The sequence below is a fragment of the Xanthomonas sp. MUS 060 genome (assembly GCF_000963215.1).
Classification (GTDB): domain Bacteria; phylum Pseudomonadota; class Gammaproteobacteria; order Xanthomonadales; family Xanthomonadaceae; genus Xanthomonas_A.
In genome coordinates, this window is the sequence record NZ_JZIM01000005.1 from 173,015 (window position 1) to 230,685 (window position 57,671).

50 protein-coding genes and 4 pseudogenes (2 of these 54 running past the window's edge) are annotated in these 57,671 nt (G+C 64.2%); 11 read left to right on the forward strand and 43 right to left on the reverse strand.

Translation table 11 applies throughout. The annotated features are described in order from the left end of the window. The 11 genes and pseudogenes from XANALMUS060_RS07915 to XANALMUS060_RS07965 form a co-directional block, all read right to left on the reverse strand. Positions 1-208, reverse strand: the 5' portion of a protein-coding gene (locus tag XANALMUS060_RS07915; protein WP_045737920.1) for a flagellar basal body protein. 101 nt of this gene lie to the left of the window's left edge; 208 of the gene's 309 nt are visible here — the first part of the coding sequence; it begins with the start codon at positions 206-208; its stop codon lies off the left edge, out of view. 391 nt (positions 209-599) lie between these two features. Next, on the reverse strand, positions 600-2,933 hold the full coding sequence (locus XANALMUS060_RS07920; RefSeq protein ID WP_045737921.1) for a S9 family peptidase: 2,334 nt from the start codon (positions 2,931-2,933) through the stop codon (positions 600-602). 94 nt (positions 2,934-3,027) lie between these two features. After that, on the reverse strand, positions 3,028-4,599 hold the full coding sequence (locus XANALMUS060_RS07925; RefSeq protein ID WP_045737922.1) for an APC family permease: 1,572 nt from the start codon (positions 4,597-4,599) through the stop codon (positions 3,028-3,030). A gap of 117 nt (positions 4,600-4,716) precedes the next feature. Then, a pseudogene (locus XANALMUS060_RS07930) lies at positions 4,717-6,429 on the reverse strand (DUF885 family protein); the annotation flags it as partial. A 255-nt stretch (positions 6,430-6,684) separates the two neighbouring features. Beyond that, positions 6,685-7,893 carry a Xaa-Pro peptidase family protein gene (locus XANALMUS060_RS07935; protein ID WP_045737924.1) on the reverse strand — a complete coding sequence of 403 codons (1,209 nt, stop codon included), beginning with the start codon at positions 7,891-7,893 and terminating at the stop codon, positions 6,685-6,687. Then, positions 7,890-9,482, reverse strand: coding sequence for an aldehyde dehydrogenase family protein (locus XANALMUS060_RS07940; protein WP_045737925.1), 1,593 nt, complete (start codon positions 9,480-9,482; stop codon positions 7,890-7,892). The genes XANALMUS060_RS07935 and XANALMUS060_RS07940 overlap by 4 nt, the downstream gene beginning before the upstream one ends. 1 nt (position 9,483) lies before the next feature. Beyond that, complete coding sequence (locus XANALMUS060_RS07945; RefSeq protein ID WP_045737926.1) at positions 9,484-10,389, reverse strand: dihydrodipicolinate synthase family protein; 906 nt, start codon at positions 10,387-10,389, stop codon at positions 9,484-9,486. Beyond that, on the reverse strand, positions 10,386-11,750 hold the full coding sequence (locus tag XANALMUS060_RS07950) for an FAD/NAD(P)-binding oxidoreductase (RefSeq protein ID WP_045737927.1): 1,365 nt from the start codon (positions 11,748-11,750) through the stop codon (positions 10,386-10,388). The genes XANALMUS060_RS07945 and XANALMUS060_RS07950 overlap by 4 nt, the downstream gene beginning before the upstream one ends. After that, positions 11,743-11,991, reverse strand: a complete 249-nt coding sequence (locus XANALMUS060_RS07955) for a 2Fe-2S iron-sulfur cluster-binding protein (protein WP_045727851.1) — start codon at positions 11,989-11,991, stop codon at positions 11,743-11,745. The genes XANALMUS060_RS07950 and XANALMUS060_RS07955 overlap by 8 nt, the downstream gene beginning before the upstream one ends. Next, positions 11,988-13,088, reverse strand: a complete 1,101-nt coding sequence (locus tag XANALMUS060_RS07960) for an FAD-dependent oxidoreductase (protein ID WP_045737928.1) — start codon at positions 13,086-13,088, stop codon at positions 11,988-11,990. The genes XANALMUS060_RS07955 and XANALMUS060_RS07960 overlap by 4 nt, the downstream gene beginning before the upstream one ends. Beyond that, complete coding sequence (locus tag XANALMUS060_RS07965; protein ID WP_045737929.1) at positions 13,085-14,026, reverse strand: 4-hydroxyproline epimerase; 942 nt, start codon at positions 14,024-14,026, stop codon at positions 13,085-13,087. The genes XANALMUS060_RS07960 and XANALMUS060_RS07965 overlap by 4 nt, the downstream gene beginning before the upstream one ends. A 172-nt stretch (positions 14,027-14,198) precedes the next feature. Between XANALMUS060_RS07965 and XANALMUS060_RS07970 the strand changes: the two genes are divergently transcribed. Beyond that, positions 14,199-14,906 (forward strand): AraC family transcriptional regulator, encoded by a 708-nt coding sequence (locus XANALMUS060_RS07970; protein WP_045737930.1) that lies wholly within the window; start codon positions 14,199-14,201, stop codon positions 14,904-14,906. Between the two features lie 76 nt (positions 14,907-14,982). Here XANALMUS060_RS07970 and XANALMUS060_RS07975 read toward each other — a convergent pair whose 3' ends face one another. The 4 genes from XANALMUS060_RS07975 to XANALMUS060_RS21900 all read right to left on the reverse strand — a co-directional run bounded on the left by XANALMUS060_RS07975 (position 14,983) and on the right by XANALMUS060_RS21900 (position 16,438). Then, positions 14,983-15,672 carry an HAD family hydrolase gene (locus XANALMUS060_RS07975; protein ID WP_045737931.1) on the reverse strand — a complete coding sequence of 230 codons (690 nt, stop codon included), beginning with the start codon at positions 15,670-15,672 and terminating at the stop codon, positions 14,983-14,985. Positions 15,673-15,769: 97 nt separating this feature from the next. Continuing rightward, positions 15,770-15,949, reverse strand: coding sequence for a hypothetical protein (locus XANALMUS060_RS07980; protein WP_235430408.1), 180 nt, complete (start codon positions 15,947-15,949; stop codon positions 15,770-15,772). Between the two features lie 89 nt (positions 15,950-16,038). Next, positions 16,039-16,266 carry a hypothetical protein gene (locus tag XANALMUS060_RS07985; protein ID WP_045737933.1) on the reverse strand — a complete coding sequence of 76 codons (228 nt, stop codon included), beginning with the start codon at positions 16,264-16,266 and terminating at the stop codon, positions 16,039-16,041. After that, on the reverse strand, positions 16,247-16,438 hold the full coding sequence (locus XANALMUS060_RS21900; protein WP_045737934.1) for a hypothetical protein: 192 nt from the start codon (positions 16,436-16,438) through the stop codon (positions 16,247-16,249). The genes XANALMUS060_RS07985 and XANALMUS060_RS21900 overlap by 20 nt, the downstream gene beginning before the upstream one ends. Positions 16,439-16,751: 313 nt before the next feature. Between XANALMUS060_RS21900 and XANALMUS060_RS21905 the strand changes: the two genes are divergently transcribed. The 3 genes from XANALMUS060_RS21905 (at position 16,752) to XANALMUS060_RS19740 (ending at position 18,566) form a co-directional block, all read left to right on the forward strand. After that, on the forward strand, positions 16,752-17,396 hold the full coding sequence (locus tag XANALMUS060_RS21905; RefSeq protein ID WP_045737935.1) for a hypothetical protein: 645 nt from the start codon (positions 16,752-16,754) through the stop codon (positions 17,394-17,396). Next, a complete protein-coding gene (locus XANALMUS060_RS21910) occupies positions 17,291-17,968 on the forward strand; it encodes a hypothetical protein (RefSeq protein WP_235430409.1) in 678 nt (225 codons plus the stop codon). The genes XANALMUS060_RS21905 and XANALMUS060_RS21910 overlap by 106 nt, the downstream gene beginning before the upstream one ends. Before the next feature lie 409 nt (positions 17,969-18,377). Beyond that, entirely contained in the window at positions 18,378-18,566 is a 189-nt protein-coding gene (locus XANALMUS060_RS19740; RefSeq protein ID WP_052688123.1) for a hypothetical protein, read from the forward strand. 1,039 nt (positions 18,567-19,605) lie between these two features. On the opposite strand, the gene XANALMUS060_RS08010 is transcribed toward XANALMUS060_RS19740, so the two are convergent. From XANALMUS060_RS08010 to XANALMUS060_RS23015, 4 genes and pseudogenes are all read right to left on the reverse strand, one after another. Next, positions 19,606-20,079: a hypothetical protein gene (locus XANALMUS060_RS08010; RefSeq protein WP_235430410.1), complete on the reverse strand. Its 474-nt coding sequence runs from the start codon at positions 20,077-20,079 to the stop codon at positions 19,606-19,608. Positions 20,080-20,125: 46 nt separating this feature from the next. Beyond that, on the reverse strand, positions 20,126-20,389 hold the full coding sequence (locus tag XANALMUS060_RS20520; protein ID WP_161795394.1) for a hypothetical protein: 264 nt from the start codon (positions 20,387-20,389) through the stop codon (positions 20,126-20,128). After that, a pseudogene (locus XANALMUS060_RS23010) lies at positions 20,386-21,247 on the reverse strand (hypothetical protein). The gene XANALMUS060_RS20520 and the pseudogene XANALMUS060_RS23010 overlap by 4 nt, the downstream one beginning before the upstream one ends. A 330-nt stretch (positions 21,248-21,577) precedes the next feature. Continuing rightward, positions 21,578-21,766 (reverse strand): annotated as a pseudogene (locus tag XANALMUS060_RS23015) (hypothetical protein); the annotation flags it as partial. A 551-nt stretch (positions 21,767-22,317) separates the two neighbouring features. On the opposite strand from XANALMUS060_RS23015, the gene XANALMUS060_RS08030 reads away from it, so the two are divergent. The 5 genes from XANALMUS060_RS08030 (at position 22,318) to XANALMUS060_RS08050 (ending at position 27,336) form a co-directional block, all read left to right on the forward strand. Beyond that, a complete protein-coding gene (locus XANALMUS060_RS08030) occupies positions 22,318-23,055 on the forward strand; it encodes a DUF3348 domain-containing protein (protein ID WP_045737939.1) in 738 nt (245 codons plus the stop codon). A gap of 10 nt (positions 23,056-23,065) precedes the next feature. Beyond that, entirely contained in the window at positions 23,066-25,162 is a 2,097-nt protein-coding gene (locus XANALMUS060_RS08035) for a DUF802 domain-containing protein (RefSeq protein WP_045737940.1), read from the forward strand. Beyond that, a complete protein-coding gene (locus XANALMUS060_RS08040; RefSeq protein ID WP_045737941.1) occupies positions 25,159-25,809 on the forward strand; it encodes an OmpA family protein in 651 nt (216 codons plus the stop codon). The genes XANALMUS060_RS08035 and XANALMUS060_RS08040 overlap by 4 nt, the downstream gene beginning before the upstream one ends. Then, positions 25,799-26,491: a DUF2894 domain-containing protein gene (locus XANALMUS060_RS08045; protein ID WP_045737942.1), complete on the forward strand. Its 693-nt coding sequence runs from the start codon at positions 25,799-25,801 to the stop codon at positions 26,489-26,491. The genes XANALMUS060_RS08040 and XANALMUS060_RS08045 overlap by 11 nt, the downstream gene beginning before the upstream one ends. 425 nt (positions 26,492-26,916) lie before the next feature. Beyond that, positions 26,917-27,336 (forward strand): hypothetical protein, encoded by a 420-nt coding sequence (locus tag XANALMUS060_RS08050; protein ID WP_045737943.1) that lies wholly within the window; start codon positions 26,917-26,919, stop codon positions 27,334-27,336. Positions 27,337-27,417: 81 nt separating this feature from the next. On the opposite strand, the gene tkt is transcribed toward XANALMUS060_RS08050, so the two are convergent. The 12 genes from tkt to XANALMUS060_RS08110 all read right to left on the reverse strand — a co-directional run bounded on the left by tkt (position 27,418) and on the right by XANALMUS060_RS08110 (position 41,843). Then, entirely contained in the window at positions 27,418-29,418 is a 2,001-nt protein-coding gene (tkt, locus tag XANALMUS060_RS08055) for a transketolase (protein ID WP_045737944.1), read from the reverse strand. A 244-nt stretch (positions 29,419-29,662) separates the two neighbouring features. Continuing rightward, complete coding sequence (locus tag XANALMUS060_RS08060; RefSeq protein ID WP_045737945.1) at positions 29,663-31,408, reverse strand: BatD family protein; 1,746 nt, start codon at positions 31,406-31,408, stop codon at positions 29,663-29,665. Further along, entirely contained in the window at positions 31,405-33,243 is a 1,839-nt protein-coding gene (locus XANALMUS060_RS08065; RefSeq protein ID WP_045737993.1) for a tetratricopeptide repeat protein, read from the reverse strand. Before XANALMUS060_RS08065 ends, XANALMUS060_RS08060 begins: the two co-directional genes overlap by 4 nt. Further along, positions 33,240-34,256, reverse strand: a complete 1,017-nt coding sequence (locus tag XANALMUS060_RS08070; protein ID WP_161795395.1) for a VWA domain-containing protein — start codon at positions 34,254-34,256, stop codon at positions 33,240-33,242. Before XANALMUS060_RS08070 ends, XANALMUS060_RS08065 begins: the two co-directional genes overlap by 4 nt. Positions 34,257-34,267: 11 nt before the next feature. Beyond that, positions 34,268-34,723: a DUF4381 domain-containing protein gene (locus XANALMUS060_RS08075; protein WP_045737947.1), complete on the reverse strand. Its 456-nt coding sequence runs from the start codon at positions 34,721-34,723 to the stop codon at positions 34,268-34,270. Beyond that, entirely contained in the window at positions 34,720-35,634 is a 915-nt protein-coding gene (locus XANALMUS060_RS08080) for a DUF58 domain-containing protein (RefSeq protein WP_052688125.1), read from the reverse strand. The genes XANALMUS060_RS08075 and XANALMUS060_RS08080 overlap by 4 nt, the downstream gene beginning before the upstream one ends. 95 nt (positions 35,635-35,729) lie before the next feature. Continuing rightward, complete coding sequence (locus XANALMUS060_RS08085; protein ID WP_045728143.1) at positions 35,730-36,749, reverse strand: MoxR family ATPase; 1,020 nt, start codon at positions 36,747-36,749, stop codon at positions 35,730-35,732. Between the two features lie 154 nt (positions 36,750-36,903). Beyond that, complete coding sequence (locus tag XANALMUS060_RS08090) at positions 36,904-38,805, reverse strand: type IV pilus secretin PilQ family protein (protein ID WP_045737949.1); 1,902 nt, start codon at positions 38,803-38,805, stop codon at positions 36,904-36,906. Between the two features lie 20 nt (positions 38,806-38,825). Further along, the gene (locus tag XANALMUS060_RS08095; protein WP_045737950.1) at positions 38,826-39,365 is read right to left on the reverse strand and encodes a pilus assembly protein PilP; all 540 of its coding nucleotides are present in this window, start codon (positions 39,363-39,365) and stop codon (positions 38,826-38,828) included. Beyond that, the gene (locus XANALMUS060_RS08100; RefSeq protein ID WP_045737951.1) at positions 39,362-40,030 is read right to left on the reverse strand and encodes a type 4a pilus biogenesis protein PilO; all 669 of its coding nucleotides are present in this window, start codon (positions 40,028-40,030) and stop codon (positions 39,362-39,364) included. The genes XANALMUS060_RS08095 and XANALMUS060_RS08100 overlap by 4 nt, the downstream gene beginning before the upstream one ends. Further along, entirely contained in the window at positions 40,027-40,785 is a 759-nt protein-coding gene (locus XANALMUS060_RS08105; RefSeq protein ID WP_045737952.1) for a PilN domain-containing protein, read from the reverse strand. The genes XANALMUS060_RS08100 and XANALMUS060_RS08105 overlap by 4 nt, the downstream gene beginning before the upstream one ends. Continuing rightward, the gene (locus XANALMUS060_RS08110) at positions 40,785-41,843 is read right to left on the reverse strand and encodes a pilus assembly protein PilM (RefSeq protein WP_045728148.1); all 1,059 of its coding nucleotides are present in this window, start codon (positions 41,841-41,843) and stop codon (positions 40,785-40,787) included. Before XANALMUS060_RS08110 ends, XANALMUS060_RS08105 begins: the two co-directional genes overlap by 1 nt. 217 nt (positions 41,844-42,060) lie before the next feature. On the opposite strand from XANALMUS060_RS08110, the gene XANALMUS060_RS08115 reads away from it, so the two are divergent. Then, positions 42,061-44,496, forward strand: a complete 2,436-nt coding sequence (locus XANALMUS060_RS08115; RefSeq protein WP_045737953.1) for a penicillin-binding protein 1A — start codon at positions 42,061-42,063, stop codon at positions 44,494-44,496. 172 nt (positions 44,497-44,668) lie between these two features. Then, the gene (locus tag XANALMUS060_RS08120) at positions 44,669-45,316 is read left to right on the forward strand and encodes a hypothetical protein (RefSeq protein WP_045737954.1); all 648 of its coding nucleotides are present in this window, start codon (positions 44,669-44,671) and stop codon (positions 45,314-45,316) included. Positions 45,317-45,475: 159 nt separating this feature from the next. On the opposite strand, the gene XANALMUS060_RS08125 is transcribed toward XANALMUS060_RS08120, so the two are convergent. The 12 genes and pseudogenes from XANALMUS060_RS08125 to XANALMUS060_RS08180 all read right to left on the reverse strand — a co-directional run. Continuing rightward, positions 45,476-46,765: a citrate synthase gene (locus XANALMUS060_RS08125; protein ID WP_045737955.1), complete on the reverse strand. Its 1,290-nt coding sequence runs from the start codon at positions 46,763-46,765 to the stop codon at positions 45,476-45,478. 309 nt (positions 46,766-47,074) lie between these two features. After that, positions 47,075-47,317 carry a type B 50S ribosomal protein L31 gene (locus tag XANALMUS060_RS08130; RefSeq protein WP_045728152.1) on the reverse strand — a complete coding sequence of 81 codons (243 nt, stop codon included), beginning with the start codon at positions 47,315-47,317 and terminating at the stop codon, positions 47,075-47,077. Between the two features lie 139 nt (positions 47,318-47,456). Then, positions 47,457-48,395 (reverse strand): nucleoside hydrolase, encoded by a 939-nt coding sequence (locus tag XANALMUS060_RS08135; RefSeq protein ID WP_045737956.1) that lies wholly within the window; start codon positions 48,393-48,395, stop codon positions 47,457-47,459. Positions 48,396-48,713: 318 nt separating this feature from the next. After that, a pseudogene (locus XANALMUS060_RS08140) lies at positions 48,714-49,091 on the reverse strand (ATP-dependent DNA helicase RecG); the annotation flags it as partial. Between the two features lie 35 nt (positions 49,092-49,126). Next, entirely contained in the window at positions 49,127-49,369 is a 243-nt protein-coding gene (locus XANALMUS060_RS08145; RefSeq protein ID WP_045728152.1) for a type B 50S ribosomal protein L31, read from the reverse strand. A gap of 139 nt (positions 49,370-49,508) precedes the next feature. After that, complete coding sequence (locus tag XANALMUS060_RS08150; RefSeq protein WP_045737956.1) at positions 49,509-50,447, reverse strand: nucleoside hydrolase; 939 nt, start codon at positions 50,445-50,447, stop codon at positions 49,509-49,511. 318 nt (positions 50,448-50,765) lie between these two features. Then, positions 50,766-52,913, reverse strand: coding sequence for an ATP-dependent DNA helicase RecG (recG, locus tag XANALMUS060_RS08155; protein ID WP_045737958.1), 2,148 nt, complete (start codon positions 52,911-52,913; stop codon positions 50,766-50,768). 9 nt (positions 52,914-52,922) lie between these two features. After that, positions 52,923-53,306, reverse strand: coding sequence for a RidA family protein (locus XANALMUS060_RS08160; RefSeq protein WP_045728155.1), 384 nt, complete (start codon positions 53,304-53,306; stop codon positions 52,923-52,925). 114 nt (positions 53,307-53,420) lie between these two features. Then, a complete protein-coding gene (locus tag XANALMUS060_RS08165) occupies positions 53,421-55,592 on the reverse strand; it encodes a bifunctional (p)ppGpp synthetase/guanosine-3',5'-bis(diphosphate) 3'-pyrophosphohydrolase (protein ID WP_045737959.1) in 2,172 nt (723 codons plus the stop codon). Between the two features lie 101 nt (positions 55,593-55,693). Then, entirely contained in the window at positions 55,694-55,993 is a 300-nt protein-coding gene (gene rpoZ, locus XANALMUS060_RS08170) for a DNA-directed RNA polymerase subunit omega (RefSeq protein ID WP_045729149.1), read from the reverse strand. A gap of 112 nt (positions 55,994-56,105) precedes the next feature. Continuing rightward, on the reverse strand, positions 56,106-56,732 hold the full coding sequence (gene gmk, locus XANALMUS060_RS08175) for a guanylate kinase (RefSeq protein ID WP_045737960.1): 627 nt from the start codon (positions 56,730-56,732) through the stop codon (positions 56,106-56,108). Positions 56,733-56,862: 130 nt separating this feature from the next. Continuing rightward, positions 56,863-57,671 carry the 3' portion of a YicC/YloC family endoribonuclease gene (locus tag XANALMUS060_RS08180; protein ID WP_045737961.1) on the reverse strand. It continues 52 nt past the right edge of the window, so the window shows 809 of its 861 coding nt (coding positions 53-861); the start codon falls outside the window, past its right edge — the gene reads right to left on this strand; it ends in the stop codon at positions 56,863-56,865.

Consider the following 57,671-nt stretch of genomic DNA (forward strand, 5'->3'; position numbering starts at 1 on the left):
TGTCATCGACCATATCCCTGCCCTGCCCGCCCGCCGCCTGCACCTGACTGACGACGCCGCCGCCAGCGGCCTCCTGATCCACCGGCACCGCGCGTTGGAAACCCTCGGTGGCGAGATTGGCGATGTTGTTGGCACGCACCTGCAAGCCGGACGCCGCAGCGCGCATGCCGGAGAGCGCGATCGAAGACGACGAAGCGATGGAGGTCATGGTATGCCAACCGGCGAAAGGGGGTTTGGAAGGCTATCGGCAGCCGCAACCGCAACTTGAGCGCGAAGTTGAAACGCGGGAGCACGCAGCGCGCAGTCCTCCGGTCGCCATGCAGCGTCGCGTTTGAGCCGCGCGTTTGCGGGCACCGCAGCCCGTGCGCCTCATTTCATTAGCGATCGGCTCCGCATTCCAGCGCGGCGTCGCTTCGTCCAGCAGATAGCGCACCAAGAAGTCGTACTGGCGGCGCTACACATCATCGATAGGACCGCTGGAATGACCCACAAAATGTTCGCGACCGGGCACAATGAAATGTATAAACAGATGCATTCTGTATCTGCACGCCCTCGGACCAGAGGGCGGCATCTTTGACATTGATGCAGACATGACCGGCTTATCGCGCAATTTGGCTGTCCAGGCCATTCCAGTGCGGTGTCGTCTCGCCCAGCAGATGTCGCACGAAGAAGTCGTACTGACGCCGTTGCACATAGTCGATGGGACCGGTGGAACGGCCCACGGAATGTTCGCCGCCGGGCACGTTGAGCAAGTCGAAGTCCTTGCCGGCCTTGATCAGCGCATTCACCACCTGCGCGGTCGAGGCCGGGTCGACATTGCTGTCCTGCTCGCCGACGATCAGCAATAGATCACCACGCAACTTGGCCGCGTTGTCCACGCCGGAGGCACGCGCGTAGCTGGCATCCACTGGCCAGCCCATCCACTGCTCGTTCCAACTGATCTTGTCCATGCGGTTGTCGTAGCAACCGGCATAAGCCACACCCACCTTGTAGAACTCCGGGTGCCGCTCCAGTGCGCCAAGCGTGCTCTGCCCGCCAGCCGATGCGCCGTAGATGCCGACGCGACTGAGATCGTAGGACCGGTCCTGCGCGGCCAGCGCTCTGTGCCAGGCGATGCGGTCGGGGAACCCGGAATCGCCGAGATTCTTCCAGGCCACATCGTGAAAGGCCTTGGATCGGTTGGCTGTGCCCATGCCGTCGATCATCACCACAATGAAACCCAGATCCGCCTGCGCCTGCATGCCGATCTGCTTGTCGCCACCGGCGTGATAACCGAATGGCCAGAACGTCTTGGGCACGAAGGAATCGTGCGGGCCGGCGTAGATGTTCTCGATCACCGGGTATTTCTTGTGCGGATCGTAATCGCGCGGACGCACCACCATGCCCCAGATATCGGTACGGCCATCGCGGCCCTTGGCCACGAACGTCTGCGGCGCGCGCCAGCCAACGGCCTGCAACTTGCTGATGTCGCCACGTTCGACCACTTGCAGCAGCGCGCCATCGATTGCATGCAGCTCCATCACCGGCGCCATGTCGGGACGCGAATACACGTCCACGTAATGGCGACCATCGTCGGCGATGGCCACGTCGTGGTCGGCATCGGCGTCGGTCAACCGGGTCAGCCGGCCACCGTCGAAATCCACCGCGAACAACTGCCGGTCGTAGGGATCCTTGCCCGCATCCATACCGCTGGCACTGAACCAGATACGCCGTTGCGCATCGTCCACCCGCAGCACATCGCGCACGATCCACGCGCCGTGGGTAATCTGCGTTTTGACCTGGCCGGTAACGCCATCGAACAGATACAGATGGCGCCAGCCGTCGCGCTCGGACACCCACAGGATCTCCTTGCCCAGCCCATCCACATCGTGGCGAAAACTGCGATCGGCATTGACGAAGGTCTTGGCATCCTCGCTCACCGCCACATGCGCGCGGCCACTGGCGGCATCCACCGCAATCGCGCGCATGTGCTGGAAACCACGCTGCACTGCATCGAAGACGAAGCTGGCACTATCGCCACGCCACTGGATCGGCGACAACTGATAGGGATTGGCGAACAGCGCATTGTCGATGATGTTGCGCCGGGGCGCGCCGCCGTGCGCTACTGCGGTGATGTCGAACAACACCGGACGCTCGATGTCCACCGCATCGCCGGGTTTGGGATACAACTGGGTGCGCACCAGCGGCTGACCGCCACCTGGCGGCGCCGCCTCCACCCGGGTCACCTGACGCGCAAAGCCGGGGCGTACCCGGTACAACGCCAACCGCTGCGAATCCGGCGACCAGGCGATGGTCTCCGGATCGTAAAAATCGTCGGCACGGCCATCCTCGGCGAGCCGCCACACCCGTCCATCGGCGCGCGCGCGCAGCACCACCGCATGACCGTCGACGTAGGCCTCCCAGCGTCCGTCGGGCGAACGCCGTGGCGTGTTATCCGCTGGCTGGGTCAGATCGCGCACCACGCCAAAACCGCGTGGTCGCGGCTGTGGGCCGCGATCGGCACGCGCGCAGACATACGTGGTCACGGTGCAGCGCCACGGCGTCTCGTCGATCTCGAACGCAATCGCCGCCTGCGCATGATCGCCCTCGGCCACATAGGCGAAACGCTCAAATGGCAGGCGCAGCGCCGGAAACGTGGTCCCCGTCGCGACACCCAACGCGCGCGCCAAGCGCACTTGATCGAACGCTGGCTGCTTGCGCTGGCTGACCACGTCCTCAAGGACGAAGGCGAAGCCGCCGGGCACCGTCTTGCGGTAATAGAACGTGCCAGCATCGCGCCATTGCGCCGGCCAGCTCACGTTTTCAGTCAAGCCGATCAATGCCTCGCGCAAACTCAGCGAACGCTGATAATCGGCGACACTGGGCGCGGCCTGAACGGCGGCGGCGGCGAAACACGCCGCAGCACCTACGATCGTTGCAACAACTCTGTTCATGCTTTCCCCATCCACAGCAGATTCGCGGTTTCTCGCAGCAGCAACCGCATCGGATACAGCACCATCTGCCGCTGCGGCAATGCAGACCGCTCGCTTATTCTCCGTCGTCCTCTTCCAACGCCAGCGCTTCGCTGGGCAGGCCGGTATGCGCGCCCCAGTAGTAGCAGCCCAGCGCGATCACCGCCACGCTGAGCGTATCCCAGGGATGCGCGATCTGCCCAGTACCGCCGAAGGTGCCAAAAAACGACACCAACAGCACCAAGGCAAAGAACGCGATCAACCACAGCACGCCACGCACCTGTTGCCACAGGCGCACGCGACCAGCGGCGTCGGGCAACCGATAGAGTACGTACAGCGCGAACATCCCGATCTGCAAGCCGAGCAACCACGACAGCGTGCTCCAGGTGGACCAGTACACGATCAAGGCGGCGACGATGAACGACAACGGGCCCAGTAGCGCCATGCCGCGTAACCGAAACGGACGCGGCATCCCCGGCGCGCTGCGTCGCAACGCGGCGACCGTCACCGGTGCCACCGCGTAGCTCAGCACCAGCGCCGCCGACACCACCTGGATCAAGGTTTCCCACGACGGAAACGGCAAGGTCCAAAATACCGACAGGCCCAGGCTCAGCCACAACGCCGGACGCGGAATGCCGGATGCCGCATCGACCCGGGTCAGCACCGGCAGGAAACCGCCGCTGCGCGCCCAGCCATAGACCACGCGCGGCGTGGCATTCATGTAGATGTTGCCGGTGCCGCTTGGCGAAATCATCGCATCGCAAATCACCAGCGTCGCCAACCAGCCAATGCCCAACGCCAGCGCGATATCGTGGTAAGGCAGCGAGAAGACCTTGTCGATGCCGCCCCACCCCTGCGCCAGGTGCTGTGTCGGCACGCCGCCCAGAAACGCCAACTGCAGCAGGACGTAGATGACGGTGGACAGCGCCACCGACAGGATCAACGCAATGGGGATATTGCGCTGCGGATCGCGCACCTCGCTGGCCACCGAGACGATCGGAGTCAAACCGAGATAAGCGAAGATGATGCCGCCAGCGGAGATCGCCGTCTCCACCCCAGCCGCACCGAACGGAGCGAATCCATGCACGCGCAGGTTGCGTGCATCGAAGTGCGCCATCAACAGCACGATCACCAAGACCGGCACCAGGAACTTGAACACGCTGACGATATTGTTGGCGGTGGCGAAGGTCTTGACGCTGTAGTAATTGAGCAAAAAGAACGCGACCAGCAACGCAAGTTGCAGCAACCAGCCGGCGATGCTGGGATGGGTGCTGCCGGCCTGGCTGAGCCACGGGAACCACGCCGCCGCATACTGCCGCGCCGCTTCCACTTCGATCGCAATCAGGCTGGAGAACGCGATCAAGGTGATGAAGCCCATCAGCCAGCCGAGCAAGGCGCCATGCGAATACTCCGGATAACGCACCACGCCACCGGCGCGCGGCAAGGCCGCACCCAATTCGCAATAGACCAGGCCCAGCATCAAAACCGCCACACCGCCAGCGATCCACGACACGATAACCGCCGGACCGGCCATTGCCGAGACATGGCTGGCCGAAAACAGCCAGCCGGAGCCGAAAATCGAACCGAGCCCGATGAAGGTCAAATCGGTGAGGCTCAGTCGCTTATGGAACTTACCTTGTGCCGCCATGGTGTCCCTCGCTGGATCTCAGTTGCATTGGCCAATCACCGGGCGTCGCCGCCCGTGCACACGCCAGCGCACGGCGGCGACCGCCGTTCGCCAGCGCGAGGCGTGGCGACGCCGGCATCACGGTGTCGGTGCCGCATCCACCGCGCTGGCCCACGGCGATTTGCCACCTTCGGCGATGAAACGCGCGATGCGCTGTTCCAGTACCGGCAACGGCACCGAGCCGGTTTCCAACACCGCATCGTGGAAAGCACGGATATCGAACTTCTCGCCCAGCGCGCGCTCGGCCTTGCGCCGCAGCTCCAATATCTTCAATTCGCCCAGATAATAGGACAACGCCTGACCGGGCCAGCCGATATAGCGGTCCACCTCGGTGGTGATTTCGTGTTCGCTGAGGGCGGTGTTATCGCGCAGATAGGCAATCGCCTGCGCGCGAGTCCAGCCCTTGTGGTGAATGCCGGTATCGATGACCAAGCGGCACGCACGCCACATCTGATAGGTCAGATAACCGAAGCGGTCGTAGGGCGTGTCGTACATCCCCATCTCCTGCCCCAGGTATTCCGAATACACCGCCCAGCCCTCGCCGTAAACGGAGATGAAGCTGTAACGCCGGAAGTCCGGCAAGTCCTGCTGCTCGGCAGCCAGCGGCATCTGCAGCGCGTGGCCGGGCGAGGATTCGTGCAGAGTCAGCGCGGTCAGGTTGTACAACGGTCGCGACGGCAGATCATAGGTGTTGACCAGATAGATCCCCGGACCACCACGACCGCCGGTATAGAACGGCGCCAGTTCCGGCGGCACCGGCTCAATTGCGAAACGCTGCCGCGGCAACCGACCGATGTAATCGCCAATCTTGGCATCCACGCGCTTGGCGATCCACGCTGCATCCTTGAGCAGTTCCTCCGGTGTCTTGGCGTAGAACTTGGGATCGGTGCGCAGGTAGTGCAAAAAGGCCGGGAACGTCGCTTGCCCGGCCGGGGCGACGAAGCCGCTGGCGGCGATGGTCTGGTCCATCTGCTTGCGCAGCTTGGCGACCTCCTTCAGTCCGATGTCATGAATCTGCTCCGGCGCCAGATCCAGCGTGGTGAACTCGCGGATCTGCGCACGGTAGTACGCCACACCATCCGGCAGCGACTCGGCGGCCAGTGTGGTGCGCGCCTTGGGCTGATATTCCTCGCGCATGAAATGCAGCAGCCCGGCATACGCCGGCACCACGCTGTGGGCGATGGTCTCCAACGCCTGCAGGCGCAATTGCGCCTGCGCCTGCGCCGGAATGCTGGCCGGCATCTGCTTGAATGGAGCGTAGAACGGATTGGCTTGACCAGCAGCCTGCGCCACGTCGGCGATGGATTGATCGCGCCCGGTCAGCGTCACTTGTGGCTGGCTGAAGCCACGCGCCAGACCGGCGCGCATGTTGACGATTTGATCGTCGAAGTAACGCGGAATGTCGGCGAGGATCTTCAAATAACGCTGGTAATCCTCGCGCGTATGCATGGTGGAGCGCGCGCTGAAACCGAGATCGCTCCAGAACGAACTATCGCTATTGAACGGCATCTCCCAGCTGTGGAAGCGCTGCTGGTTGAGCAGGACCACGATCTGCTCGCGATACACTTGGTAATCGACCTGTTCCTGCGCCGACAGGTCCGCTGGCTTGATCGCGTCCAATTCATGCAACACCTGCTGCCAGTAGGCGGTGCGCTGATTCTGCGTCGCCAGGTCCACCTTCGGCAGATGGTCGGCGGGAGCGGCCTTGCCGTTTTCGTCGTCGGCACCAGCGAATTGCTCCTGCCGCCACGCCCACTCGCGCTGATACAGCGCCTTGAAGCGCACACTTGCCTGCTTGGCCGGCGTCACCGCCGCCTGAGTTGCCGCCACAGCCATGCCGCTGTGGAAGATCACAGGACAGACCAGCGCCAACGACAATGCCGCGCGAAATGTGGGACTCAGACGCATTGCGATTTCTCCGATGGAGCAGACGGATCGGCCATACCAGCGACGGCCAGGAAACACCAGTGTGCAGTAAAAGAAGGAAGCTTCACCCAGATGTGCAGCATGGGCCGGCGTCGGCACATGCTGCACATCGCACCCGCATCAGGCGAACGGGCGGTCGATCGCCGGCGACGGCGGCGTGAACCACTGCGCGCCAGTGTCGGTCACATAGAAGTGATCCTCCAGACGCACACCGAATTCGCCCGGCACCACGATCATCGGCTCGTTGCTGCAGCACATCCCCGGCGCCAGTGCCAACGCGTTGCCGCGCACCAGGTATGGCGCCTCGTGGATGCTCATGCCGCAGCCATGACCCGTGCGATGCGGCAGTCCCGGCAAGCGGTAATCCGGGCCGAGGCCGGCACGCTCCAGCACCTCGCGCGCAGCCGCGTCTACGGCGGCGCAAGCCACGCCGGGACGAACTGCGGCGAACGCCGCTGCCTGCGCGGCATGCTCCAATTGCCAGATATGCCGCTGTTTTTCGCTGGGTTCGCCGAAGATATAGGTGCGGGTGATATCGGAGTGGTAGCCCTGCACAGTGCAACCGGTATCGATCAACACCAACTCACCGGCACGCAACGCCTGCACGCCCGGAATACCATGCGGATACGCGGTGGCATGGCCGAACTGCACGATGCAGAACGTAGACCCGTTATCGGCACCGAGCGCGCGGTGCGCCTGATCGATGAAACGGGTCAGTTCCGCCGTGGTGATGCCTTCGTGGATCAACCCTGCGGCCAGACGTTGCACCTGCAAGGTCATGTCGCACGCCTGCTGCATCAACGCCAACTCCGCCGCCGACTTGCGCATGCGGCAGCCATCAACGATTGGCGCCGCGTCGCGGATCGCGACCGTCCCCAGCACCGCCGACAAGCCGGTATGCACGGCGAACGCAATGCCTGGATCCAACGCCAGCGTCTGCGCGTTGCATTGCGCCAGCGCCTCGGCGACCCGTGCGTGCGGATCCTCGTGTTCCTCCCACAAGCATTTGCGTACAGGCAGGCACAGCACCGCATCCAACGATCCTTCCTCGAACGCCGGACAGATCAACAACGGATCGCCCGTGGCGGTAAGCAGCATCGCCACCAGGCGCTCGCTCGCACCCCACGGCACACCAGTGAAATAGCGCAGGGATGCGCCGGCACCGATCAATAACGCATCCACGCCGTGTGCGCGCATCAAGGTGCGCGCATCGGCCAGACGCTGACGGTATTCCTGCTCCTGGATCGGTGGCGCACGGCGTGGCCACGGCGCAAGCTGCGCGTGCGCCGCCTCCAGGCTTAAGCCACCGATCTGCGCCGCATCGCTCATGCACTGCGCTCCACGTCGGACACACTCCAATAACCGTCGATCAAGCGCTGCACGCCACCAGGATTGCGGTCGCGCAACACGACCGGCAGCATGTCGTCGGGCACACCATCGTAGCTGTGCAACGCGGCGAAACGGCGAATCGCTGCGGGCATGCCAACCGCAGTAAAGCCCGAGTGGCCAGTACTCGGATACGGGCCACCATGATTCATCGCCGGACTCACCGCCACGCCAGTGGGCATCTTGTTGCAGATCAAACGCCCGACACGCGGCCGCAATGCCGCAATCAGCGCGGTGCAAGCCAGATCGTCGCTACCATCGGCGCCGCGATACACGGTGCCGGTGAGATTGCCTTCGAAGCTGCGCGCCAACGTGGTCACCTGCGCCAACCCAGTGCTGCGCACGATCAGACTGACCGGCCCGAACGCTTCGGTCTGCAAGGCCTCGGGCTGCTGCAGAAACTCCTCGGCCGACACGTGCAGCAAGGTGGGCGCATACCGGTACCCAGGTGTCGTCGGCGCCTCGCCACCCACCAGCAGGGCGGCACCCGCGTTACGCAGCGTGGCCACGCTGCGCTGCAGGTGCTCCAACACCCCACGCGAGAACAGCAACGCTGGCGCAGCGGCGGCAAAGTGGGTGATCGCCGCGGCGACGAAAGCATCGCCCGCATCGCCTTCCGGCACCACCACGATGCCCGGGTTGGTACAGAACTGACCGCTGCCCATCGTGCAAGAGGCGAAGAACTCCTGCGCCAGCGCCGCGCCGCGCTCGGCCAACGCACCAGGCAGCAGGAACACCGGATTGACACTGGACAGTTCGACATAAGCCGGCACGCCGGCACGGTCGGCTGCGGCCTTCAGCGCCAGACCACCGGCGCGACTGCCGGTGAAACCGATCGCACCCAGCCGCGCATCCCCGGCCAATTCCAGACCCAAGGTTGTGTCGAAGTGATACAGCAGCTGCACCGCCGCCGTCGGCAGGTCGTGATCCAGCAATGCCTGGTGCGCAAGCTGCGCCAAACGCTGACTGGTCGCCGGATGCGAGGGATGCGCTTTGGCGATGACCGGATTGCCTGCGGCAATGGCCGAAGCAAAATCGCTGCCGGCCACCGCGTTGAACGCGAACGGGAAGTTGTTCGGGCCGAACACCAGCACCGGCTTGTGCAAGGATCCCAGTTGCGCACGTAAGCCAGCGGCGGTGTCGATCACCGGCTGCGTCCAGCTATGGCTGCGGACCGCCTGCGCGGCCTGGCGCAACTGGCCGCTGGCACGCGGCAGTTCCACCTTGGCCAGGCGCGGCTCGACCGGCAAGCCGGTCTCGGCATGCGCCAACGCGACCAAGTGCTCGCCATCGGCATCGATCGCCGCAGCATAAGCATCCAGGAAGGCGGCGATGCGATCCGGCTCGGCCGCGGCCAGCGCGTCGGCAACCAACGTCGCCGCGCTCAAGGCCGCTTCCAGGTCGGCGGCGCCGCTGACGGGAAACTCCGGACCAAACGCTGTGCCATCGCGTGGATCCTCGGCGCGGAAACGACCACGCTCTTCCAGCGAAGGCTGCCAATGGCCAGCAAGCAACAGCGGTTGGATGCTCATCTCAGTCTCCAGGGTGGGTGGCGATGGCGTGATCGATCACCTTCAGCGCCGCTTCGCGCTCAGCGCCTTCCAGGATCAGGCGCGGCGCACGCACGCGCTCGCTGCCGAGACCGACCTTCTGTTGCACTAGCTTGATCAACTGCACGAACTTGGGCACGGTATCCAGGCGTAGCAGCGGCAGGAACCAATCGTACAGCGCCTTGGCCGCCGGGTAGCCGCCGTCGCGGGCCAGCTCGAACAGCTTCACCGATTCCTTCGGATAGGCGTTGACCAGGCCGGCGATCCAGCCCTTGGCGCCCATGCTCACGCCTTCGACGATGGCATCGTCCATGCCCACCAGCAGCACCAGACGGTCGCCGAGCAATTCGCCCAACGCGGCGAAACGACGCACATCGCCGGAGGACTCCTTCACTGCTTCCAGATGCGGGAACTCGGCGGCCAGCTCGGCGATCTGCGCCGCGGTGAAATCGGTCTTGTAGGCCACCGGATTGTTGTACAGGATCACCGGCAGGTCGGTCGCGGCGATCACCGCACGCACGTGCGCGCCCATTTCGCGCCAGTCGGTGGAGTACACGTAAGGCGGCAGCACCATCACGCCACCGCAGCCGAGCTGCTTGGCCGCCTGCACCAGACGCACCGCTTCATCGGTGGACAGCGCGGCGATGCCTGGCACCACCGGAATACGCCCCGCCACGGCTTGCACCAGCGTCTTCAAAATCGCCAGCTTGTCGTCGAAACTCAGCGTGGCCGCTTCGCCGAGCGAGCCGAGCGGCACGATCGCGCTGCAACCGGCGTCGATCATCACCTGCGCATGCTTGGCCAGGAACGCATGGTCGATGCTGCCATCGGCATTGAATGGGGTGGTGATGGCCGGCAGCACGCCGTGCCAGAAGGAAGCCTTGCTCATAGAGGTACACCTTGTGGAGAGTTGCGAAAGGATGCCGTGTGCGAACACGCGGCGGAAACGGGGTCGGACACGGGCACAGGATGGGCCAACGCGTCCAATCGCACCGGAAACAGCGGCGGCCGGCGGCCGTCGTCGGAGAAGTCGTCGCTACGCGGCGTCAGCCCCAGCTCGGTCAGCGCACTGCCGCAGATGCGCCCCTGACAGGCACCCATGCCGCAACGCGAGACCAGCTTGGCGTCGCGCAGGTCGGCATGACCGCACAGCGCCGACAGCGGCACGTCCTCGCAGCGGCACACCAGGGTATCCGGCGCGGCCAGCGCGTGGATCCGCGGATCCAGCGCGAACTGTTTTTGCAGCAGCGTGGCGAACGCGCGCGCGCGCATGCGGCGCGGCTGCAACGCCTGCGCCGCCGCGGGCTGACCCGCCGCCATATGTCCGGCGATTGCCCCCTCCACGCGTGCGCAGTCGCGCCCGCCGATACCCAGGGCTTCGCCGGCGGCGAAGACGCCATCGACCGTGGTGCGCAATTGCATATCCACCGCCACGCACGGATGCGCGCCGCTGCGTGCAAGACGGCAACCGAGCAGTTGCGCCAATTCGACGTTGGGCACCAGACCATAGCCCACGGCCAGATGATCGCAATCGATCTGGCGGCGACCACGCGGTCCTTCGATCTCCACCGACTGCACGCGGCCCTCGCCGTGCGCGGCCACCACCACGCTACCGGCGTGGTAACCGACCCTTGCCAACTGCGCGCGTAGCGCCAGTGCCTGCAACGCCTTGTCCGGCCAGCGCAGCGGCAATTGCGCGGCAAAACCGGCCAACGCGCGCAGCGGCGCCTGCTCGATAATGCCCAGCAACTGCGCGCCATGGCGGCGCAGCGTCGCCGCAGAGGCCAGCAACAGCGGTCCACTCCCCGCAACCACGACACGACGGCCGGCCAACGGCCAGCCCTGCTTGGCCAGCGCCTGCGCGCCGCCCGCACCGGTGACGCCGGGCAAGGTCCAACCGGGGAACGGCAGTAACAATTCGCGTGCGCCGGTAGCGAGCACCAGCGCGTCGTATCCCAACCAGCGCGCCCCCTCCGGACCGTCGAGCAGCACCTGCCGGCCCTGCGTCATCACCAGTTGGTTCTGTGGCAAGAACGTGACCGCACTGGCCGCCAACTGCGCCAGCGCGCGCGCGGCCAGACGTGGCGGCGCGTGGGTGACGTCGTGGCGCCAGATCTGTCCGCCGGCACGCGCCTGCAGATCGACCAAGGCCACGCGACGCCCATGGCTGGCTGCCGCCAGCGCCGCCGCCAACCCAGCCGGACCAGCGCCAGCGACCAACACGTCGTAGTGCGCGCGCGGCTCAGCCATCGGTCCACACCTGCATGCCATCGCGCGCCGGAGTGATACAGGCGCGCACCTGACTGACGCGGTCGATACGCACCCGGCATTCGCCGCATATCCCCATGCCACACAGCGGTGCGCGCGGCTGACCGCTGCGCGAACGACGAAAATGCGTGGCAACCTGCGCCACTGCGGCAGCCACGCTACTGCCGTCAGCGACGTTTACCGGCTGACCATCGACTTGCAGGCGCAGCATCGACGCGCTCATGCCAGCGCCCGCGCTGGCGCGAACGGCGCCGGATCCAGCGCCGGACGCCGCTGTAGCAGCAAGTCCAGCAACAGCCGCGCACTGCCCAGCGCAGTGGTCACGCCCAGCCCTTCGTGCCCCGCCGCGACCCACACATCGCGACGTTGCGGCACGGCACCCAAGTACGGGCGACCATCCGGCGTGGCCGGACGCAATCCGGTCCACACGCGGATCGCCTGCAATTGCCGTAATCCAGGCAAAAATCCGAACGCACGCTCCAGCATGCGTTGCAACATCGGCATCGACACGGCGCGGTCGCGCGCGTCGAATTCACGCGAGGAACCGATCAGCAATTGCCCGGTCGGGCGCGGCTGCACGTTGAACGCCACACTGCTGCCGTCACTGCCGTGCGCGCTATCGGCATAGCCCAATTCCAGCAACTGGTGCGCAACGAAACCTGGATAACGATCCGTGATGACCAATTGCCCCTTGCGCGCACGCATCGGCAACTCCGGCAACAGTTCCGACAGCGCGCAGCCGGTGGCGACCAAGACGGGGCCGTGCAGCGCGGTGCCATCGTCCAGGCGCAGCCCGACGTCGGCCAAGGCCAGCGCGCGGCGTCCGGCATACAGCTGCGCACCCGCGCTGCAGGCACGATCCACCAAATAACGCGCCATGCGCGGCGGATACACCACGGCCTCGGCAGCCACACGCATGCCCCCCGCCAGACCCGGCACCAACGCTGGCTCCAGTTGGTAAAGGTGCTGCGCATCGACCGCCTCGGCGTGTACGCCGGCCGCGGCCAGACGTTGGATCTTGGCCGGAATCGCATCGAGTTCGCGCGCCTCGCGCGCCACCCACAGCGTGCCGCAACGGCTGAATTCGGCCTCCGGCAGCGGCGCGAATTCTTCCCATAACTGCAATGAATACGCCGACAGCGCCAGCTCCGCCGGATCATCGTCCATCGCCACCAGATGACCCATCGCCGCAGCGGTGGAACCGCCACCGATACTGCCCGACTCGACGATCGCCACCCGCAATCCGGCGGCCGCCGCCGCGTCGGCGCAGGCCGCACCGACGATACCGGCACCGACGACGATCAGGTCGAAACCACTCATCCGGCGTCGATACCCCAGGCGAATGGGTCCTGCGGCTCGATCAACAACTGCGCCCGCGAGGTGATGTAAGCCTGTCCAGTGATGCGCGGCAGCACGCCACGCTCGCCAGCCGTGTAACTGCCTTCGAACACGCTGCCCAGAATGCCCTGCTGGCGCCAAACCTGGCCCGGTGCCAGCTTGCCGTCGGCCGCCAGGCACGCCAGCTTGGCGCTGGTGCCGGTGCCGCATGGCGAGCGGTCGTAGGCCAAGCCGGGGCACAGCACGAAATTGCGCGCATCGGCGCTGGCGTCCGGCGCTGGCCCATTGATCTCGATGTGGTCGATCTCGCCCTGTTCGGCACCACGGATGCCCGCCGTGTCCAGCGCCAACCGGATCGCTTCGGTGTAAGCGGTCAACGCACGCTGGTTGCGCAGCTCCAACGCACACGGTGTCTGCTCGGTGATGAAGAACCAATTGCCACCCCAGGCGACATCCCCACGCACGGCACCATACTCCGGCACCTGCACTTGGACGCCAGCGGCATAGCGGTAGCTCTCCACGTTGTCCACCGAAACCCGACCATCCTCGTGCAAGGCCACCCCCACCGTCCCCACCGGGGTCTCGATGCGGTGCGCGCCCGGCGCCAACCGGCCCAGGTCGGCCAAGGTCCGTACCAAACCGATGGTGCCGTGGCCGCACATGCCGAGATAGCCGACGTTGTTGAAGAAGACCACCGCCGCGCAGGCGGCAGGATCTAGCGGCGGCAGCAACAGCGCGCCGACCATCGTGTCCGAACCACGCGGCTCGCAGGCGATGGCACTGCGCCAGCGGTCGAAACGGTCGCGGAACACGCCACGTCGCTGCGCCAGCGTGCCAGCGCCTAGATCGGGAAAGCCGGCGACGACGACACGGGTCGGTTCGCCGCCACTGTGCGAGTCGATGACATCGAGCGTATACATGGATTTATGCTCACATTCGGGGCCAGAATCGGCTAGCAGCGTTTGCCTATGGTCAATGCGGAAATTCGCACAACGCAAACGCGCTCATCATCCCAACTTAGGCTAGCATCGCTACCCCGAGGCCATGCTGCGGCATGTCCGCGCAATCGCTCACAACCGCTGGTGATGCCCCATGGAGACTTTGATTTCAGCATTGGAAATGCAAACACTGTTCGACGCGTTGCCGGACGTGGTGTTCTTCGTCAAGGACCGCAACGGCCGCTACACCCACGTCAACCTGACCCTGGTGCGGCGCCTGGGCAAGAAGTACCGCAGCGACTTGATCGGCAAATCCGCCGCGGAACTGTTTCCGCTCCCGCTGGGCGGCAGTTACCTGATGCAGGACCGACGCGTCCTGTGCGGGGAGATGATCGAAAACCAACTGGAAGTGCACCTGTTCCCCAACCGCACTCCTGGCTGGTGCCTGACCTTCAAACGCCCGCTATGCGAGAACGAAGACGTGATCGGCGTGGTCGGCATCTCCCGCGACCTGGGCCAACCGGACAACCGGCACTCCGCCTACGAACGGATCAGCCGCGCCATGGAACACATGCAGGCGCACTACGGGGATAACCTGCGCGTGCAAATGCTCGCCGACATGGCGGAACTGTCGGTGGCGCAATTGGAGCGACACTTCCGCCGCGTGTTCCAACTGACCCCGCAACAACTGCTGACCAAGATGCGCATCGAAGCGGCGATGCGACTGTTGCACGGCGACAACAGCATCGCCAGTATCGGCCAGTTGTGCGGCTTCGCCGATCAGAGCGCCTTCGCCCGCCAGTTCAAGGCCACCGTCGGCATGACCCCGCGCGACTACCGCGCGATGAAAGGCAAACTGTAGAAGCCTCGACACATGGAGGGGCGAGACGGTCGCGCCATCGCCATCGCGCCACGCGCGGCAATCACATCGTGGTGCATCAGACTGCCGCAAGCCGCAACAGATCGGCATAGAGCTGCGGCAACTGTCGCATGTGCTCCATCACCGCCACGACACCGAGCTGACGTAGTGTCGCGGCATGACCGGCGGGAATGTGCGCGGCGCCGGTGAAGCCGATCACCGTCATCCCGGCGGCCAGCGCGGCGGTGGCGCCGGTGACACTATCCTCGATCACCAGACAACGCGCCGGAGTCACACCGAGGGTGTGTGCGGCCAGCAGGTATAGGTCCGGCGCAGGCTTGGGCCGTTCCACCATGTCGGCACTGAAGAGATGCCCCCCCACCCGCTCGCTCAGCCCGGCGCGCTCCACCGACGCGACCACACTCGCACGCTGGCTGTTGGAAGCCACCGCCAATGGCAGCGGCAATGCCGATAAGGCCGCGCGCACGCCTTCGATAGGCTGCACCTCGGCGGCGATCAGCGCTTCGGAGCGCTGGCGAATCTGGAGATATAGCCCCGCAGGCAGGTCGAGCGAAAAATGCCGCTGCACGCGCTGCACGATTTGCTCGGTGGTCTGGCCGAAGCTGCCGTCGAGAAAGCGCTCCAACTCGGCGCGAGGCACATACGCGCTCAGGGTGTCGAACATCACCCGGTCGGCCAGCACCTCGCTGTCGACGAGTACGCCATCGCAGTCGCTGATGAGCAGATCAAATGGGGTTGCGTCCGTCATCGCGGGCTCCTTCGTAAAACCCCCATTATGAAGGACCATGCATGTACATCGGCATGCCCGCGAGGCAACGCTGCGCGGGAGGAGCTTCGGTTGCCGGTTACAGCTTCATGAGCAGCCCCCGCCCTTGCATCTGCGCGGCGCGCTGGGCCTGCCTGGCCTGCTCGGCCAGGCTCTGCTGATCCACCCTCTGCAATTGCTGGCTGGCCTGGACCACGTCCGGCGCTTGCGTCAGTTGCGATGCAAAGACTCTCGCCCATAGCTGTCCGTGGGATTGCACCACATAGTTCGGCGTCTGGGTCGCAGGGCCCTGCGACAAATCACTGTCTGCGTATATCGAGTGCTGTGGCGATCCTGCCATTGGTCTGGCTATCGAACATACGGGTGCTCGTATTGATGTTGCTGCTGTTGCTGCCGCATGGCCGTCAACTCCGCTTCTTGTCTCTGCTGCTGGTTCTGCACCTGCTGCAGCGTGGACTGCACCGACGGCGCCGGCTCGCGCAGATCCACCATGAAGTGCGTGTAGGGGACCTTGAGATCGCAGACATAGAGCGTATCGCCCTTGGGGACTAAATGATTATCCCCGCCTGGGCTCATTTTGTTTGTAGAGCGCCATCTCGCCGACGACCTGGTGCAGGCGTTCCTCGGACATCGAGATGCCCTTCTTTTCCAGGTTGGCTTTGGTCTGCGCGTAGAGCGCGCGCAACGGGGAATTGGGGCTGCTGTAGGGTTCCAGGTTGGCTTTGGTCTGCGCGTAGAGCGCGCGCAACGGGGAATTGGGGCTGCTGTAGGGTTCCAGCTAGCGCTTTTGATGCTGCCTGCTGCTGCGCAGTGGCGAGGTCGGGGCGAGGCTGGGCCGGACGCTCGGCGACGGCATCGGTCGAGTGGGAGAGTGCAGGCTGGGCGTGATCGGCGCTTTTGATGCTGCCTGCTGCTGCGCAGTGGCGAGGTCGGGGCGAGGCTGGGCCGGACGCTCGGCGACGGCATCGGTCGAGTGGGAGAGTGCAGGCTGGGCGTGATCGGCCAAATGGCGGACGGTCGGTGCCGAGGTCCTGTGTCTTCTGCCGCGCGGCGAACTGGGCATGCGTTTGCAGTGCTTCGAGCGTGCCAGGGTCGGCGATGCCGGTGGGCTCGCGACCCGCCAACCGCTGGAAGTTCTCCACCGCCTGTTGGGTGCGCGGGCCGTAGTGCTTGTCGTCCTGGATCGCGTTGCCATCGCGGTCGGTAACGCCGAGGGTCTGCAAGTGTTGTTGCATCACTTGCACGGCGGCACCACGGTCGCCGGCTTCCAACTGATGTGTGCTGGTCAGCGCGAGGTGTGGGGCTTTCGTCGTCGCCGGAGTGTGCAACATCGGCTCGACCGCTTGGCGCTGTTCGTGTTGGGGCGGGCGGGTGTCCTGGCTGTGGCGCTGCTCATGCTCATGTTCGCGTGGCCGCGCCTCCATGGCCTGACGATGCAATTGTGCGTGTTGCTGCACAAGGCGGTATTGCTGCTCGCGTGCTGCCTGCGCTTGCTGTTCCTGCTGTTGCAGTTGCGCGGTCCGCGCCTGCTCCTGCATGTCCACGCTGGCCGGTTTTCGGTGCCGAGGTCCTGTGTCTTCTGCCGCGCGGCGAACTGGGCATGCGTTTGCAGTGCTTCGAGCGTGCCAGGGTCGGCGATGCCGGTGGGCTCGCGACCCGCCAACCGCTGGAAGTTCTCCACCGCCTGTTGGGTGCGCGGGCCGTAGTGCTTGTCGTCCTGGATCGCGTTGCCATCGCGGTCGGTAACGCCGAGGGTCTGCAAGTGTTGTTGCATCACTTGCACGGCGGCACCACGGTCGCCGGCTTCCAACTGATGTGTGCTGGTCAGCGCGAGGTGTGGGGCTTTCGTCGTCGCCGGAGTGTGCAACATCGGCTCGACCGCTTGGCGCTGTTCGTGTTGGGGCGGGCGGGTGTCCTGGCTGTGGCGCTGCTCATGCTCATGTTCGCGTGGCCGCGCCTCCATGGCCTGACGATGCAATTGTGCGTGTTGCTGCACAAGGCGGTATTGCTGCTCGCGTGCTGCCTGCGCTTGCTGTTCCTGCTGTTGCAGTTGCGCGGTCCGCGCCTGCTCCTGCATGTCCACGCTGGCCGGTTTTTCCGTGGCTGGAGTGGTGTGATTGAACGTTGGCGCAAGTGTCGGCGTGTGCGCTTGCGCCCGTTGCGGCGCGTGCTGCTGCGCCTGTTGCATGCGTTGTTGGTGCTGCTGAGCGACGAGGTCGTCCTGCATGCGCGTGTGCTTATCCATGGCTTGGGACGGCGTGGACGCGGCAGAGGATGAGGATGAAGAGGCAGATGAAGAGGAGGACGTGTCCGCGTGCGTCGATGTTGGAGGGATGGACGCTGCCGGCCCGCTGTGCTGGAACCACTGCTCAGGATGGGTGAGCGTGTCGTAGGCTTGCCCGGCGGTGTGTTCCACCGCATGGATGCCCCGCTCCACGGTTTGACGACCGGCATCGTAGGCATGTTCGGCACGCACCTGCACCGCCAGTGCTTCCGCCTTCGCCGTCATGGCGGCAGTCGCGCCAGGATTCAGGGCCATATTCAGTAGCTCGCGGTCCTGATGGACATCCTGACGGAAATGATCGAAAGCGGCCTTGTTGTGCGCGTAGTTGGCTTGGAGCTGCGCCAGCCTCTCCGGGGACAGCACGCTCTGCGGGCCAGTGAAGTGTGTACCGCTGTGATCGCCCATGCGCATCCGTGGCTGGAGTGGTGTGATTGAACGTTGGCGCAAGTGTCGGCGTGTGCGCTTGCGCCCGTTGCGGCGCGTGCTGCTGCGCCTGTTGCATGCGTTGTTGGTGCTGCTGAGCGACGAGGTCGTCCTGCATGCGCGTGTGCTTATCCATGGCTTGGGACGGCGTGGACGCGGCAGAGGATGAGGATGAAGAGGCAGATGAAGAGGAGGACGTGTCCGCGTGCGTCGATGTTGGAGGGATGGACGCTGCCGGCCCGCTGTGCTGGAACCACTGCTCAGGATGGGTGAGCGTGTCGTAGGCTTGCCCGGCGGTGTGTTCCACCGCATGGATGCCCCGCTCCACGGTTTGACGACCGGCATCGTAGGCATGTTCGGCACGCACCTGCACCGCCAGTGCTTCCGCCTTCGCCGTCATGGCGGCAGTCGCGCCAGGATTCAGGGCCATATTCAGTAGCTCGCGGTCCTGATGGACATCCTGACGGAAATGATCGAAAGCGGCCTTGTTGTGCGCGTAGTTGGCTTGGAGCTGCGCCAGCCTCTCCGGGGACAGCACGCTCTGCGGGCCAGTGAAGTGTGTACCGCTGTGATCGCCCATGCGCATCGCCCGCAGCGGATTGGGTGACGATGCGCCGTGGCTGACGTCGAGGTAGTGCGCGTCTTTGAGCGCTTGCACATTCTCTGGGGCGTCGCCAGAGTCACCCCAGAGTCACCACCGTGCCGTAATGCCGACTGGCCGCACTCACCGGATCACCTGCCAGGACGTAATTGGTCACCGCCGTGCCACCGTGCCGTAATGCCGACTGGCCGCACTCACCGGANCACGGTCACGTGGTCTTTGGGGATACCTCGCGCGGCCGCCTTGGCGAGCATCTTTGCCGTGAACGCATCGGCGGCGGCCTTTTGTGGATTGACGGCGTCGCGCACCATCGTGGCATCGACGGCGATGTCCTGGAGGGTAGTGAGCGCATGGCCTGCTTTTTCCGCCTTGGTCTCGCCGGTAAATAAATCCGTGTCGGTGCCACGGTAGGCGATGATGATGCGATATGGCTTCTCCAGAGTCTGATATGCCGTGGCATGAAATCCGGTTATAAGATCGTTCGCGTAGCCGAAGACAATATATTTAGCATCATCTAGATATACAGGCTGGGGCTTTCCGACTTCGCTCTGAGAGCGGTTTATATAAGAATCAATGGCCGCATCGGCACGCGCTTGATCAGTAGGCTTCATGGCTTGGCTTCCTTGACAGCGATGGTGACTTGGAAGTGAGCATCTGGATGTTGAAGCGCCTCATCGTCGTCTCCCGCGAGGGTTTGAGCGCCATATTCAACGAGATGCTGATCCCCATATGCGCTCTTCTTAAAATAACTCGTCTCAGGACTGTCATGCAGGAGTTCCTTCAACATACCAACCCAGTTGAATCTAACCCCCTTACCAATCGCCGAAATACCAGCACCGGTCGCATCCCAGTGGCATACACCAAGCTTGAAGTAGTCTTCGTCCTGCAAGGCGTCCCGGTAGAAATACCCCTTCCACGTGTGATCGTCCACCTGTGTCATGGGAACATCGAGCTGAGTATTGGGCTTCTGCCGTACACCAACGAACGGAAGCATCGGCACGCATTTCTCATTGATGACGTCATACCCGATGTACGCCTCAATCGAATCCCACGGCCCCGGCGCATGGGAGGTGGCAATCACTTCGTAGCGTTTGACCGGATGCGGATTGAGGTGACCGGTAGCGCCGTCATTGCCGACATCGATCCGCCTTGGTCTCGCCGGTAAATAAATCCGTGTCGGTGCCACGGTAGGCGATGATGATGCGATATGGCTTCTCCAGAGTCTGATATGCCGTGGCATGAAATCCGGTTATAAGATCGTTCGCGTAGCCGAAGACAATATATTTAGCATCATCTAGATATACAGGCTGGGGCTTTCCGACTTCGCTCTGAGAGCGGTTTATATAAGAATCAATGGCCGCATCGGCACGCGCTTGATCAGTAGGCTTCATGGCTTGGCTTCCTTGACAGCGATGGTGACTTGGAAGTGAGCATCTGGATGTTGAAGCGCCTCATCGTCGTCTCCCGCGAGGGTTTGAGCGCCATATTCAACGAGATGCTGATCCCCATATGCGCTCTTCTTAAAATAACTCGTCTCAGGACTGTCATGCAGGAGTTCCTTCAACATACCAACCCAGTTGAATCTAACCCCCTTACCAATCGCCGAAATACCAGCACCGGTCGCATCCCAGTGGCATACACCAAGCTTGAAGTAGTCTTCGTCCTGCAAGGCGTCCCGGTAGAAATACCCCTTCCACGTGTGATCGTCCACCTGTGTCATGGGAACATCGAGCTGAGTATTGGGCTTCTGCCGTACACCAACGAACGGAAGCATCGGCACGCATTTCTCATTGATGACGTCATACCCGATGTACGCCTCAATCGAATCCCACGGCCCCGGCGCATGGGAGGTGGCAATCACTTCGTAGCGTTTGACCGGATGCGGATTGAGGTGACCGGTAGCGCCGTCATTGCCGACATCGATGCCTTTGGAGCAACCCACCCGCCGCGGTCAGGGCCAGCGGCATGATGGCGGTGGCGGCAAGGTGGTGCAGTTTCATCGGGTCGTCCTCGGGGGAATGGGGCGCGGATGCGGCGTCAGGCAGGTGCGGTGGCCGCGCGGGTTTGCGCTTGGGTTCCACCGGCAATCCGCCAGGTGGCAGTGGCCCAAGCTCGGCGCGCACCCGCGCATTGATGATCGCCATATCGCGCAGGAGCTGAAGATCGTGCAGCCGATCGCGCACTTTGAGTTTGCGCGGGCGATAGAGATTGTCGCTGTGATCGTCGTGATCGTCGGTGTCCTGGCTCATCGCGCGTTACCTAAACCTTGGAGAAAGGGGGAATGCCGTCAGAGCAGATCGTACTTTCATGCGGCCATTCCAGATTGCTCGCCAAGCCGCATGGCCGGCACGGCGATCAGCAGAAGGGAAAACCCTGAACGGAACGGCGTAGCAAACGGAGGTCGCACAGCCATGGCTTCACCTGTGGGAAGGGAGAAAACAGCCTACTGCCCAGGGCGTGATCGCCGCGGTCAGGGCCAGCGGCATGATGGCGGTGGCGGCAAGGTGGTGCAGTTTCATCGGGTCGTCCTCGGGGGAATGGGGCGCGGATGCGGCGTCAGGCAGGTGCGGTGGCCGCGCGGGTTTGCGCTTGGGTTCCACCGGCAATCCGCCAGGTGGCAGTGGCCCAAGCTCGGCGCGCACCCGCGCATTGATGATCGCCATATCGCGCAGGAGCTGAAGATCGTGCAGCCGATCGCGCACTTTGAGTTTGCGCGGGCGATAGAGATTGTCGCTGTGATCGTCGTGATCGTCGGTGTCCTGGCTCATCGCGCGTTACCTAAACCTTGGAGAAAGGGGGAATGCCGTCAGAGCAGATCGTACTTTCATGCGGCCATTCCAGATTGCTCGCCAAGCCGCATGGCCGGCACGGCGATCAGCAGAAGGGAAAACCCTGAACGGAACGGCGTAGCAAACGGAGGTCGCACAGCCATGGCTTCACCTGTGGGAAGGGAGAAAACAGCCTACTGCCCAGGGCGTGATCGCGATAGCGAGGTGACGGATTAACGCTGCTCAGACGCCCTTAGCCCCGCGTCCGGCATGCGCAGCATCACGCAGGCGCTAAGCGATAGACATCAGTGAGCTGGCTAGCGTTTGGCAGAAGTTTTCCTACAGCATCGCTTCGCACCAACACTGCACTCGCAATCCGGTCACTTCCGAGATGTTTCGGCAAGTCGATTTGGTTGGCCTTACCACCACCGCACCCGCAACCCGCCTGCATGAACGGCGGATCCTGCCCACCGCCATTTCTGAGCCGGTGCGACAACGCCACCGGGCGAGTCTTTCATTGGCGTGTAAAATGCTACGTTTTGATCGCTCGCATGCAGAAACACTCCCCACGGTCGCCTGTCCCGGGTCCGGCCTTCATTCGCCAGCTCGCGCGTTTCAGTGACGCGCAGTTGCCAGCGTCCAGCCCCCCGCTGGCCGACCGGCTCGGCCAATGGATCGACTGGAACCGCGCGGTCGCCGTGTCCAGGGCATTGGACGGGACATTACCCACCGCCACCACCGCCGACACGCCCGACGTCGCTGCGCTCCAAGCGCAATGCCGCCACGCGCGCGCGACATTGGAAGCGACCATTGCCAGCGACCTCGCCCAGGAAACCGGCAAGCCGAAGAACACGCGGCAGACCGACACCGCCATGGCCACCATGGCGGTGATCGACTATGCCCCGTTCCAGCAACGCTACCTGTCGCTGCAACGGGCGATTCTCAGCGCTAGCGGGCGACTGCGTGGGCTGCTACGCGACGCACTCGCTCAGGTCTCGGCAGACATGGCACGGCTGGCTGAAGTGGACGCGGTCATGGAACAGACCCTGAGTCCGCGCGAGCAAACCTTGCTGGCGACCATACCCACCGTGCTGGAACAGCATTTCCAGCGCCTGCGCGCAGCAGGGCTCCAGCACGACGCCGACGCCCCCACGCACACCCTCCCGGCAACGCCCGACGATGCCTGGCTGGAGCGCTTTCGCCAGGACCTGCACAGCCTCCTGCGCGCCGAGCTGGACGTGCGCTTCCATCCCATCGAAGCGCTGCTAGCCGCGCTTCGCAGCCGTTGATCGAACTCTCATGCTCAAAAACTTTTTCCATACCGCCGTCTTCCTCGCCGGCCTCGCCGTCGTCTGCTGGATCGGCTTCGGCTATCTCGGCTCCAACCCACTCGGTGCCGGCTTCGCCATGCTGATCGGCGTGTGTTATCTGGCTGGCGTAGCGGAGGTGTACCGCTACCGTCAGGCCAGCGCGACCCTGGTGCAGGCACTGGACGATGCCGACACCGCACGCACCAATCTGGACGGCTGGCTGCAACAGCTGGACCCAAGCCTGCACAACGCGGTACGCCTGCGCATCGAAGGCACACGCGCGGCCTTGCCGGTGCCGGCGCTGACCGCGTATCTGGTCGGCCTGCTGGTCCTGCTGGGCATGCTCGGCACCTTCCTCGGCATGATGGCCACATTGCGCGGCACCGGTCTGGCACTGGACAGCGCGAGCGACCTGGACGCCATCCGCGCCGCGTTGGCCGCACCGCTCAAAGGATTGGGATTTGCCTTCGGCACCTCGATCGCCGGCGTGGCCAGTTCGGCAATGCTCGGCCTGCTTGCCGCGCTGTGCCGACGCGAACGGCTCCACGCGGTGCAACGACTGGACCTGCTCGGCACCACCGCACTGCGCGCGCATTCGCAAGCGCATCAACGCAACGAAGCCTTGCAACTGCTGCAAACCCAAACCGCACTGATGCCGACCCTGGTCGAACAGCTGCACACGCTGATGAGCGCACTCGAACACCATAGCGCGACCAGCGGCGAACGCCTCGCCGCTCACCAGGACGCCTTCCACCACAGAACCGAGGCCACCTACACGCGTCTGGCCGGCGCAGTCGAGCAGGCACTGCAGACGGGCGTGGACGCGCACGCACGCGCGCTGGGCGACGCGCTGCAACCGGTGGTACAACGCACACTGGACGGCGTGGCGCGCGAGAGCGCGACGTTGCAAGCCAGCGTCGGCCAGGCGGTACAACGGCAACTGGACGCCCTGGCGAGTGGCTTTGCGGATGCCGCCGCACATGCCGCACAGCGCTGGGACACCGCACTGGCCGAACAACAACGCAGCAACGCCGCGTTGCTGCAAGCGCTGGACAGCACCCTGCAACGCGCCGGCGACGGACTCGAACAACGCACCAACACGTTGGTAGAAACGCTCTCGGCCCGCTTGCAGGCCGCCAGCGACGATGCCCGGCAAGCCTGGCACGATGCGCTGACACGACAGCAAGCACTCAACGATACCCTCGCCGCAGATAACGCCAAGGCGCTGGACGCGGCAGCGTCGAACCTGGAACAACGCGCCACCACACTCGCCGACACACTGCGGCAGGCACACACCGAATTGCAGGACGCGCTGGAAGCAGGCGATCAGGCACGTCTGAGCGTGTGGACCGACAGCTTCGCGCGTATGAGCGCCACGCTCAGCGAACACTGGGAGCACAGTGGCGAGCGCATCGCCCAGCGCCAGCAGGACATCTGCGACACCCTGCAAACCACCGCCACGGCGATGTCCGCACAGAGCCAGGCGCAGGCGCGCGAGACCATCGCCGAGATCGCACGCTTGCTGCAAACCGCATCGGAAGCACCGAAGGCCGCCGCCGACGTCCTCACCGAACTGCGTCAAGCGCTGTCCGACAGCATGGTCCGCGACACCGCCATGCTGGAGGAACGCAACCACCTGCTGACCACGCTGCACACCTTGCTCGACGCGGTCAATCACGCCTCCACCGAGCAACGCAGCGCAGTGGACGCGCTGGTCACCACCTCGGCGGATTTGCTCGAACGCGTCGGTACCCGTTTCAGCGACCGCATCGAGGACGAAAGCGGCAAGCTCGGCAGCGCGGCGGCACAGGTCGCCGTCGGCGCCACCGAGGTGGCCAGCCTGGGCGAAGCCTTCGCCGGCGCAGTACACGCCTTCGGCGCATCGAACAGCGCCTTGCTGGAACGGCTGCAAGGCATCGAACAGGCACTGGACAAATCCCTGGCGCGCAGCGACGAACAACTGGCCTACTACGTGGAGCAAGCACGCGAGGTCATCGACCTGAGCATGCTCTCGCAGCAACAGATCACCGAGGAACTGCGGCAACTCGCCGCACGTCACACGCATGACCAGGCCGACGCGACATGAGCGATGAACTGGACATCGAAGCCGAGGCCGGCACGCCGATCTGGGCCGTGTTCGGCGACCTCATGTCGGTCCTGTTCGGCGCGTTCGTGCTGATCCTGCTCGGCGTGATCGGCGTGCAATTGCAACTATCCAACAAACTGGACGCACAGATGCGCCAGCAGCAACGCCAGGCGCAACAGCGCAAGACGCTGGAACAGGCACTGGCCGTACCACTGGCGGCGGGTCGGGTGACCCTGGTCGATGGCCGCATCGGCATCCGCGGCAGCGTGCTGTTCGCGCTGAACTCCGACCAGTTGCAACCGGAAGGCCGTGAATTGCTCAACAGCCTGGCTACACCGCTGACCAGCTACCTGAAAGCACACAACGAGATCCTGATGGTCAGCGGCTTCACCGACGATCGCCAAGTGCGCGAGGGGAACCGCCAGTTCGTCGACAACTGGGAACTGTCCGCCGAGCGCGCACTGACCGTGACCCGCGCGCTGATCGATGCCGGCGTACCGGCAGACGCGATCTTCGCCGCCGCATTCGGCGCGCAGCAGCCCGTGGCGTCGAACGCGGACGACGCCGGACGCGCCAGCAACCGGCGCGTGGAAATGGCGCCGCTACCGCGTCCGAACAAAACCGCCGCGCCAGCACATGCACACTGATTCCAGCGACCTCGCCGCACGCCTGGCGGCCTGGCGCGCGCAGCAGCGCGAACGTCAGGACACCCTGCACGCGCGCTTCATCGACGCACTCGCGCGACGGACCGCGCATCACCACGGTCAGGCGCGGCACCTGTTGGAACAGAAGTTGGTCGCGCTGCTCGACGCCGAGCAACAAGCCAAGGTGCCACCGCAGAGATGCGCGACGGCGGCGCCTGCCGCCGAATCCGACGCTGACGCCGCATCCACCACACAGACAAGCACACGTGCGCGGCAACCCGGACCACTCGGCGCACTGCTGGCGCAGCGGCGCACACTCGCAGCCGACATGCTGCATCCCGATACCATTCCCTCTGCGCTCACCCCAACCTCAGCGCCGCAACTGCAAACACTCGAAGATGCGCGCCGACTGTGGGACGCATTACGCAGCCGCAGCCAAGTGCGGCAGTCGCTGCAACAGGCACCAACCGACGCTGGGCCGTTGAATTCCGGGGTACTGGTCCACCGCGCACTGACACTGATGCGCACGCTCTCGCCCGGCTATCTGCAGCACTTCCTGTCCTACGTCGATACGCTTTCCTGGCTGCAGCAACTGCACGAGGACGGTGTGCTCACCAAGGCAACCGCGCCCAACACCACGCCCACCACGAAGCCGTCACGCAACAGATCGCGCAAGCGAGGCTGAGCCTATCCGACATCGCCACCGCGCGGCGATAGCGACGATGGCAGGACCGATTATCGCTACCGCCATGGCGCGCTCAACGCATTGAGCCCACGCCGATCAGGACAATGCTGCATACCGGAGCAGCACCCTCCAATCTAGGCAATCGCCTGATAGCCAGCGCATGCTCCGCCGCGAACACTGATCATGCGGGATGCGACCGTGCATCGCATGAGTCCATCGGTTGTCTCCCGTGCAATGACCTCATCCGCGCACGACACAGGCATCACGCCGAATCTGCGCGCCCAAGCCAACCGACCGAGGACGAGGATATGAATCAACCGACCGACCACCACCACGCCACCACACCCTGCAGCACCACCACCGCGACATTGCCACAACTGCGGCACTCAGTACGCGCGTGGCGATCTTCGCTACGGCGTGCAGGCATGACAAGCCTGCTGCTCGCCGCAGCTTCACTCCCGGTCATTGCCGCCGCCCAGGGACCGGCCACCGAGGCCACATGCGAAGGCATCAAAGCGGCTTATCCGATTCTTGGAGCATCGTGCGCGAAGAATTACGCCACCATCGCGAAAAGCAAGACACTGCCCGAACTCGACTCAGCGCAGAAACTCGCCCTGTACCAAGCGCGCGTCGCGGTCATGCAAACTTTCCGCAAAGCGCTGCTGTGCAATGGCATGGCCGGAGCGAACAAAGCAGCGCAACAACGCTTCCAAAGTGGCGAGCCAGGCCACTTGGAAGCGATCAACAACCTCTACACCTCCATGGACCCTGAGAACCGACCGAAGAAGGTGTTCGATGCCGATGAGCTGAACAACATCAGCATCAACAAGCAACAGTGCAAATAGCCGCGTAGCGAATCGACGCGACACACAAACAGCGGGCCAGCCTGTCTCGGCCCGCTGTTGCCGACAAGTGACAGGTTCGCCCTACAGCGCGCGCGCTGCCGCGACCACGTGCTCAACCGTGATCTGGAAGTGCTTGTACAACACCTCCGCCGGCGCCGAGGCGCCGAAGCTGTCGATACCAACCACTGCGCCGTCCAGGCCAACATACGCACGCCAGAAGCCGGTGACGCCGGCCTCCACCGCCACGCGCTTGCGCACCGCCTTCGGCAGTACCGACTCGCGGTAAGCCGCATCCTGGCGGTCGAACACATCGGTGCATGGCATCGACACCACGCGGGTCTTCAAGCCCGCGGCGTCGAGCACCTGCTTCGCCTCCATCGCCAGACCGACTTCCGAGCCGGTACCGATCAAAATCACATCGGGTACGCCACCGGCGGCATCGGCCAGCACGTAACCACCGCGCTCGATCTGCTTGATCTGCGCATCGCTACGCGATTGGTGCGGCAGATTCTGGCGACTGAACACCAGACAGCTCGGGCCGTCCTTGCGGGTGATCGCGGCCTTCCAGCTCACCGCAGACTCGACCGTATCGCAGGGACGCCACACATCGTTGTTGGGGAGATAGCGCAGCGCGGCCAGGTGTTCCACCGGCTGATGGGTCGGGCCATCCTCACCCAGGCCGATCGAGTCGTGGGTGTACACGTGGATCGCATGCGCCGGGATCAACGCGCTCATGCGCAGACCGTTGCGGGCGTAATCGCTGAACACCAGGAAGGTGGCATCGAACGGAATGAAGCCACCATGCAGCGCCAAGCCGTTGGCAATGGCGGTCATGCCGAACTCGCGCACACCGTAGTACACGTAGTTGGCATTGGGATCGTCGCTGGCGACCGACTTACTGGACTTCCACAGGGTCAGGTTGGAGTGAGCCAGATCAGCCGAGCCACCCACCAATTCCGGCAGCAGCGGCGCGAATGCCTCAATCGCCATCTGCGATGCCTTACGCGAGGCGATGCTCTGGCCCTCGGCGGCCTGCTTGGCGATGTAGGCATCGGCCTGGGCGATGAAATCCTCCGGCAGTTCGCCGTGCGAGCGCCGGATCAGCTCCGCCGCTTCGGCTGGATACTGTTTGGCGTATTTGTCGAACGCCTGCTCCCACTCGGCCTGGCGCAGCGTGCCGGCACCACCGGCGCGCCAGCCAGCGTAGATTTCCGCCGGAATCTCGAACGGGCCATAGGGCCAGTTCAACGCCTTGCGCGCGCCCTCCAGCTCGTCCTTGCCCAACGGCGCACCGTGCGAGGATTCCTTGCCGGCCTTGTTCGGCGCACCGAAGCCGATGGTGGTACGGCAGCAGATCAGTGTGGGCTTGTCGCATTCGGCCATTGCGGTCTCGATCGCCGCCTTGATTGCCTCGGCATCGTGGCCGTCCACGTCGCGGACCACATGCCAGCCATAAGCCTCGAAGCGCGCCGGGGTGTCGTCACTGAACCAGCCGGCAGTGTTGCCGTCGATGGAGATATGGTTGTTGTCCCAGAACGCCACCAGCTTGCCCAGGCCCCAAGTGCCGGCCAACGAGGCCGCTTCGTGCGAGATGCCTTCCATCAGGCAGCCGTCGCCCATGAACACCCAGGTGCGGTGATCAACGATCTGATGCTCGGGCCGGTTGTAGCGCTGCGCGAGCAACTTCTCGGCCAGCGCGAAACCAACCGCGTTGGCAAAGCCCTGACCGAGCGGCCCGGTCGTGGTCTCCACACCGGGGGTTTCGCAGCGCTCGGGATGGCCGGCGGTCTTGCTATGCAACTGACGGAAGCGCTTGAGTTCCTCAATCGGCAAGTCGTAGCCGGACAGATGCAGCAACGCGTATTGCAACATCGAGCCATGACCGTTGGAGAGGACAAACCGGTCGCGATTGAACCACTGCGGATTGTTCGGATTGTGGCGCAGGAAATCGTTCCACAACACTTCGGCGATATCGGCCATGCCCATCGGCATGCCAGGATGACCGGACTTGGCGGCCTCCACCGCATCGGCGGCGAGGAAGCGAATCGCATTGGCGAGTTGGCGGCGGGTAGGCGTCGTCATGAGGGCTCTGTCGGCAGCGGGCGCGTGGCGTCGGGCCTGCCATTGTCCCACAGGCGGCGACACGGCATGTCGGGGCGGCACATACCCTCCATGCACCTTGCGCAGGCGCGAGTCAGCGAGCACCCAACATCACGGCAATGCCGCCGCGCCCAAGCCGTAGCGGATCATCGCAACGACGCCAGCGCACGCCTCTCTTGCGTTGCGCCGGGCAACACTAAGGCCTTGCAGAAAATGCGATCAGACCTCACGCATCGCGCGGATACAGCGGCGGCAGATCGTCGCCATCGGACGCAGACCGCCCCTGCTCACGCCAACGCGGCCCGGACGCGAACGCAGCGCGCAATGCGGCACGCGCGCCCTGCACATCGCCTGCGGTGCCCCAGCACGCGCGCTGCATTCGGACCAATGCCTCGCGCTGCGCGGCATCGTCCAACCGCTGCACTAACGCATCGAGATCGGCAACACCCGCCTGAGCGCACAGCAGCATGACGACCTCTTCAAAACCTCCGCTGTCCAACACCTTACGCAGCTCGGCCAGGCCCGCACGCGGAGGTCGCGGCGCAGCGGCAGCGACTGGCATCGGCTGCATTGCGGCGGCACCATGTGTGTGCCGCACGCGACGCCAGGCCCAGACCAGGGTCGCCAGCCAAAGCACCGCAAAGCCCACCGCGAGCACCATCCACAGCCGCACAGAGGCGCCCCACGCGTGCTGCGTAGACGATGTCCCTGGCGCACTGTCAGCCGGCGTCGCGCTCGGCGCTGTCGCTGTGGGACTGACCGGCGGCGGCGCGGGCACTCCCTGACCAGGCTGCACCTGCAAGGTCAGATCCGGCAGCACTGCCTCACGCGCGGCGCCGGCGGCCACATCCCACCAAGGCATCTGCAAACCATGCAGCAGCAGCGGCCCGGCGTTCTGCGGCACGATCGAATAACGTCGGGTAATCGTCAGCTCCGGCCCCCCATCGACAAAACGCTCTTGCACCTTCGCTGGCTCGGCGAACACCTGCGCGCCATCGGCACTGGGCGTCGGCAATTCCGGGAACTGCGCCTGGATGGCACCGCGCGCATGCGCCTCGACGACGATATCCGCCGCCTCGCCGACATTCGCACGCGGCGGCGTGACCGTGTAACGCAAGCTCAACCCATGCAAGGGTAACCACGGCTGCGGCGCGCTGGCCGGCTGCGCACGCACCTGCAAGGTCTGCGCCGCGCTACGCGCGTTGAGATCGCCCCCACGGCCGATGAAGTCATCGTCGAATAAACCGCCCAGACCGTGCCCAACGAAGCGCGCACCGGGCAACAGCAACGGACCGCTGTGCTCAGGCACCAGCAGATAGTGGCGTTCGACCACCGTGTACATCCGCCCGTTGATCTCGCGCCGGCTCTGGATATCCTCGCCAATGCGTTGTAACGCCGCGCCCACAGGCGCCTGCAGATCCAGCTCTCCCGAATTCAACGGCACACCCAGGTACAACCGCACCACCACGCCCACGCTCTGCTGCACATACGGCTGGGCGTCATCCACCTGCGTCTGCACGAAGACGTCGGCATCGCCAAGCGCTGACGAATCGGCTGCAGGAGTACCAGCCGGCGGCGACGCGGCCGCTGCAGCCGCGACCTGCAAACGCAATGGCGCCGTCTGCTCATTACCGACCCGCAACGAGGGAATCTGCAAGGTGCCGCTGGTGCGCGGCGTCAACACCACGCCGAACAACGCCTTGGACGAAACCATCCCGTTGACGACCTGCATCTGCCGGCTCTTGATTTCGTTGCTGAGGATGAACTGCGCACGCAGCGGCGCGTAGTCCGGCAGCGCTGTCGCCTGATCGGTTTCGATGTTGAGGGTGACGCCTTCGTCAATACCGACACTATCGCGGTCCAGCCATGCACGCGTGGCCGCAGCCACCGGCATGACCGTCAGCCACAACGCGACCAACAGCAGCAAGGCAACACCGTGTGCGCTCCGGTAATGTCGCTTGAAGTCGATCATGGTTCTTCCCGCTGTCTGCGTTGGTGTTCGAGCATGAATTTAGTCCGCAGCAGATTACCGGGATCATCCGGCACCCGTCGCAACCACGCTTCCACCGCCTGACGTTGCGCGCGCTGCTGCGGAGTTTCCTTCGCCACCTCGGCGGCACGCGTTGCGTGTTGATCCTCCGCGCCCTGTCCTGCCATCGCTTGCTGCATCTGCTGGCGCTGCGCCGCATCGGCCTGTTGCTGGGCCTTGGCATCGGCAGGCGTCGGCGGCGTTTTTTGCGCATCGCGCTTTTGCGTAGCGGGCGAATCGGCGTGTTGCTGGGCAGTTTGCTGCTGAGCGGGGTTTTTCTGTTGCGATTGGGCGTTTTGCTGTTGGGCGTTTTGCTGCGAATCCTTGCCTTGTTCGCCCATTTGCTGCTGGCTGTTTTGTTGATCGCCGTTATGCGCCTGACCCTTTTGCTGCTGACCCTTCTGCTGCTGTGAGCGATCCTGTCCCTGCTGACCCGATTGCGGAGACTGCGCCGACGCTTGACGCTTGCGCGCCGCTTCCACCGCCGCGCGATTGGCGATCGCATCGGCCATCTGCGGATGCAAGCTCAACGCCTTGTCGTAGGCAGTGATCGCCTGATCGTAACGGCCCTGACGCGCCAGCGCATTGCCCAGGTTGTACCAGCCGACATCGCTATCCACGCCCTCGAATTGCTGTTGCGCGGCGGCGAAATCGCCTTTGCGATACGCCTGCACGCCCGTATCCAGGCGCTGCTGACGCACCTGATCCGGGCGCTGCCACAACCCATCCCGGCGACCCGCATCGGCCGCCTGCGCCAATCGTGGCGTCGCCAATGGCAACAGTACGCACAGCAACACCAGCGCCGTAACCCCACGACGGCGGAACGCGCACAACGCCAACAACATCAACGGCGGCAGCAACCAGTAGCCCTGATCCAGCCAAATACGGCCCTGACTTTTATCCGCCAGCGTCGCCTGTTGATCCTGCGGCCGCAGCACACCCAACGCACGCAGATCCGCATCGTCGGGCGTTATCCCGGCGTAATCGCCATGACCTGCAGACGCCAGCGCACGCAACGACGCCGCATCCAATTGCGCATGAGCCAACCCACCCTGAGCGTCACGATAGGCGGCGCCCTGTGGCGTTCCCAGTCCTAGTACGCAGACGCGATAGCCCTGGCTGGCGGCGCGCGCAGCCGCCTGCTGCGCCTGAGCATCGGCCTGATCGCTGAGCAGCAGGATATCGCCATGGGAAAAACCCGCCTGACGCAGCAACCGCGCCGCCCAATCGATCGCCAAATCGCTACGTTGCCCTGCCACCGGCATCACCTGTGGCGACAGCGCATCCAGGAACAAGGCCACGTTGCCCGCGTCGTCGGTCAACGGTGCGACGGTATAAGGCTCGCCTGCATAGGCAAGCAATGCCACCTCGCCACCGCTGCGCTCTTTCAGCAACCTTGCCAGCTTCGCACGCGCCTGCAGCAAGCGCGACGGCGGCAGGTCGCTGGCCTCGATGCGCGAGGATAGATCCAGCGCGATCACCAACGGAATGTGCGACTGCCAAAGCGGCTGCGCTTGCTCACGCCAACTCGGTCCGGCCAGCGCCAGCACCGCAATCAGATAAGCGAGCGTCCCCAGCCACAGTCCCAGCGTGCCCTTGCGCCCAGCGCGCGCGAGCAGATGCGGCAACAGGTGCGCATCCACAGTGCGCAGCCAGATGTCGCGGCGGCGACGACGACGCCACCAACTCCAGCCCAGCAAGGGCAGTAACAGCAGCGCCCACAACCACTGCGGGCGCAGCAGGTGCAACGCATGCAAACAGTCCATCACGGCGCTCATCCGCGCCTCCACGGCCACGCGAACGCCGCCAGCGCCAACACCAGCGCCGCGCTAAGCGGCCACACATAACGTTCGATCCGCGGGCGTACCGCCGGCCCCGCCGAGCGCACCGGCTCCAGCCGATCCAGTTCGGCATAGATCGAGGCCAATTGGGCCGTGTCGCGTGCGCGAAAGAAGCGGCCGCCAGTGTCCTGTGCGATTTTGCGCAAGGTGTCTTCGTCGACTTCGTCGTCGCCGCTGCCGGGAATCGACATGCCGAAAAACGACATGCCACCACCCTCGCCACCCAACGCAATCGTGTACACGCGCACGTGCTCGGCCTTGGCCAGTTCGGCCGCCTTGAGCGGATCCAGGACACCGGCATTGCTGACACCGTCGGTGAGCACGATCAACACCCGCTCGCCTTGCCGTTGTTCGCGCAAACGTTTGACCGCCAGCGCGATCGCGTCGCCCAACGCGGTTTCGCGGCCCGCCAGTCCGACCACGCTGTCGCGCAATTGGTCGCGCACGGTGGCCAGATCGGCGGTCAACGGGGTCAGCGCGTAGGCCTGTTGACCGAACACCAGCAAGCCGATGCGATCGCCGTCGCGGCGGTCCAGGAAGTCGGCCAGCACCGCTTTGGCTGCGGTCAGGCGATCGACCACGCGACCACCCAGCCGCATGTCCGGGTCGCTCATGCTGCCGGACAGGTCCACCGCCAGCATCATTTGCCGAGCCTGCTGCGGTGGCGCGATCGGCTCGCCAAGCTGCAATGGGCGCGCCGCTGCCGCGCACAGACAACACCAGGCAAGCCACGCCAGCCAGCCCCCGGCACGCCACAGGCCACCTCGGGTCGGCGTGGCCGCCACCGCCTGCACGCGTTCGCCATAGGGCACGCGCAAGGCCGGTGCATCGCCCCGACGCGCAGGCAACAGCCAGCGTGCCAGCAATGGCAACGGCAACGCCAGCCACATCCATGGCCAGGCGAATCCGGCCAACATGTCGGCGGCGCTGTACCAATCGTGCGAGAACATGCTCATCGCCATCATCCGCGCCGCGCAGCCATCAGTTCCAAAAAGCGCTGCCGTGCCAACGGTAGCAGCGCCTGCACCTGTGCCGGTTCCAGCGTGCGCCGATACCCGCCATCGAGCAGTAAACGCCCCGGACCGACGGAGAACTCCCGGCGTTTGGGGCCATCGAGGAAACGCAGCCATGCCTCGCCCTGCAATGTTGCGGCGGCAGGGTCGCTGCGCCGTGCCGCACGCCGCAGCAGTTCCGACACCGCAGCGACTTGCGCGGGAAGCGCGCGCGCGTGCAATGCCGCATCGAATTGGCGCTGCCAACGTTGGCCGCGCCGACGCTTGCGCATCGCCAAAAACACAACGACCCCGATGATCAGCAACAGCAGCGCAGCCACCATCCACCAGCCAGGCGCCGGCGGCCACCAGGCCGGTGCGGGCGGCAGATGCACATCACGCAGCGCCAAGTGTTGCGGACTCATACGTTTGCAGCTCGCGATCCCGATGACAGCAGCCAGGACTCGCTGGGCGCATCGCCGCGCAGCACCCGCACCTGCACCCCACGGCCAGGCAACTCGGCCGCAAGGGTTTCCAGCGGCTGCACAAACTGCTCGTGCCAACCTTGTCGCGCGTGGGTGGACAGCAAATCGACCTCGACCCGACGCTCGCTGGTCCAGAAGGGTAGCGCCGCGCGCGGCGGTTGCAACTCCAGTGCATCGGCCAACAGCAGCAATTCCACGTCGTTGTGCCGCGCCAGGGTCGCCCAGCGCGCTGCGGGGACGGCCTTGGCACTGGCTGGATCGGCCAGCACGACCAGGCGGGATCCCGGACGCAGCAGCATGGCGGCATGCTCCAGCGCCACGCCCAGACCCGCATCGTCCTGCGGCGGTTGCGCATACCAACGCACCAACGCATCCAGCACACGCAAGACACCACGTTGCCCGGATGCTGGCGGCACCGGCGCTTCGCTGCGGCTGCCACGCAAGGCGGCCAGGCGGTCGCCCTGCCGCTGCGCGGCCCAGGCAGCCACTGCGCCGGCACGCGCTGCCTGCACCGATTTGAAACGCACACGGGTACCGAAATACAACGACGGCGCGGTGTCGGCCACGATCAGGCTCAGCCGTTCGCGCTCGGCCTGGAACACTTTGGTATGGGTGCGACCACTCCGCGCGGTGAGCCGCCAGTCGATATGGCGCACATCGTCGCCCACCACGTATTCGCGCGACTCGGCATAGTCCATGCCACGCCCGCGCAATGCCGATGGCGCGGCACCACTGAGACCATGCCGACCGCGACGCGGCGGCGGCACCCTGGCCACGGCGGCACGCAACGCCACCAATTCCGCCAGACTGGGGGCAATCCCGGCATCGACCGAGACGGCGGCCTGTGACATGCCCGACGTTGTCGCCTGCACGGTCATCTCGCCCTACCTCGCCAGCACGACAGCGCGACGCGTCCGTGCGTCGCTGCGATCTTCCCCGGCCCCGTTCACGGCGGCGGCACCTTATCCAGCAAGGCAGCGACCAGACGATCACCATCCCAGCCCTCGGCGGTGGCCTCGTAGCTGGGCAACACACGGTGGCGCAGCACATCCAGCGCGACCGCACGCACATCGTCGGGAGTGACGAAATCGCGCCCGGCCAACCAGGCGCGTGCGCGCGCGCAACGCTCCAGCGCAATCGAGCCACGCGGGCTTGCGCCCCACGCGATCCGCCGCGCCAGCGTGGCGTCGTAGCCGCTGGCATCGCGCGAGGCCAGAACGAGTTCGATCAGATAACGCTCCAGCGGCGGCGCCATATGCAACGCCAGTACCGCGCGGCGTGCCGCGAACACATCGTCCAGCGGCATGCGCGGTGGCAGCGCCTCGCCTGCTTCCAACGTTTCGCGCGCACGCTCGCGGGCCAGACGCAGGATCTCCGCTTCTGCGGCGGCTTCGGGATAGCCGATACGCACGTGCATCAGGAAACGGTCCAGTTGCGCTTCCGGTAGCGGGAAAGTGCCTTCCTGCTCGATCGGGTTCTGTGTCGCCATCACCAGGAACAATTTAGGCAGGGCATAGGTGTGGCGGCCAACGGTGACCTGGCGCTCGCCCATCGCTTCGAGCAAGGCCGACTGCACCTTGGCCGGTGCGCGGTTGATCTCGTCAGCGAGCAGGATCGGATGGAAGATCGGTCCCGGCAGAAACTCGAAACGGCTTTCCTGCGGACGCCAGACTTCGGTGCCGGTGAGATCGGCCGGGAGCAAATCCGGAGTGAACTGGACACGTGCGAAATCCGCTTCCAGGCGCGCGGCCAGTGCACGGATCGCGGTGGTCTTGGCCAGGCCGGGCGCGCCCTCGACCAGCAGATGACCATCGGCGAGCAACGCGATGAGCAGACGCTCCACCAGCGCCGACTGGCCGACGATGGTCTGGGACAGGCCTTCGCGCAAGGCGACGAACGCGGCGTGCAGGCGCTGCTGCTCGGACGCGGCAGAGGAAGAATCGAAAGTCGGGGATGGAGTGTTCATGTGCCGAGTTTGACCGATCCTCGCTGAAATGGTTCCGCGCGCAAGCAACGCCGCACGAGACGAATTCAGACTCTTATCATCCAGCGCCACGAACGACAACGGGAGAGACCTGCGCCTCTCCCGTTGGACGACTCAAGCGCCTGGCGGCGCTACCTCAACCAGCGCGCTTGGCGACGCGCATGACCTTGGGCGTAACGAAAATCAGCAGCTCGGCCTTGGCCTTGCTGCGACCGCGCTGCTTGAACAGATTGCCCAGGAAGGGGACATCGCCCAGGAACGGCACTTTGGCCACACTGTTGCGATCGGTGAACTCGTAAACACCGCCGATCACCACGGTCTGCCCATCGTCCACCAACACCGCCGTATTGATCTCACGACGGTTGATTTCTGGCACGGTGCCGTAGTTCTGCAAGGTGACGTAGTGATCGACCTCGTCCTTCTTGACGTTCATGTTCAAGAAGACACGATCGTCGTCGGTGATGGTCGGGGTCACCTTCAGCTCAAGCAGCACTTCCTTGAATTGCACGTTCGGCGTAGCCGCCGCACCGCCCGTACCGCCGGTGATGGTGACATAGGCGATGTCCTTGCCCTGTTTGATCACCGCCTCACGCTGGTTGGAGGTCACGATGCGCGGGTTGGAAATGACTTCGCCACGGCCCTCTTCCTGAAGCGCCGATAGCTCCATGTCCAACGAGAAGTTGGCACCAAGCAAGGTGTAGGCGATAGCACCGGGGTTGCCGGTGGTGAACGTCCCTGCGGGCAGGTTGACGTTCAGCCCGTTCGGGATGTTATGCAAGCTGTTGTTGAGGATGGAGCTATTGTCCGCCACGTTGCCACTGACGACGCCGGTGTTACTGCCGTAGCTGCGACGCCCGGCCACGCCGAAACGCGCTCCCAAATCACGGGCAAAAGTATCGGTGGCGATGACGATACGTCCCTCGATCAGCACCTGATCGACTGGCCGGTCGATCACGTTGATCAGCTCGCGCATCTGCGCGATTTTCTTCGGGATGTCGCTGATCATCAGCGTATTGGTACGCTCGTCGGCAACGATGCGACCACGCGGCGACAAGAAACCGTTGTCGCTCTGACCGCTGCCACCAGCGCCACCAGCGCCACCCGCACCACCGCTACCGCCACCGATGCCCTTGGCCTCGGTCAGCGCTTTGAAGATGGCCGTGGCGCTGTGATAGTTGATCTGCACGTAGTCGGTGACCAAATCCTCGCGGTTCTCGATCGCGATACGCGCGTCTTCTTTTTCTTGTTCGAACTTAGCCAGTTCCTGCTGCGGGGCAACCCAGATCACCGCACCGTCGCGGCGCTTGTCCAGGCCTTTGGCGCGCAACACGATGTCCAGGGCTTGGTCCCATGGCACGTTGACCAGACGCAGGGTTACGCTGCCCTGCACGGTATCGGAAGCAACGATGTTGAGGTTGGATTCCTCGGCGATCAGTTGCAGCACCGTGCGGACCGGCACGTCCTGGAAGTTGAAGGTCACCGGCTTGCCGCTGTAGCCGCGCGCGGCCACCTGCGCAGCGGCCTTGCTGACCGTCGCCGCGGTGACAGCGCCCACCGCCGGCGCGGCGGCGCGCGGAGTGATCTCGACCACGTACTCGTTACCGGACTGGTAAGCCAGCGACTCGAACGTGCCATTGGTGTTGAGCACCAGCTGCGTGCCCCCCGCATACGGTTTGGCATCGATGCGCTGCACCGGGGTGGCGAAGTCCATGACATTGAGCGAATGCTGCAACTCCGACGGGAGTACCGCGTTGCCGACATCGACCACCACGCTATTGCCCTGAGTCCGCAGATCCGGGCTGGCGCCAGCTCCGCTGAAGGACAGGATCATGCGTCCGGAACCGCCATCGCCACGCTTGAAGTCGATCTTCGACAGCGAGAGCTTGGTCGACACCGGCGCCGCGACGGCGGCCGGAGCAGGAGCGGTAACAGGCGCGGCGACCGCGTTGCCCAGCACCGCCACCACCCCCAACGCGCATAGCCGCATCGTCGCGCGGCGCCGAATGGGGCGCAGGCTCAGGGCTTTGGAAAAAGTCATCGTGCTATCCCCATAATCAATCATTGATCGTCCAGCGCCACAGAGGCCGGACGTTCGAGCCAACCGCCAGCGCCATCCGGCACCAGTTCAATCAAATCGATGCGATCATCGTGCACTGCGGTCACGCGGCCATCGCTCTGGCCCATATACACGCCCGGACGCACCCGGTAGGTCACCTTGTCCGGCGCCATCACCAGCGCCACCTGCCCGGAGCCGCTCCCCAAGGTGCCGACCATTTTGAGACCGTCCAGCGGAAACTGTTCCAGCGGCTCCTTGCGCCGGTTCGGATCCGGGCGCAGGCCATTATTACCGTCGGGATTGACCCAGGCATCGCTGAACGGATCGCGCATCCCCTGCGCGGTGTACTCGAAGGTCTCGAACTGCTGCATCACCGGCAACGGCTCCAGCGGTTGCGCCGGACGCGCCCGCACTTCCTTGACCCAATTCTCCAGGTTCGGCGCATCGCCGGGAGTGCTGGTCACATCGCGCGCGCATCCTGCGAGCAACAACGCCAGCACGCCCGCGGCGACGACCTTCAAGACCGTGCCATGTCGGCTCATGCGCCACCGCCTTGCTTTGCGTTCTTTTTCTCCGCTGCCGCCTTCTCCTGGTCGGCCATTTCCTTGTCGTCGAGGTAGCGATAGGTCTTGACCGTGCCGGACAGTTCCAGCTCGCCCCGACCACCACCACTGGCCTTGTCGCGTGGCTTGAGGTTGATGTCGTGCATGGTCAGGATCACGACCCGCGGCAACGAGGCAACGCCACTGACGAATGCGCCGAACTGGTGGTAGCTCCCGACCATCCGCAGCGCAATCGGCTTCTCGGCGTAGAACTCTTTCGGCACTTCCGGGCCCGGCTGGAACAGCTCATTGCTCAGGCCACTGGACAGCGCGGTCTGCGAAATATCGATGATTAGATCGGGCATTTCGGTCTTGCTCGGCAACTGCCTTAGCATTTGTTGCAAGACCTGACCCATCTGCACCAGTTGCTGTTTCAGCGGCTGCAGGTTCACCGCACGGCTCTGCGCTTTCTCGAACGAAGCACGCAGTTCGGTTTCCTTGTGCTCCAACGACTGCAGCTCATCGCACTTACCGCTAATCAGCAGGAACCACGACAAAATCAGGATGAACACCGCCAACAAGACGCAGAAGCCGGCCTTGGCTTGCTGCGGCCAGTTACCGATATTGTTGAAATCCAGGTCTTTGATATTGAATTTCTTGCTCATGACGCCGGCCCCTGTTGCGTTGACGTGGCGGTCGCCGCGTGCGCTGCCCCACCCGGCATCGGCGCAGCGACCGCACCGGCAGGCGCAACCGCAGGAGTCGCCGTTTTGGTGCCCGTTGCCGGCACCGACGTCTTCGCGCCCGATGCGCGCCCGGCGTCGCCTGGAGCCGCATCCGCGGTATCGCCAGGCACCGGCAGCTTGACATTGAGCGTGAACACATAAGGCAACGCCTTGGCGTCGACGACCGGCCCCTTGGTCGTCTTATCTTGCGGTTTGGCCTCGATGACGGACAGCTCCGGCTTGGTCATCCAGCCCGAGCCTTCGAGATTGCGCATATAGGTACTGACACGCGCGTTGGATTGCGCACGGCCTTCCAAGGTGAGGATGTCGCCTTCCTGCTTCACCGAGGTCAGTACCACCCCGTCGGGGATGGTGCGCACCAGCGAATCGAACAGGTGCACCATCTGCGAACGCTTGGCCTGCAACTCCTCGATGACATGTTTGCGCGCCAACAGGCGCCGCTTCTGCTCATCGAGGCTGTCGATTTCCTTGTTTTGCGCCATGACCTTGTCGATCTCGGCTTGCAAGTAGGCATTGCGCACATTCTGGCCACTGACTTGGCGGTCGTAGTAGAACCAGATCAGCAGCGACAACAGCACCCCAGCCATCGCCGCCAGACCCAGCATCCCGTAGAACTCGCGCTCGCGCTGTTTGCGCCGCTCCGCCCGCCAGGGCAGCAGATTGATCTTCGCCATCAGTCGAAGCTCCTCAGCGCCAAGCCGGTCGCGATCATCAAGGCCGGCGCATCCTGAGCCAACGCATGTGCCTGAACCTTCGGCCCCAGGGTCATCTGCGCCAACGGATTGGCGACGACGGTCGCCACGCCCAGTTGTTCCTCGACCATCTCCGGCAACCCGGCCAATCCTGCGCAACCGCCCGCCAGGACGATATGGTCGACCCGGTTGAACTCGCTACCGGCATAGAAAAACTGCAGCAAACGGCTGATCTGCTGCACCGTTGCCTCCTTGAACGGCTCCAGCACCTCGATTTCGTAGCTCTCCGGCAGGCCGCCCTTGCGCTTGGCCATACCGGCTTCCTCGTAGGTCAGGCCATAGCGGCGCATCACTTCATCGGTCAGTTGCTTGCCGCCGAACACCTGCTCGCGGCTGTACAGGCTACGTCCGCCGCGCAGCACGTTGAGCGTGGTCATGGTGGCACCGATATCGACCAGGGCGACGATGCCGTCGCTGGCCATGGGCAGCTCGCTGGCCACCAGCGCGAAGGCGTTCTCGACCGCGAAGGCCTCCACATCCATCACCTTGGCGACCAGACCGGCCAACTCCAGTGCCGACTGGCGCAGCTCGACATTCTCCGAACGCGACGCGGCCAGCAGCACCTGCACCATCTCCGGGTTGTTGGCGACGGGACCCAGCACCTCGAAATCCAGGTTCACTTCCTCGATCGGGTACGGGATGTAGTTCACCGCCTCCAGCTCGACCTGCGCCTCCAGTTCGTTCTCGTCCAATTCGGCCGGCATCGGGATCACCTTGACGATCACCGCAGAACCGGCAACAGCCGCAGCGGCATGCTTGGCGCGGGTGCCGGAGCGGGTCACGGCGCGACGAATCGCCTCGCCCACCGCCTCGACCTCGACGATGTTCTTTTCGACCACGGCGTTTGGAGGCAAGGGTTCGACGGCGTAATGCTCGACACGGAACCGGTTGCCGCTACGCGATAGCTGTAGCAACTTGACTGCAGTCGAACTGATGTCGATGCCGATCAGCGGCGGCTGACTTTTCGGGATAAGCCCCACGGTTTTTCCCCTGCCGACGGGCACTTGGACGAAAATATTACGTCGGCGCATTAATAACGATTTTTTCGCAATTGGCAACCACCCAGGACATGCTCGTGACCCGTGTCACGGCATACCTCCGGCGGGAAACCCCTCGCATCCCCAGAAACGACCCCAGCCGCTCCCCGGCGTACTCTATACTCTGCGCCCAAGAAATCTGCAATCGGAATCTCTCGCGATGCCCCGTTTTCGTCGCTGGCTGCTTTGGGCGCTGGCAGCGCTGATCATGCTCGCCTTGGTCGGAGCCGCCGCTCTCGGCGGGCTGTACTACGTCGTTTCCTCCAAGCTTCCCGATGTACAGACGCTGCGCAAGGTCGAGCTGCAGGAGCCGATGTACGTCTACGCCAGCGACGGCAAGCTCATGGCCTTGTTCGGCGAGACCAGACGCTATCCGATCACCATGAAGGATGTGCCGGAACGGCTCAAACAGGCCTTCCTGGCGACCGAAGACGCACGCTTCTACGAGCACGGCGGGGTGGACTACAAAGGGATCGCCCGCGCTGTCTGGCTGCTGGCCACCACCAGCGACAAACGCGTACCGGGCGGCTCCACCATCACCCAACAGGTCGCCCGCCAGTTCTTCCTGAGTTCCGAGTACAGCTATACCCGCAAACTGGCCGAGATCCTGCTGGCGCGCAAGATCGAGGCCGAACTGAGCAAGGACGAGATTTTCGAGCTGTACCTGAACAAAAGCTTCTTCGGCAACCGTGCCTATGGCATCGCCGCCGCCGCCGAGTATTACTACGGCAAACAGCTCAACGCGCTGAGCCTGGACGAGATGGCCTCGCTGGCCGGCATCCCCAAGTTCCCCTCCAGCGGCAACCCGATCAGCAACCCCGAACGCGCCAAGCAGCGCCGCGACAACTATGTGATCAGCCGAATGGAGGCGCTGGGCTTCATTACTGCGGCAGAGGCCGAAGCGGCCAAGGCGGTGCCGATGCACGCCACGCCGCACGAGCGCCCGGTCGAGGTCGATGCCCCCTATGTGGCCGAACTGGTCCGCCAGGAAATGATCGCGCGCTTCGGTGGCGACGTGCTCGACAAGGGCTACCACGTCTTCACCACGATCGATTCCACCTTGCAAGCTGCCGCCACCCATGCGGTGCACCAGGGCCTGGTGGTCTACGACAGGCGCCATGGCTGGCATGGCGTGGAGAAGCACTTCGAGGTCCCCGCCACGGCCGACGCGGCCGCGCTGGCCAACCATCTGGCCGGGATCTACGCCCAAAGCGGAATGCTGCCGAGCATCGTCGCGGCCACCAGCAGCGACGGCAGCGCCACAGTGGTGCTCGCCAACAAGACCGAGGTGGTGCTGCCGGTCGCGGCCAGCCGCTGGACCGGACGCAGCCCCGCGACCCTGCTCAAGCGTGGCGACCTGGTGCGCATCCAGGCAGGCGAAAAACCGGGCGAATGGGAACTCACGCAGATCCCGCACGCGCAGGCCGCCCTGGTGTCGCTGGATGCAAGCAACGGCGCGCTGCGCGCCATGGTCGGCGGCTTCAGCTATGCCAGCAACAAATTCAACCGCGCCACCCAGGCGCGACGCCAGCCCGGCTCCAGCTTCAAGCCGTTCCTGTACGCGGCATCGTTCGAAAAAGGCTTCAACCCGGCCTCGATCGTGCTCGACGCGCCCGTGGTGTTCCGCGACCGCCGTGGCAAGACCTGGTCGCCACAGAACGACGACGGCGCCTTCCGCGGCCCGATGCGGCTGCGCGAAGCACTGGTGCAATCGCGCAACCTGGTCTCGGTGCGACTGCTGGACAGTATCGGCGTGGACTTCGCACGCAAATACATCAGCCAGTTCGGCTTCCAGGAAGCCGAATTGCCGCCGAACCTGTCGATGTCGCTGGGTACCGCATCGCTGACCCCGCTATCGATGGCGCGCGGCTATGCGACCTTCGTCAACGGTGGCTCGCGCGTGGACACCTGGATCATCGACAAAGTCACCGATCGCGACGGCCACGTGCTGTTCCAGGAACACCCGGCGACCGCGTGCCGTAGCTGCGGCGGCATCGGCAATCATGCGACACCGGTCAGCCAAGTAGTCGACGGCTTCAACTTCGGTGCCGCCGCACCGCCAGCGGCAGCCAAGTCGAACGCGACGACGGCGGCAAGCCCTGCGGCCCCCCAAACCACGCCAGCCGTCGATCCCCAAGCCAAGGTCGCGCCACGCGTGATCGACGAGCGCATCGCCTACCAAATGAACTCGATGATGCGCGACGTCGTCCAACGCGGCACAGGCACCCCCGCCAAGGTTCTCGGCCGCGCGGACGTCGGCGGCAAGACCGGCTCCACCAACGATCACCGCGACGCGTGGTTCTCCGGCTTCGGCGGCCCCTACGTGAGTACGGTCTGGGTCGGCCGTGACGACTACCGCTCGCTCGGCTATCGCGAATACGGTGGCAAGGCCGCGCTGCCGATCTGGATCGACTACATGCGCGTCGCACTGAAGGATCAACCGATCGCCAGCAACGATCCACCGGCCGGCATGGTCCAGGCCACCCTCAACGGCGCCACCGAATGGATCAAGGCCGAAGACATGGATCACATCCAGCAAGTGGACGAGAGCCTGCAGAACCAGAAGACCAACGACGCCGCATTCGACATCTTCTGACCTTGGGCTGCTCGCCTTGCGCAGCAACCAGCGCTGACAGCCGTCCGTCAGCGCTGGCGCCGCCAAGCGGTGAGACTCGCCGCAAGTAGCAGAATCCGATAGCGGTGCGCCTGCACCCGAATATTCGCGCAACTGCTGTACAGTCGGGCCAATCTCTGAGTTGAGATGCGTCATGGATCATGCTCTGCAACACGCCCGCACACGCACGCACGAACGCCGCCGCCAACTGGCACACGAAGCGGCACGACTGATGGCCGAAGGCGGCATCCGCGACTTCCATCAAGCCAAACGCAAAGCCGCCGCCCGCCTCGGTATCCACGACAACGCCTCGCTCCCACGCAACAGCGAAATCGAGGAGGCGTTGCGCGAGCACCAACGCCTGTTCGCCGGCCCCGGCCATGCCGATGGCCTGCGTCGGCGGCGCGAGGCGGCACTGCGCGCGATGGAGTTTCTGCACGCATTCGCCCCCCGCCTGACCGGGCCAGTGCACGACGGTACCGCCGATGCGAATAGTCCCGTGCAGTTGCAATTGCACAGCGACGATGCGGAAGCGGTGGCGCGTTTTCTGGAGGAACAACGGATTCCGGCAGAACTACGCAGCCGTCGGCTGCGCCTGGATCGGGAACGCAGCGAGGACTTCCCGGTATGGCTGTTCAGCGCCGAGGATCTGACCTTCGACCTGACCGTGCTGCCTTACGACGCGCTACGCCAGGCGCCGCTATCGCAGGTGGACGAAAAGCCGATGCGGCGCGCTTCGGCAAGCCAGTTGCGGCAATTACTCACCGAACAAGAGCTCGCCGAGGGTCAGCGGCTGGACTGACCGCACCGCCGGCGCAATCGCCTCGCGCAGCAAGCCCCACCGGCCGCGCAAAACCCACCTGGCGGGGAACATTCGCACCGAATGCTCGCTGCTGCGAGAGGCAAAAAAAACGCCCCACAATGTGGGGCGTTTCAGAGACACACAGCAACGACGCTGGGATCAGCGCTTGCCGACGCTGGTGTAATCGCGCTTGTCGTAACCGGTGTAGATCTGCCGCGGACGACCAATCTTCATTTCTGGATCGACCTGCTGCTCCAGCCAATGCGACACCCAGCCGACGGTCCGGGCGATGGCGAACATGACGGTGAACATCTCCACCGGAATGTTGAGCGCCTTGTAGATGATGCCCGAATAGAAATCGACGTTCGGGTAAAGCTTGCGCTGCACGAAGTAGTCGTCCTTCAACGCCGCCTCTTCCAGCTTCAACGCCACTTCCAACAGCGGATCGTTGACACCCAGTTCGCCCAGCACCTTATGGGTCATCTCGCGGATGATCTTGGCGCGCGGATCGAAGTTCTTGTAAACGCGATGACCGAAGCCCATCAGACGGAAACTGGAGTTCTTGTCCTTGGCTTTGGCCACGGCGCTCTCGACGTTGTCCGCAGTGCCGATCTCCTCCAGCATTTTCAGCACGGCTTCGTTGGCGCCGCCGTGAGCCGGACCCCACAACGCGGTGATGCCGGCAGCAACCGACGCATACGGGTTGGCGCCAGTGGAGCCGACCAGGCGCACCGTCGAGGTCGAGGCGTTCTGCTCGTGGTCGGCATGCAGGATGAATAGCAGATCCAGCGCCTTGGCCACGACCGGATTCATCTGCAACTGCTCGCTCGGCACCTCGAACATCAGATGCAGGAAGCGCTCGACATAACCGAGATTGTTGCGCGGATAGCGGATCGGCCAGCCAATCGAATAACGATAGGCGGCAGCAGCGATCGTCGGCACCTTGGCGATCAGACGGATCGCCGCCAGACGCCGTTGCTCCGGATCGTTCAAGTCGAGGGTGTCGTGGTAGAACGCCGACAGCGAGGCCACTGAGCCGGCCAACATCGCCATCGGGTGCGCGTCGTGGCGGAAGCCACCCAGAAAGTTCTTCAGCGACTCGTGCATCATCGTGTGATGCGTCACTTCGTGTTCGAACTTCTTGAATTCGTCGGCGCTGGGCAACTCGCCGTTCATCAGTAGATAGCCGACTTCGAGGAAGTTGGACTTTTCGGCCAACTGCTCGATCGGGTAGCCACGATACAGCAGCACGCCGTTGTCGCCGTCGATGTAGGTGATCGCCGACTTGCAACTCGCAGTGGCGGTGAAACCCGAATCGTAGGTAAAGAGACCGGTCTCTTTGGTCAACTTGGAAACGTCGACGCAATCGTTGCCCAAGGTGGGCTTGAGTACCGGCAGAACGACCGACGTGTCGCCGGCATTCAGCGTGACCTGATCAAGATCGGACACAGTGTGCGCTCCTCGATGGAAGGCGCCCGTCCGGCACATTGCGAACAGACGCGTGAAGAAAGTCCACGGCAGTTACCACGGATCGCGGCATTATCGCACAGCAACATTTGTAGCGCCTCTCATCCTGCTCACCACCAAAATACGTGAAGCAGCACAGAGGCGAGGCGGCGGGACACAGCGTTGCATCCTCGCCGGGCACAGCCTGACAATGACCCCGACATATTCATGCCGAAGTGACAACGCACGCACCGGATAGCAAAACGGCCGCGCAACAAAACGCGGCCGTCGCATACCTACCGAGCGTTCCGATCAGCGCGCGTAGCGCTTCTGGAACTTGTCGATACGACCACTGGTGTCGATCATCTTGCTCTTACCCGTGTAGAACGAGTGAGACGCCGAAGAAATTTCGACCTTGATGAGTGCGTACTCCGCGCCATCTTCCCACTTGATCGTCTCTTTCGAGGACATGGTGGAACGGGTCAGAATCTTGAAACCGGATGTGACATCGTGAAACACGACGTCGCGATACTGGGGATGGATGTCGGCCTTCATGGGCTCGCACCGTAGGTGGCTGCTGGACAAGAGGGCAACTATAGCAGTGCTACTGCCCTGGGCGCAACGTGTCTGTTGCCCGCGAGCGCCAGCCGAGCCACGCAAGCCCCGCCTCGGCCGACCATGCGATCACGCTGCGTCATGCCGCCCCAAGCGCCGCGCGAACCTGGGCCAGGAAGCAAGATGGGTCATAGCGGATCAATATCTCCGCGTTATCGGGCCGGCCAAGTCGCCGTTGCCAGTCGACCAGGGTCGCGCCACGGGTGTGAGCACCAGAGAGCTCGATCTGCAACGGACGCGACTGCACTTGCTCGGCACCATCAGGCTGCAACGCCCAGGCCATCGCCAACGCATCGGCCGCATACCAGCACTCGCCGCGCGCATCCTCCGAGTCATGCCGGGTCTTGCGCGAGATTGCCTCGTAGAAACGCGCCTGGGTGCTGTCCGCAGCCAACCATCGTTCGACCTCGATGTACGGCAGGCCATGCGCCACGGTCGCCTCCCAATCGCAGACGTCGATGTGCGGAAACCTGGAGAACACGATGTGCGCCGCCTCCGGATCGAAGGCGATGTTGAATTCCGCGACCGGGGTGATGTTGCCGTGGCAGGTGACCGCGCCACACATCACCACGCAGCGGTGTAGCCGCTGCGGCAAGGTCGGATCCAGTTTCAACGCCAGCGCGAGATTGGTCAGAGGGCCCAGCGCGACCAGCAACAGGCGACCAGCATACTGGTGCGACAGGCGCAGGATCGCCAGCGCCGCATGTTCGGCTTGCGCAGCGCGTGCCGCCGGCACCAGGCCGACATCGCCAAACCCATCCATGCCATGCACATGCGCCGCGTCCACTGCAGGATGCAGCAAGGGATCGGCACAACCTGCGAACACCGGCACATCCTCGCGCCCCGCCACCTCACACACTTTCAGCGCGTTACGCACCGTGTATTGCAGACCAACGTTACCCGCGACAACGGTCAGGCCGACCACGTCATGGCGCCTATCGGCGAAGGCCATCAACAAAGCCAACGCATCGTCCACACCGGGATCGGTATCGATCAACAGAGGAATTTTGTCGCGCATGCACTATCGCTGGCTGATTCGTTCGGACACCGAGTCTGGCATTGCACATCATGCAAAACTGGCGTCTGCTGCACAACGATTTCACGCCATGGGAGGCGACCACTAGCAGACGCAATGATGGCTGCAAGCAGGCTGCTTTGAAGCGATCGTCAATGACCTACGCTCGATTCTACGTCACGCGACAACGAGCACTTGCCAGAAACTCTGACTGGTCTGCACTTCGTCGTATTTAACCGCTCTCATGCTCAGCAACGCCGCTAGCATCCTTCAAAGTTCATCACACGCTCTAGCCGAGAAGTCCGGATTCTGAGCTACCCATCAAGCCGCCACGAACCGCACTGCGCCACCGACCCAACGTGCGACGATGCGGTCGGCAAGTGCAGGCGATGTATCCAGTAGCCGATCGGCCAACGCATGCACACGCGGCAGCAATCCCGCATCACGCGCAAGATCGGCCACGCGAAACGCCGCCAGACCAGTCTGGCGAGTCCCCAACAACTCGCCAGGACCTCGCAATTCCAGGTCCTTTTCGGCAATGACGAAACCATCGTTGGTCTGACGCATGGTTTCCAGCCGCTGCCGCGCCATCGCCGACAGCGGCGCCTGGTACATCAACACGCAACTGGAAGCAGCCGCACCGCGCCCGACCCGACCACGCAACTGGTGCAGTTGGGCCAGCCCGAGACGTTCGGCGTTTAACGCGGCCGTCGCATACCTACCGAGCGTTCCGATCAGCGCGCGTAGCGCTTCTGGAACTTGTCGATACGACCACTGGTGTCGATCATCTTGCTCTTACCCGTGTAGAACGAGTGAGACGCCGAAGAAATTTCGACCTTGATGAGTGCGTACTCCGCGCCATCTTCCCACTTGATCGTCTCTTTCGAGGACATGGTGGAACGGGTCAGAATCTTGAAACCGGATGTGACATCGTGAAACACGACGTCGCGATACTGGGGATGGATGTCGGCCTTCATGGGCTCGCACCGTAGGTGGCTGCTGGACAAGAGGGCAACTATAGCAGTGCTACTGCCCTGGGCGCAACGTGTCTGTTGCCCGCGAGCGCCAGCCGAGCCACGCAAGCCCCGCCTCGGCCGACCATGCGATCACGCTGCGTCATGCCGCCCCAAGCGCCGCGCGAACCTGGGCCAGGAAGCAAGATGGGTCATAGCGGATCAATATCTCCGCGTTATCGGGCCGGCCAAGTCGCCGTTGCCAGTCGACCAGGGTCGCGCCACGGGTGTGAGCACCAGAGAGCTCGATCTGCAACGGACGCGACTGCACTTGCTCGGCACCATCAGGCTGCAACGCCCAGGCCATCGCCAACGCATCGGCCGCATACCAGCACTCGCCGCGCGCATCCTCCGAGTCATGCCGGGTCTTGCGCGAGATTGCCTCGTAGAAACGCGCCTGGGTGCTGTCCGCAGCCAACCATCGTTCGACCTCGATGTACGGCAGGCCATGCGCCACGGTCGCCTCCCAATCGCAGACGTCGATGTGCGGAAACCTGGAGAACACGATGTGCGCCGCCTCCGGATCGAAGGCGATGTTGAATTCCGCGACCGGGGTGATGTTGCCGTGGCAGGTGACCGCGCCACACATCACCACGCAGCGGTGTAGCCGCTGCGGCAAGGTCGGATCCAGTTTCAACGCCAGCGCGAGATTGGTCAGAGGGCCCAGCGCGACCAGCAACAGGCGACCAGCATACTGGTGCGACAGGCGCAGGATCGCCAGCGCCGCATGTTCGGCTTGCGCAGCGCGTGCCGCCGGCACCAGGCCGACATCGCCAAACCCATCCATGCCATGCACATGCGCCGCGTCCACTGCAGGATGCAGCAAGGGATCGGCACAACCTGCGAACACCGGCACATCCTCGCGCCCCGCCACCTCACACACTTTCAGCGCGTTACGCACCGTGTATTGCAGACCAACGTTACCCGCGACAACGGTCAGGCCGACCACGTCATGGCGCCTATCGGCGAAGGCCATCAACAAAGCCAACGCATCGTCCACACCGGGATCGGTATCGATCAACAGAGGAATTTTGTCGCGCATGCACTATCGCTGGCTGATTCGTTCGGACACCGAGTCTGGCATTGCACATCATGCAAAACTGGCGTCTGCTGCACAACGATTTCACGCCATGGGAGGCGACCACTAGCAGACGCAATGATGGCTGCAAGCAGGCTGCTTTGAAGCGATCGTCAATGACCTACGCTCGATTCTACGTCACGCGACAACGAGCACTTGCCAGAAACTCTGACTGGTCTGCACTTCGTCGTATTTAACCGCTCTCATGCTCAGCAACGCCGCTAGCATCCTTCAAAGTTCATCACACGCTCTAGCCGAGAAGTCCGGATTCTGAGCTACCCATCAAGCCGCCACGAACCGCACTGCGCCACCGACCCAACGTGCGACGATGCGGTCGGCAAGTGCAGGCGATGTATCCAGTAGCCGATCGGCCAACGCATGCACACGCGGCAGCAATCCCGCATCACGCGCAAGATCGGCCACGCGAAACGCCGCCAGACCAGTCTGGCGAGTCCCCAACAACTCGCCAGGACCTCGCAATTCCAGGTCCTTTTCGGCAATGACGAAACCATCGTTGGTCTGACGCATGGTTTCCAGCCGCTGCCGCGCCATCGCCGACAGCGGCGCCTGGTACATCAACACGCAACTGGAAGCAGCCGCACCGCGCCCGACCCGACCACGCAACTGGTGCAGTTGGGCCAGCCCGAGACGTTCGGCGTTTTCGATGATCATCAGCGAGGCGTTGGGCACGTCCACGCCCACTTCGATCACCGTGGTGGCGACGAGCAGGTCGATCTCGCCTTGCTTGAACGCGCGCATCGCGGCCTGTTTTTCCGAGGACTTCATGCGTCCATGAGCCAGACCCACGCGTAGCTCCGGCAATTGCGCCGACAATGTCTCGAACGTGGCCTGCGCTGCAGTGGCCTCGAGCCGATTGCCGACACCGGCCTGCGCGGATGCCCCCCCCTCCTCGGCGTCCTCGATCAACGTGCACACCCAATAGGCCTGACGCCCTTCGGCGCAGGCGACGCGAATGCGCTGCACCAACTCAGGACGACGCTCGGCATTGAGCACGATGGTCTGCACCGGCGTGCGCCCCGGCGGCAATTCATCGATCGCCGAGACATCCAGATCGGCGTAGGCGGCCATCGCCAACGTGCGCGGGATCGGTGTGGCCGTCATCACCAATTGGTGCGGCACGCCCGCGCCCGAGGCGCCCTTGTCGCGCAACGCCAAACGCTGGTGCACGCCAAAGCGGTGCTGTTCGTCGACGATGGCCAGCGCCAGATCGTGGAATGTCACAGCCGCCTGCATCAACGCATGCGTACCGACCACCACCTGCGCCTGGCCCGAGGCGATCTGCGCCAATACCGTACTGCGCGCCTTGCCGGTGACCTTGCCGGCCAGCCAGGCAACGCTTACTCCCAGCGGCTCCAGCCAGGCGCGCAAATTCGTCAGATGCTGCTCGGCGAGCAGTTCGGTCGGTGCCGCCAGCGCCACCTGCTTGCGCTTTTCCACCGCCAGCATCGCAGCCAACGCCGCGACCACGGTCTTGCCGCTGCCGACATCGCCCTGCACCAGCCGCAACATCGGCGCCGGCTGCTCCAGATCGGCGCGAATCTGCGCGAACACCCGCAACTGCGCGCCGGTGAGCTGGAACGGCAACGACTGCTGCAGGCGCTTGACCAACAGCCCGCGGCTACGCAACGACGGCGCTGGCTGCCGCTGCAAGGCGATCCGCTGGCGACGCAGGCTCAGGTGGTGCGCGAGCAACTCTTCCAGCACCAGCCGCTGCTGCGCCGGATGCAGACCCGCCGCCAGCGCAGCGAGATCGGCCTGCGGTGGCGGCCGATGCGCGACCAGCAACGCGTGACGCAAGGATGGCAAGTCCAGTTCGGCCAGCAGCGCCGGTGGCAGCAGTTCCAGCGACGCGTCTTGGGGCAGGCGATCAAGTGCTTGGCCGATCAGTCGGCGCAGGGTCGCCGGACCGACCCCTTCCACCACCGGATACACCGGATCCAGACGATCGCCCAGCGCCACGTTCTCGTCTTCGCCGAGGAACTGATAACTTGGATGCACGAACTCCAGCCCATGCTGACCTGGCTTGGGCGTACCGAAAGCACGCAAACGCGCGCCAACCACGAACTGTGCCGCCTGCGCCGCGCGGAACTGGAAAAAGCGCAACACCAACGTGCCATGCGAGGCATCGGCCACCGCGACACGCAGCATCGGCCGGTAGCGAAAACCGCGATCCACCGCCTGCACCCGCACATCCACCTGTGCGGGCACCCCAGGCTGCAGCGCGGCCACCGCGGTCAGTTGAGTGCGATCCTCATAGCGCAGCGGCAGGTGCAGCCACAGATCCTGCACCGTGGACAGACCACGCGCGGCGAATTTTTCCGCCAGTTTGGGACCGACGCCGGGCAGCGTCGTCAGCGCCGCCTGCCCTGCCGCAGACAGCGCCGGCGGCGGAACCTGCACAGGCGACACGGGCGCTGGTCAGTCCAGCACCATCACCGCATCCACCTCGAAACCCGCTCCCTTTGGCAGGGCCGAGACCTCAATCGTGGAGCGCGCGGGAAACGGTGCCTGGAAGTACTCCTGCATCACCGCATTGACCTGCGCGAACTGCGATAGGTCGGTGAGATACAGACCCAGCCGCACGATGCGCGCCAGCGAACCGCCCGCCGCCTCAGCCACCGCCTGCAAGTTGTCGAACGCGCGCCGCGCCTGCGCGGCGATGTCGCCAGCGACGATTTCGCCCGTCGCCGGATCCAGCGGGATCTGCCCGGAGAAATACACGGTGTTGCCGGCACGCACGGCCTGCGAATACGGGCCAATGGCCGCCGGGGCACGGTCGGTCTGGATGATCTGGCGAGACATGTCCACTCCAAGGAAGGGAAATTTCCGCCTAGTTTAGCCGGGACGCGGGGCCTACGCCCCACACGATACGCGTGCCACGCGCTCGCGGAAAATCCGCATCTCCGCATCTGGAATTTACTGGCGGCGCACGCTCTGCACTGCACTCAGACGTCGCAACCGGCGCATCACTTCGGCCAGGTGATTGCGGTCGCGCACCTGAATATTGAAACGCAGCACCGCCGCATTGAAATCGCGGTCCAGGTAGTCCACGCGCTCGATGTTGGATTGGCTCTGCGCGATCGCCGCCGCCAGTTGCGCCAGCACGCCGGTGCGGTTTTCCACGTCCACCACCAAAGAAGTGTCGTAATCGCCGATGACACTGGCGTCCCAATCGATCGGCACCCAGCGCTCGGGCGACTTGCGCAGTTCGGCCAGGTTCGGGCAATCCAGGCGGTGCACCACGATACCCTTGCCGGCGGTGTGATACCCCATGATCTCGTCACCGGGAATCGGCTGGCAACAATTGGCGAAGCTGACCACGCCGCGCTCGGTCCCGTTGATCAGGATCTTTTCCTGCGAGTGCTTGGAATGGCCGCCGCCACGCAACTCGGCATAGGCCATCAACGCCTGCGCGGCTTGGGTCGGCATCCAGTTACCCAGCGCGATGTCGGCCAGCAACGCCTCCAGGCGCGGGTAGCGATGCTCGCTGAGGAACGAATCCAGGCGCCCCTTCGGCAGGCGCTCCAACGCACTGTCCATCGCCTCCAACGCACGGTCGAGCATGCGATGCCCAAGCTGCACCGCATCTTCGTGTTCGAGTTGCTTGAGCTGATGACGGATCGCGGTGCGCGCCTTGCTGCTGACCACGAATTCCAGCCACTGCGGTTTTGGCGTGGCCGAACGCGCGGTGATCACTTCCACGGTCTGCCCACTGACCAACTTGGTGCGCAGCGGCACCAGCTTCTTATCCACGCGCGAGGCCACCGCGCGGTTGCCGACGTCGGTATGCACGGCATAGGCGAAATCCAGTGCAGTGGAATTGCGCGGCAATGCCAGGATCTTGCCCTTGGGCGTGAACAGATACACTTCGTCCGGAAACAGATCGACTTTGACGTTATCCAGAAACTCCAGCGAGGAGCCGGCGGCACGCTGAGATTCGATCAACTCGACGATCCAGGCGTGCGCGCGGCTTTGCGCGTTGTTGGGCGAGTCACCGCCGAATTTGTAGGTCCAGTGCGCGGCGACACCGCGTTCGGCAATCAGGTCCATCTCCTCGGTGCGAATCTGTACCTCGATGGGCGAGCCGTAGGGACCGAACAACACCGTATGCAACGACTGGTAGCCATTGGCCTTGGGAATGGCGATGAAATCGCGGAAACGCGCATCCAGCGGTTTGAACGTGGCATGCACCGCGCCAAGCGCGTGATAGCAATCGGATACACCGCGCAACACCAGGCGAAAGCCGAACACATCCATCACCTGATCGAAGGATTTGTTCTCGTCGCGCATCTTGTTGTAGATGCTCCACGGGGTCTTGATCCGGCTGACCAGACGGTGCTCCAACCCTTCCTTGGCCAAGCGCTGGGACAACTGCACTTCCACCAGGGTCATCGACTCGCGGCGTACCACCGGCTGGCTGCGGATATGTTTCTCGATGATCGCGTGGCGCCACGGATGCAGCGCGCGAAACCCGAGGTTCTGCAACTCGGATTTCATCAAGCTCATGCCCAGACGCTGCGCGATCGGCGCGTAGATTTCCAGGGTCTCACGGGCGATACGACCACGCGCCTCGGCGCTCTGCGCGCCGAGCGTGCGCATGTTATGCAGGCGGTCGGCGAGCTTGATCATGATCACGCGCAGGTCGCGCGACATCGCCAACAGCATTTTACGGAAGCTCTCCGCGGCCGCCTCCTGACGGTCGCGAAACTTGAGTTTGTCCAGCTTGGTGACGCCATCGACCAGTTCGGCAACCGCTTCGCCGAACTCGGCGGCCAGCTCGGCGCGCGTCAATGGCGTGTCCTCGATGGTGTCGTGCAAGATGGCCGCGATCAGCGCCTCCACGTCCAGGCCCAACTCGGCCAACACCCCGGCCACTGCCACCGGATGCGTGATATACGGCTCGCCCGACTTGCGGGTCTGCCCGGCATGCGCGGACGCACCGACTTCCCACGCGCGGCGCAGCAACGGTATTTGCTCAACGGGCAGATAACTGGCGCTGCGCTCGAGTTGCAGGACGTAGTCGGGGACTGACCCATCGACTGGTGAAGGCGCAGCGCTGGCGACCTGGACGGGGGGACCGGGGTTCATTGGCAAAGACTATGCCAGCGGCGCGTGGACGGCAAACCGGAGAAACGAAACAGCCCGCGGATGCGGGCTGCTGGTCGAACGATCACAGCGCGGCGGCGCGATCAATCGTCGTTCTTGGACATGTCCTCGTCGGCAACGACCTCGGCGGCGGCCCATTCCAGCGCCTCGCGCTCGGCGCGCTCGCGTTCGGCTTTCTCGACTTGATCGATCAGCGCATTGTCGATCTTGCGCGCGGCAATTTCGCGCAATGCCAGCACGGTAGGCTTGTCGGACGACTCGGTGTTGTCGAGGGTGGCCTGCACGCCGTTGGCAAGCTGGCGGGCGCGCTTGGACGCCATCATGACCAGTTCGAAACGGTTGTTCACAACTTCCAGGCAATCTTCTACGGTGATGCGGGCCATGCGGGCTCCCGGCGGGCCGGCGACGGCCACGCGTTGGAATGAGGGAAAGGGTGGCGATTGTAGGGCGGCACCGGCCCGGAATCAACCTCACCCCATTCAGTTTCCTTTGGAATCAGCCAGTTGGCGATTCCTGCAAGAGCGTCGCGATCAGCCCGGCATGACGCTGCTGTTGCGGCAAGCGGCGCAAGCGGCTGGCGACGAAGATCGCGCACATCTCGTCCACCGCTGTATCGAAATGCTCGTTGACGATGACGTAGTCGAAATCGGCGTAGTGCGACATCTCCTCGCGCGCGGCGGCCAGCCGCTGCGCGATGACCGCCTCGCTGTCCTGGCCGCGCTTGCGCATGCGTTGCTCCAGCGCCTGCCGCGACGGCGGCAGAATGAACACGCTGACCGCGTCGGGCACCTTGGCGCGCACCTGACGCGCGCCTTGCCAGTCGATCTCCAGCAGCACATCGCGACCGGCGGCCAACTGCGGCTCCACCGATTGCCGCGCGGTGCCCTTCCAATCGCCATGCACGCTGGCGTATTCGAAAAAATCGCCGGCCTCGATCATGCCCTGGAACTGCGTGGCGGTGACGAAGTGATAGTGCTCGGCATGGCGCTCGCCCGGGCGCGGCGCGCGCGAGGTGAACGAGATCGACAACGCGATCTGCGGGTCACGCGCCAGGGTCGCATTGACGATGCTGCTCTTGCCGGCACCGGAAGGGGCCGCGACGATGTAGAGGGTGCCACGCATAGGGTCAGGATTCGATTGAGAAGATGGAGTCGCGAACGGCCCGCGGGCCATCCCCACGGGGCGGATATGCTACCGGGATTGGATGGAGCCGTCGCAAAACGGCGGCACCGCGATATCACCAGTCGTCTTTCTATTCCAGGTTTTGCACCTGTTCGCGGATCTGGTCGATCAACACTTTCAGTTCCACCGCGGCGTTGGAAGTGCGGCTATCCACCGATTTGGAACCCAGCGTATTGGCTTCGCGGTTGAATTCCTGCAACAGGAAATCCAGGCGCCGCCCAGCCGGTTCCGGTTGCCGCAGCACCCGGCGCAATTCCTTGATGTGGCTGCCGAGCCGATCCAGTTCCTCGTCCACATCGAGTTTTTGCAGCCACAGCACCAGCTCCTGCTCCACCCGGCCCGGATCGACCGGATGCGACAAGTCGGCCAGACGCGCAGCCAACTTGGCGCGCTGGCCATCACGAATGGCCGGAATCAAGGTGCGCACCTCGCCGGCGACACGCTCCACCGCGTCCACCCGCTCGACAATTACGGCGGCCAGCTTGCCGCCCTCGCGCTCGCGCGCGGCAACGAATTCGGCCAGCACCTCGTCCAGTAATTCCAACGCCTGCGCCTGCAACAGCGCCGGGTCCACCACCTGCCCCTGCAACACGCCGGGCAGTTGCAACAGGTCGACGAACTGCACCCGCAACTGCGGGAACCGCACGCCGAGCCGCTGCGCGAGTATGCCCAACTGCTCGACCAGCGTGTCGTTCACCACCAACGTTTGCGCCGTGTCCGGCGCGCGCAGACGCAGCATCAAGTCCAGTTTGCCGCGACTGATGCGCGCGGCCACGCGCTCGCGCAGTTGCGGCTCCAGCGCACGCAGTTCCTCCGGCAAGCGCACGCCCACCTCCAGAAACCGGTGATTGACCGAACGCAGCTCGCACCCCAACGTGC

What these genes read in the sequence shown, in the direction of transcription:
- XANALMUS060_RS07960 (WP_045737928.1), bottom strand. Translation starts at nt 13,088, where the DNA reads ATGAGTGGTTTCGACCTGATCGTCGTCGGTGCCGGTATCGTCGGTGCG.
- XANALMUS060_RS08145 (WP_045728152.1), bottom strand. Translation starts at nt 49,369, where the DNA reads ATGAAGGCCGACATCCATCCCCAGTATCGCGACGTCGTGTTTCACGAT.
- XANALMUS060_RS08150 (WP_045737956.1), bottom strand. Translation starts at nt 50,447, where the DNA reads ATGCGCGACAAAATTCCTCTGTTGATCGATACCGATCCCGGTGTGGAC.
- XANALMUS060_RS19740 (WP_052688123.1), top strand. Translation starts at nt 18,378, where the DNA reads ATGCGCATCCGTGGCTGGAGTGGTGTGATTGAACGTTGGCGCAAGTGT.
- XANALMUS060_RS08120 (WP_045737954.1), top strand. Translation starts at nt 44,669, where the DNA reads ATGGATCATGCTCTGCAACACGCCCGCACACGCACGCACGAACGCCGC.
- XANALMUS060_RS07920 (WP_045737921.1), bottom strand. Translation starts at nt 2,933, where the DNA reads ATGAACAGAGTTGTTGCAACGATCGTAGGTGCTGCGGCGTGTTTCGCC.
- XANALMUS060_RS07965 (WP_045737929.1), bottom strand. Translation starts at nt 14,026, where the DNA reads ATGTATACGCTCGATGTCATCGACTCGCACAGTGGCGGCGAACCGACC.
- XANALMUS060_RS08095 (WP_045737950.1), bottom strand. Translation starts at nt 39,365, where the DNA reads ATGAGCCGACATGGCACGGTCTTGAAGGTCGTCGCCGCGGGCGTGCTG.
- XANALMUS060_RS08160 (WP_045728155.1), bottom strand. Translation starts at nt 53,306, where the DNA reads ATGTCTCGCCAGATCATCCAGACCGACCGTGCCCCGGCGGCCATTGGC.
- XANALMUS060_RS08070 (WP_161795395.1), bottom strand. Translation starts at nt 34,256, where the DNA reads ATGTTCTCGCACGATTGGTACAGCGCCGCCGACATGTTGGCCGGATTC.
- XANALMUS060_RS07955 (WP_045727851.1), bottom strand. Translation starts at nt 11,991, where the DNA reads ATGAGCGCGTCGATGCTGCGCCTGCAAGTCGATGGTCAGCCGGTAAAC.
- XANALMUS060_RS08030 (WP_045737939.1), top strand. Translation starts at nt 22,318, where the DNA reads ATGCAGAAACACTCCCCACGGTCGCCTGTCCCGGGTCCGGCCTTCATT.
- XANALMUS060_RS08115 (WP_045737953.1), top strand. Translation starts at nt 42,061, where the DNA reads ATGCCCCGTTTTCGTCGCTGGCTGCTTTGGGCGCTGGCAGCGCTGATC.
- XANALMUS060_RS08045 (WP_045737942.1), top strand. Translation starts at nt 25,799, where the DNA reads ATGCACACTGATTCCAGCGACCTCGCCGCACGCCTGGCGGCCTGGCGC.
- XANALMUS060_RS08085 (WP_045728143.1), bottom strand. Translation starts at nt 36,749, where the DNA reads ATGAACACTCCATCCCCGACTTTCGATTCTTCCTCTGCCGCGTCCGAG.
- XANALMUS060_RS08065 (WP_045737993.1), bottom strand. Translation starts at nt 33,243, where the DNA reads ATGAGCGCCGTGATGGACTGTTTGCATGCGTTGCACCTGCTGCGCCCG.
- XANALMUS060_RS08080 (WP_052688125.1), bottom strand. Translation starts at nt 35,634, where the DNA reads ATGTCACAGGCCGCCGTCTCGGTCGATGCCGGGATTGCCCCCAGTCTG.
- XANALMUS060_RS08100 (WP_045737951.1), bottom strand. Translation starts at nt 40,030, where the DNA reads ATGAGCAAGAAATTCAATATCAAAGACCTGGATTTCAACAATATCGGT.
- XANALMUS060_RS08105 (WP_045737952.1), bottom strand. Translation starts at nt 40,785, where the DNA reads ATGGCGAAGATCAATCTGCTGCCCTGGCGGGCGGAGCGGCGCAAACAG.
- XANALMUS060_RS08165 (WP_045737959.1), bottom strand. Translation starts at nt 55,592, where the DNA reads ATGAACCCCGGTCCCCCCGTCCAGGTCGCCAGCGCTGCGCCTTCACCA.
- XANALMUS060_RS07925 (WP_045737922.1), bottom strand. Translation starts at nt 4,599, where the DNA reads ATGGCGGCACAAGGTAAGTTCCATAAGCGACTGAGCCTCACCGATTTG.
- XANALMUS060_RS07970 (WP_045737930.1), top strand. Translation starts at nt 14,199, where the DNA reads ATGGAGACTTTGATTTCAGCATTGGAAATGCAAACACTGTTCGACGCG.
- XANALMUS060_RS07935 (WP_045737924.1), bottom strand. Translation starts at nt 7,893, where the DNA reads ATGAGCGATGCGGCGCAGATCGGTGGCTTAAGCCTGGAGGCGGCGCAC.
- XANALMUS060_RS07975 (WP_045737931.1), bottom strand. Translation starts at nt 15,672, where the DNA reads ATGACGGACGCAACCCCATTTGATCTGCTCATCAGCGACTGCGATGGC.
- gmk (WP_045737960.1), bottom strand. Translation starts at nt 56,732, where the DNA reads ATGCGTGGCACCCTCTACATCGTCGCGGCCCCTTCCGGTGCCGGCAAG.
- tkt (WP_045737944.1), bottom strand. Translation starts at nt 29,418, where the DNA reads ATGACGACGCCTACCCGCCGCCAACTCGCCAATGCGATTCGCTTCCTC.
- XANALMUS060_RS08050 (WP_045737943.1), top strand. Translation starts at nt 26,917, where the DNA reads ATGACAAGCCTGCTGCTCGCCGCAGCTTCACTCCCGGTCATTGCCGCC.
- XANALMUS060_RS08040 (WP_045737941.1), top strand. Translation starts at nt 25,159, where the DNA reads ATGAGCGATGAACTGGACATCGAAGCCGAGGCCGGCACGCCGATCTGG.
- XANALMUS060_RS08130 (WP_045728152.1), bottom strand. Translation starts at nt 47,317, where the DNA reads ATGAAGGCCGACATCCATCCCCAGTATCGCGACGTCGTGTTTCACGAT.
- XANALMUS060_RS07945 (WP_045737926.1), bottom strand. Translation starts at nt 10,389, where the DNA reads ATGAGCAAGGCTTCCTTCTGGCACGGCGTGCTGCCGGCCATCACCACC.
- XANALMUS060_RS08135 (WP_045737956.1), bottom strand. Translation starts at nt 48,395, where the DNA reads ATGCGCGACAAAATTCCTCTGTTGATCGATACCGATCCCGGTGTGGAC.
- XANALMUS060_RS08075 (WP_045737947.1), bottom strand. Translation starts at nt 34,723, where the DNA reads ATGAGTCCGCAACACTTGGCGCTGCGTGATGTGCATCTGCCGCCCGCA.
- XANALMUS060_RS07985 (WP_045737933.1), bottom strand. Translation starts at nt 16,266, where the DNA reads ATGAGCCCAGGCGGGGATAATCATTTAGTCCCCAAGGGCGATACGCTC.
- XANALMUS060_RS20520 (WP_161795394.1), bottom strand. Translation starts at nt 20,389, where the DNA reads ATGAAGCCTACTGATCAAGCGCGTGCCGATGCGGCCATTGATTCTTAT.
- XANALMUS060_RS07950 (WP_045737927.1), bottom strand. Translation starts at nt 11,750, where the DNA reads ATGGCTGAGCCGCGCGCGCACTACGACGTGTTGGTCGCTGGCGCTGGT.
- XANALMUS060_RS08060 (WP_045737945.1), bottom strand. Translation starts at nt 31,408, where the DNA reads ATGATCGACTTCAAGCGACATTACCGGAGCGCACACGGTGTTGCCTTG.
- XANALMUS060_RS21910 (WP_235430409.1), top strand. Translation starts at nt 17,291, where the DNA reads ATGCGTTTGCAGTGCTTCGAGCGTGCCAGGGTCGGCGATGCCGGTGGG.
- XANALMUS060_RS08035 (WP_045737940.1), top strand. Translation starts at nt 23,066, where the DNA reads ATGCTCAAAAACTTTTTCCATACCGCCGTCTTCCTCGCCGGCCTCGCC.
- rpoZ (WP_045729149.1), bottom strand. Translation starts at nt 55,993, where the DNA reads ATGGCCCGCATCACCGTAGAAGATTGCCTGGAAGTTGTGAACAACCGT.
- XANALMUS060_RS08090 (WP_045737949.1), bottom strand. Translation starts at nt 38,805, where the DNA reads ATGACTTTTTCCAAAGCCCTGAGCCTGCGCCCCATTCGGCGCCGCGCG.
- XANALMUS060_RS21905 (WP_045737935.1), top strand. Translation starts at nt 16,752, where the DNA reads ATGCGTTTGCAGTGCTTCGAGCGTGCCAGGGTCGGCGATGCCGGTGGG.
- XANALMUS060_RS07940 (WP_045737925.1), bottom strand. Translation starts at nt 9,482, where the DNA reads ATGAGCATCCAACCGCTGTTGCTTGCTGGCCATTGGCAGCCTTCGCTG.